Annotated in this window: 46 protein-coding genes, 5 pseudogenes and 1 riboswitch (2 of these 52 cut by a window edge); of the genes and pseudogenes, 32 read left to right on the top strand and 19 right to left on the bottom strand. The window is 72.5% G+C overall.

Annotation, left to right across the window (positions count from 1 at the left end; genetic code table 11):
* A protein-coding gene (locus tag KSED_RS11010; protein ID WP_015780157.1) for a cytochrome P450/oxidoreductase crosses the window boundary here: on the top strand, positions 1-800 show its 3' portion. The gene continues 1,528 nt to the left of window position 1, outside the view; the window shows 800 of its 2,328 coding nt (coding positions 1,529-2,328); its start codon lies off the left edge, out of view; its stop codon occupies positions 798-800.
* Between the two features lie 51 nt (positions 801-851).
* Here the strand turns inward: KSED_RS11010 and KSED_RS11005 are convergent, their stop codons facing one another.
* Both KSED_RS11005 and KSED_RS11000 read right to left on the bottom strand, forming a co-directional pair.
* On the bottom strand, positions 852-1,616 hold the full coding sequence (locus KSED_RS11005; protein ID WP_015780156.1) for an alpha/beta fold hydrolase: 765 nt from the start codon (positions 1,614-1,616) through the stop codon (positions 852-854).
* 75 nt (positions 1,617-1,691) lie between these two features.
* Positions 1,692-3,143 carry a GntP family permease gene (locus KSED_RS11000; protein WP_015780155.1) on the bottom strand — a complete coding sequence of 484 codons (1,452 nt, stop codon included), beginning with the start codon at positions 3,141-3,143 and terminating at the stop codon, positions 1,692-1,694.
* A 315-nt stretch (positions 3,144-3,458) separates the two neighbouring features.
* Here KSED_RS11000 and KSED_RS10995 point away from each other — a divergent pair, with 315 nt between their 5' ends.
* The 3 genes and pseudogenes from KSED_RS10995 to fmdA form a co-directional block, all read left to right on the top strand.
* Positions 3,459-4,640, top strand: coding sequence for a hypothetical protein (locus KSED_RS10995; RefSeq protein WP_015780154.1), 1,182 nt, complete (start codon positions 3,459-3,461; stop codon positions 4,638-4,640).
* Between the two features lie 145 nt (positions 4,641-4,785).
* Positions 4,786-5,082 carry an FmdB family zinc ribbon protein gene (locus tag KSED_RS10990; protein WP_015780153.1) on the top strand — a complete coding sequence of 99 codons (297 nt, stop codon included), beginning with the start codon at positions 4,786-4,788 and terminating at the stop codon, positions 5,080-5,082.
* 61 nt (positions 5,083-5,143) lie between these two features.
* A pseudogene (gene fmdA / locus KSED_RS10985) lies at positions 5,144-6,073 on the top strand (formamidase); the annotation flags it as partial.
* A gap of 2 nt (positions 6,074-6,075) precedes the next feature.
* On the opposite strand, the gene KSED_RS10980 reads toward fmdA, so the two are convergent.
* Positions 6,076-7,395 (bottom strand): ISL3 family transposase, encoded by a 1,320-nt coding sequence (locus KSED_RS10980; RefSeq protein ID WP_115306791.1) that lies wholly within the window; start codon positions 7,393-7,395, stop codon positions 6,076-6,078.
* Positions 7,396-7,509: 114 nt separating this feature from the next.
* Here KSED_RS10980 and KSED_RS10975 point away from each other — a divergent pair.
* Positions 7,510-7,851 (top strand): annotated as a pseudogene (locus tag KSED_RS10975) (acetamidase/formamidase family protein); the annotation flags it as partial.
* A gap of 371 nt (positions 7,852-8,222) precedes the next feature.
* Here the strand turns inward: KSED_RS10975 and KSED_RS13835 are convergent.
* Both KSED_RS13835 and KSED_RS10965 read right to left on the bottom strand, forming a co-directional pair.
* On the bottom strand, positions 8,223-8,711 hold the full coding sequence (locus KSED_RS13835) for an SRPBCC family protein (RefSeq protein ID WP_015780152.1): 489 nt from the start codon (positions 8,709-8,711) through the stop codon (positions 8,223-8,225).
* Positions 8,708-9,073 (bottom strand): ArsR/SmtB family transcription factor, encoded by a 366-nt coding sequence (locus tag KSED_RS10965; protein WP_015780151.1) that lies wholly within the window; start codon positions 9,071-9,073, stop codon positions 8,708-8,710. Before KSED_RS10965 ends, KSED_RS13835 begins: the two co-directional genes overlap by 4 nt.
* 198 nt (positions 9,074-9,271) lie before the next feature.
* Between KSED_RS10965 and KSED_RS14280 the strand changes: the two are divergent.
* The 3 genes and pseudogenes from KSED_RS14280 to KSED_RS10955 all read left to right on the top strand — a co-directional run.
* Positions 9,272-9,508: pseudogene (locus KSED_RS14280) on the top strand (acetamidase/formamidase family protein); the annotation flags it as partial.
* Between the two features lie 183 nt (positions 9,509-9,691).
* Positions 9,692-10,354 carry a hypothetical protein gene (locus KSED_RS10960; protein WP_015780150.1) on the top strand — a complete coding sequence of 221 codons (663 nt, stop codon included), beginning with the start codon at positions 9,692-9,694 and terminating at the stop codon, positions 10,352-10,354.
* An 88-nt stretch (positions 10,355-10,442) separates the two neighbouring features.
* The gene (locus KSED_RS10955; RefSeq protein WP_373419159.1) at positions 10,443-11,798 is read left to right on the top strand and encodes an IS256 family transposase; all 1,356 of its coding nucleotides are present in this window, start codon (positions 10,443-10,445) and stop codon (positions 11,796-11,798) included.
* Positions 11,799-11,847: 49 nt separating this feature from the next.
* On the opposite strand, the gene KSED_RS10950 is transcribed toward KSED_RS10955, so the two are convergent.
* From KSED_RS10950 to KSED_RS10925, 4 genes and pseudogenes are all read right to left on the bottom strand, one after another.
* The gene (locus KSED_RS10950) at positions 11,848-12,111 is read right to left on the bottom strand and encodes a hypothetical protein (RefSeq protein WP_015780149.1); all 264 of its coding nucleotides are present in this window, start codon (positions 12,109-12,111) and stop codon (positions 11,848-11,850) included.
* Between the two features lie 110 nt (positions 12,112-12,221).
* The gene (locus tag KSED_RS15415; protein ID WP_015780148.1) at positions 12,222-13,787 is read right to left on the bottom strand and encodes a tetratricopeptide repeat protein; all 1,566 of its coding nucleotides are present in this window, start codon (positions 13,785-13,787) and stop codon (positions 12,222-12,224) included.
* Positions 13,788-14,338: 551 nt separating this feature from the next.
* Positions 14,339-15,049 (bottom strand): annotated as a pseudogene (locus KSED_RS15775) (AfsR/SARP family transcriptional regulator); the annotation flags it as partial.
* Positions 15,050-15,303: 254 nt separating this feature from the next.
* A complete protein-coding gene (locus KSED_RS10925; RefSeq protein WP_015780144.1) occupies positions 15,304-15,678 on the bottom strand; it encodes a hypothetical protein in 375 nt (124 codons plus the stop codon).
* 389 nt (positions 15,679-16,067) lie between these two features.
* On the opposite strand from KSED_RS10925, the gene KSED_RS10920 reads away from it, so the two are divergent.
* The 5 genes from KSED_RS10920 (at position 16,068) to KSED_RS13825 (ending at position 22,652) form a co-directional block, all read left to right on the top strand.
* Positions 16,068-17,300 (top strand): MFS transporter, encoded by a 1,233-nt coding sequence (locus KSED_RS10920; protein ID WP_015780143.1) that lies wholly within the window; start codon positions 16,068-16,070, stop codon positions 17,298-17,300.
* Positions 17,297-18,364, top strand: a complete 1,068-nt coding sequence (locus KSED_RS10915; protein ID WP_015780142.1) for a hypothetical protein — start codon at positions 17,297-17,299, stop codon at positions 18,362-18,364. The genes KSED_RS10920 and KSED_RS10915 overlap by 4 nt, the downstream gene beginning before the upstream one ends.
* A 338-nt stretch (positions 18,365-18,702) precedes the next feature.
* Positions 18,703-20,424, top strand: coding sequence for a DEAD/DEAH box helicase (locus KSED_RS10910; RefSeq protein ID WP_015780141.1), 1,722 nt, complete (start codon positions 18,703-18,705; stop codon positions 20,422-20,424).
* Positions 20,425-20,672: 248 nt separating this feature from the next.
* Positions 20,673-21,800 carry a type IV toxin-antitoxin system AbiEi family antitoxin domain-containing protein gene (locus KSED_RS13830; protein ID WP_015780140.1) on the top strand — a complete coding sequence of 376 codons (1,128 nt, stop codon included), beginning with the start codon at positions 20,673-20,675 and terminating at the stop codon, positions 21,798-21,800.
* A 225-nt stretch (positions 21,801-22,025) separates the two neighbouring features.
* On the top strand, positions 22,026-22,652 hold the full coding sequence (locus KSED_RS13825) for an SRPBCC family protein (protein ID WP_015780139.1): 627 nt from the start codon (positions 22,026-22,028) through the stop codon (positions 22,650-22,652).
* A gap of 121 nt (positions 22,653-22,773) precedes the next feature.
* Here KSED_RS13825 and KSED_RS10895 read toward each other — a convergent pair whose 3' ends face one another.
* Both KSED_RS10895 and KSED_RS15410 read right to left on the bottom strand, forming a co-directional pair.
* Positions 22,774-24,264 (bottom strand): FAD-binding oxidoreductase, encoded by a 1,491-nt coding sequence (locus KSED_RS10895; RefSeq protein ID WP_015780138.1) that lies wholly within the window; start codon positions 24,262-24,264, stop codon positions 22,774-22,776.
* Positions 24,261-24,425, bottom strand: a complete 165-nt coding sequence (locus KSED_RS15410; RefSeq protein ID WP_015780137.1) for a hypothetical protein — start codon at positions 24,423-24,425, stop codon at positions 24,261-24,263. Before KSED_RS15410 ends, KSED_RS10895 begins: the two co-directional genes overlap by 4 nt.
* Positions 24,426-24,961: 536 nt before the next feature.
* Here KSED_RS15410 and KSED_RS10885 point away from each other — a divergent pair.
* The 9 genes from KSED_RS10885 (at position 24,962) to KSED_RS10845 (ending at position 36,354) form a co-directional block, all read left to right on the top strand.
* Positions 24,962-25,582, top strand: a complete 621-nt coding sequence (locus KSED_RS10885; protein WP_015780135.1) for a hypothetical protein — start codon at positions 24,962-24,964, stop codon at positions 25,580-25,582.
* A 106-nt stretch (positions 25,583-25,688) separates the two neighbouring features.
* Positions 25,689-27,821 (top strand): methylmalonyl-CoA mutase family protein, encoded by a 2,133-nt coding sequence (locus KSED_RS10880; protein WP_015780134.1) that lies wholly within the window; start codon positions 25,689-25,691, stop codon positions 27,819-27,821.
* Entirely contained in the window at positions 27,818-30,082 is a 2,265-nt protein-coding gene (gene scpA, locus KSED_RS10875; RefSeq protein WP_015780133.1) for a methylmalonyl-CoA mutase, read from the top strand. The genes KSED_RS10880 and scpA overlap by 4 nt, the downstream gene beginning before the upstream one ends.
* A gap of 3 nt (positions 30,083-30,085) precedes the next feature.
* Entirely contained in the window at positions 30,086-31,078 is a 993-nt protein-coding gene (meaB, locus tag KSED_RS10870) for a methylmalonyl Co-A mutase-associated GTPase MeaB (protein ID WP_015780132.1), read from the top strand.
* A 124-nt stretch (positions 31,079-31,202) separates the two neighbouring features.
* A complete protein-coding gene (locus KSED_RS10865; protein WP_015780131.1) occupies positions 31,203-32,177 on the top strand; it encodes an ABC transporter ATP-binding protein in 975 nt (324 codons plus the stop codon).
* A complete protein-coding gene (locus KSED_RS10860; RefSeq protein WP_015780130.1) occupies positions 32,174-33,757 on the top strand; it encodes an ABC transporter permease in 1,584 nt (527 codons plus the stop codon). The genes KSED_RS10865 and KSED_RS10860 overlap by 4 nt, the downstream gene beginning before the upstream one ends.
* 53 nt (positions 33,758-33,810) lie before the next feature.
* Positions 33,811-34,137, top strand: a complete 327-nt coding sequence (locus KSED_RS13815) for a hypothetical protein (protein WP_015780129.1) — start codon at positions 33,811-33,813, stop codon at positions 34,135-34,137.
* Positions 34,138-34,168: 31 nt separating this feature from the next.
* Entirely contained in the window at positions 34,169-35,059 is an 891-nt protein-coding gene (gene mmsB / locus KSED_RS10850; RefSeq protein ID WP_015780128.1) for a 3-hydroxyisobutyrate dehydrogenase, read from the top strand.
* Between the two features lie 98 nt (positions 35,060-35,157).
* The gene (locus tag KSED_RS10845) at positions 35,158-36,354 is read left to right on the top strand and encodes a CPBP family glutamic-type intramembrane protease (protein WP_143827377.1); all 1,197 of its coding nucleotides are present in this window, start codon (positions 35,158-35,160) and stop codon (positions 36,352-36,354) included.
* A gap of 46 nt (positions 36,355-36,400) precedes the next feature.
* Here the strand turns inward: KSED_RS10845 and KSED_RS10840 are convergent, their stop codons facing one another.
* The 6 genes from KSED_RS10840 to KSED_RS13810 all read right to left on the bottom strand — a co-directional run bounded on the left by KSED_RS10840 (position 36,401) and on the right by KSED_RS13810 (position 42,435).
* A complete protein-coding gene (locus KSED_RS10840) occupies positions 36,401-37,222 on the bottom strand; it encodes an ABC transporter ATP-binding protein (RefSeq protein WP_015780126.1) in 822 nt (273 codons plus the stop codon).
* A complete protein-coding gene (locus tag KSED_RS10835) occupies positions 37,219-38,316 on the bottom strand; it encodes a FecCD family ABC transporter permease (protein WP_015780125.1) in 1,098 nt (365 codons plus the stop codon). The genes KSED_RS10840 and KSED_RS10835 overlap by 4 nt, the downstream gene beginning before the upstream one ends.
* Complete coding sequence (locus KSED_RS10830; protein WP_015780124.1) at positions 38,313-39,320, bottom strand: FecCD family ABC transporter permease; 1,008 nt, start codon at positions 39,318-39,320, stop codon at positions 38,313-38,315. Before KSED_RS10830 ends, KSED_RS10835 begins: the two co-directional genes overlap by 4 nt.
* The gene (locus KSED_RS10825) at positions 39,317-40,468 is read right to left on the bottom strand and encodes an iron-siderophore ABC transporter substrate-binding protein (protein ID WP_015780123.1); all 1,152 of its coding nucleotides are present in this window, start codon (positions 40,466-40,468) and stop codon (positions 39,317-39,319) included. Before KSED_RS10825 ends, KSED_RS10830 begins: the two co-directional genes overlap by 4 nt.
* An 85-nt stretch (positions 40,469-40,553) precedes the next feature.
* Positions 40,554-41,846, bottom strand: coding sequence for an MFS transporter (locus KSED_RS10820; protein WP_015780122.1), 1,293 nt, complete (start codon positions 41,844-41,846; stop codon positions 40,554-40,556).
* On the bottom strand, positions 41,836-42,435 hold the full coding sequence (locus KSED_RS13810) for a TetR/AcrR family transcriptional regulator (protein WP_015780121.1): 600 nt from the start codon (positions 42,433-42,435) through the stop codon (positions 41,836-41,838). The genes KSED_RS10820 and KSED_RS13810 overlap by 11 nt, the downstream gene beginning before the upstream one ends.
* A gap of 91 nt (positions 42,436-42,526) precedes the next feature.
* Here KSED_RS13810 and KSED_RS10810 point away from each other — a divergent pair, with 91 nt between their 5' ends.
* The 7 genes from KSED_RS10810 (at position 42,527) to KSED_RS10770 (ending at position 50,447) form a co-directional block, all read left to right on the top strand.
* Positions 42,527-43,378: an ABC transporter ATP-binding protein gene (locus KSED_RS10810; RefSeq protein WP_015780120.1), complete on the top strand. Its 852-nt coding sequence runs from the start codon at positions 42,527-42,529 to the stop codon at positions 43,376-43,378.
* Positions 43,375-44,106 (top strand): ABC transporter permease, encoded by a 732-nt coding sequence (locus KSED_RS10805; RefSeq protein WP_015780119.1) that lies wholly within the window; start codon positions 43,375-43,377, stop codon positions 44,104-44,106. Before KSED_RS10810 ends, KSED_RS10805 begins: the two co-directional genes overlap by 4 nt.
* 769 nt (positions 44,107-44,875) lie before the next feature.
* Positions 44,876-45,331 (top strand): ABC transporter ATP-binding protein, encoded by a 456-nt coding sequence (locus KSED_RS10795; RefSeq protein ID WP_169307793.1) that lies wholly within the window; start codon positions 44,876-44,878, stop codon positions 45,329-45,331.
* Positions 45,332-45,406: 75 nt separating this feature from the next.
* Positions 45,407-46,557 (top strand): IS3 family transposase gene (locus KSED_RS10785; protein WP_115306721.1). Its coding sequence is split into 2 segments (ribosomal slippage): positions 45,407-45,677 and positions 45,677-46,557, totalling 1,152 coding nucleotides; the frame shifts between segments, so codons are not numbered across the junction.
* A 22-nt stretch (positions 46,558-46,579) separates the two neighbouring features.
* Positions 46,580-46,774: an ATP-binding cassette domain-containing protein gene (locus KSED_RS10780; protein ID WP_041290936.1), complete on the top strand. Its 195-nt coding sequence runs from the start codon at positions 46,580-46,582 to the stop codon at positions 46,772-46,774.
* Between the two features lie 8 nt (positions 46,775-46,782).
* Complete coding sequence (locus KSED_RS10775; RefSeq protein ID WP_015780117.1) at positions 46,783-48,912, top strand: ABC transporter permease family protein; 2,130 nt, start codon at positions 46,783-46,785, stop codon at positions 48,910-48,912.
* A 158-nt stretch (positions 48,913-49,070) separates the two neighbouring features.
* Positions 49,071-50,447, top strand: a complete 1,377-nt coding sequence (locus KSED_RS10770) for an alkaline phosphatase PhoX (RefSeq protein ID WP_015780116.1) — start codon at positions 49,071-49,073, stop codon at positions 50,445-50,447.
* A gap of 69 nt (positions 50,448-50,516) precedes the next feature.
* On the opposite strand, the gene KSED_RS13805 is transcribed toward KSED_RS10770, so the two are convergent.
* Positions 50,517-51,740, bottom strand: coding sequence for an MFS transporter (locus KSED_RS13805; protein WP_015780115.1), 1,224 nt, complete (start codon positions 51,738-51,740; stop codon positions 50,517-50,519).
* Between the two features lie 174 nt (positions 51,741-51,914).
* A riboswitch (cobalamin riboswitch) is annotated at positions 51,915-52,120 on the top strand.
* Positions 52,121-52,320: 200 nt separating this feature from the next.
* On the opposite strand from KSED_RS13805, the gene KSED_RS10760 reads away from it, so the two are divergent.
* From KSED_RS10760 to KSED_RS10750, 3 genes and pseudogenes are all read left to right on the top strand, one after another.
* The gene (locus tag KSED_RS10760; RefSeq protein ID WP_015780114.1) at positions 52,321-54,948 is read left to right on the top strand and encodes a ribonucleoside-diphosphate reductase subunit alpha; all 2,628 of its coding nucleotides are present in this window, start codon (positions 52,321-52,323) and stop codon (positions 54,946-54,948) included.
* 38 nt (positions 54,949-54,986) lie between these two features.
* Positions 54,987-56,042 (top strand): ribonucleotide-diphosphate reductase subunit beta, encoded by a 1,056-nt coding sequence (locus KSED_RS10755; protein WP_049758692.1) that lies wholly within the window; start codon positions 54,987-54,989, stop codon positions 56,040-56,042.
* 201 nt (positions 56,043-56,243) lie between these two features.
* Positions 56,244-57,086: pseudogene (locus tag KSED_RS10750) on the top strand (RimK family alpha-L-glutamate ligase); the annotation flags it as partial.
* Between the two features lie 75 nt (positions 57,087-57,161).
* On the opposite strand, the gene KSED_RS10745 reads toward KSED_RS10750, so the two are convergent.
* A protein-coding gene (locus tag KSED_RS10745) for a S8 family serine peptidase (RefSeq protein WP_015780111.1) crosses the window boundary here: on the bottom strand, positions 57,162-57,306 show its end. 1,616 nt of this gene lie beyond the right edge of the window; 145 of the gene's 1,761 nt are visible here — the last part of the coding sequence; its start codon lies off the right edge, out of view; the stop codon is at positions 57,162-57,164.

Raw genomic sequence — 57,306 nt, 5'->3', positions numbered from 1 at the left:
GGCAGTACAGCCTCTGCGGCGACCCGTCGGCCGACCACCTCGAGATCGCCGTCCTGCGCGAGGACGCCGGACGCGGCGGCTCGGCCTGGGTGCACGCCGAGCTCACCGAGGGTGCCCAGGTGACCGTTCGCGGGCCGCGCAACCACTTCGGCCTCGACGACGGCGACGGCCCCCTCGTGCTGGTGGCCGGGGGCATCGGCATCACCCCGGTGCTCGCCCACGCCGACGCCGCGAAGGCAGCGGGCCGCGACTACCGGGTGCACTACTTGGGACGGTCGCGTTCCACGATGGCGTACCTGGACCGGCTCGAGCGCGACCACGGGGAACGGGTGTCGGTGCACGCCGCCGACGAGGGCCAGCGAGCAGACCTGTCGGCCCTCCTTACGGACCTGCCCGAGGGAACCCGCGTGTACGCCTGCGGACCGCAGCGCCTCCTGGACGCACTGACCGAGCTGGCCGCGAACTGGTCGGAGGACACCCTGCGGCTAGAGCACTTCACCAGCACCCTGGGCGCCTTGGATCCCGAGGTGGAGCACGCGTTCACGGTGGAGCTGGAGGTCAGCGGGCAGACGCTCGAGGTCGCGGCCGACACCACCGTGCTGGACACGCTGCGCGCCGCCGGCGTCGACGTGCCGAGTGACTGCGAGGAGGGACTCTGCGGTTCCTGCGAGGTCCCCGTGCTCTCCGGTGAGGTGGACCACCGGGACGTGGTGCTCGCCGCCGCGGAGCGCCGGGCGGGGCGGTCGATGATGACCTGCTGCTCCCGGGCCTGTGGGGACCGGCTGGTCCTGGACCTCTGACGGCCATCGAGTGCGGTCCCGCCGGGCGCCCGGCGGGACCGCCGGGCGGCCTCAGCTGGCGAGGAAGCGGTTGATCTCCGTCGCGGTGCGGATCGGCGCCTCGTTCATGGCGTAGTGCCCCGCGTCGGGCAGCACCACCACCTCTGAGGTGGGCATGAGCTCACACCAGGTCGCCCGGATGGTTTGCTCGCCCAGTGCCGGGTCCTGCGCACCGACGATCGCCAGGCTGCGGGCAGCGTTGGCCGGCACCTCGTCGGCGAAGTCGGCGGACACCCACGAGCGGAAGTGCCCGCCGAAGGCCTCCTCGGTGGACTCGGCGCGGGAGGTTGCCACCACGGCGTCGATCCAGCGGCGGCTCAGGCGGTTGCCGGTGGTGACGTCGATGATGGTGGCGCGGTTCTCGTCGTCCTGCGCCGCGCCGCCGAAGAGGGCCTCGCCGTCGGGGTCCAGCGGAGTGGGCGAGGCGGGCACCGGGCTGATGCCGATGAGGGCCCTGACCCGCTCTGGGGCGAGGGAGAGGACGCGCTGGGCGGCGGCTCCCCCCATCGAGTGGCCGACGACCGAGAACTCCCGCGCGCCGAGGGAATCAGCGGCGGCCAGGGTGTCGCGGGCGATCTCGTCGAGCGTGAACTCGCCGGCCTCGTCCTGCCGCTGTCCGTAGCCGCGGTGGTCGAGGAAGACGTGGGTGCAGGCGTCGCCGTCGAGGGTGTCGACGAACTCCGTGCCCCAGCCGGTGGCGGCCGAGCCGAACCAGCCGTGCAGGTAGAGGACCGTGTGGGGGCCGGAGCCGTGGGTGCGCAGCGAGGAGTTGTGCATGAGGTGACGCTAGTCCTCGCCGGCCCTCGGGGCCAGGGGTCCGTGGCCGGGTGGCTGGCCCTGGAGGCAGGACGCTCAGAAGGCGCCGACAGTGACCCCGAGCCCCACCGCGGCCAGCAAGCCGACCAGCGGCACCAACACGGTCACCACGAAGATGTCCTTGTAGGACTCGCGGTGCGTCAGCCCCGTCACCAACAGGAGCGTGATGATGGCGCCGTTGTGCGGCATCGAGTCGAAGCTGATGGAGGCCATCGCTGCCACGCGGTGCAGGACCTCGGGATCGATGCCCTGCGCGGCCGCCTGGGACAGGAGCTGCTCACCGAAGGTGTTCAGCGAGATGGTCAGACCGCCGGAGGCCGAGCCGGTGACACCCGCGATGCCCGCCGTGGACAGTGCCGTGGTGACGATGGGGTTGTCCGATACGTCGAAGATGCCGTCGCGGATGAGGGCGAACGCGGCCAGCGCAGCGATGACGGCGCCGTAGGCCACCTCGCTGGCGGTGGTGAAGACCGGCAGCACGGAGTTCTTGGCGCCGTCCGACAGGCCGTCCACGTAGGTGCGGGCGCGACGGGGACGCAGCAGGAAGATCACGACGATCGCGGCCAGCATGGCCGCGGCGACCGACCAGATGCTGGCCACCTGCGCCACCGTCACGCCGCCGTACTTCTCCTCGGAGAGGTAGGAGGTGTCCATCGCGGGGATCACCACGTAGGTCAGCAGCGCGTTGACTGCCACGACCACGAGGATCGGCAGGAGCCCGATCAGGCCTTGCGCAGTCGTCACCCGGCGGGGAGCCTCGGGTGCGGCATCGAGCGTCAGGGGGGTCACCGAACCGGAGGAGGGGCGGCCGGCGGCGCTGTCACGGCGCTCGATGTCAGTGGGGTCGGCGTAGGCCTCGCCGGCGGCCGCGAGCTGGCGCTGCCGCATCGACAGCCACCACATGCCCAGCCCGAACACGAGGACGGCGCAGACCAGAGCGAGCCCGGGTGCCGCGAAGGTGTCGGTGCCGAAGAAGCGGGTGGGGATGGCGTTGTGGATCTGGGGCGAACCGGGCAGCGCAGCGGTGGCGAACGTGAAGATGCCCAGCGCGATGGCGGCCGGCATGAGGCGGCGGGGGATGTTTGCCTGCCGGAAGAGGAAGGTGGCGACCGGGAACATCGTGAACACGATCACCCAAGCGCTGATGCCGCCGTACGTGAGCAGCGCGGTGGCCAGGACGGTCACCAGCAGCGCGTGCTTGGGGCCGAGGCGGTCGGAGATCCACGTGGCGAGGTCCTCGGCGTAGCCGCTGTCGCTCATCAGCTTGCCCAAGATGGCGCCGGTGAGGAACAGCGGGAAGAAGGTGCTGAGGAAGCCGGCCAACGCGGGCATGAACACCTGCGTGTAGGTCGCGAGCAGCGGAGCGCCCGAGAAGAGGGCGGCAACGAGGGCGGCGACCGGGGCCACCACGAGCACCGAGTGCCCGCGGTAGGCGAGCACGATGAGCAGGATCAACGAGACGGCGATGCCGATCAGGCCGAGGGTCACGAGGGGGCCTCTCTGGGAGTGTGGCGTGGGTCACCCGGACACTACTGCCGCGGGAGCTGTGGTGGGTCACCGCCACGTCACGGTCTCGCGCGCCGGGCAGGTGGTGGACACGTCGAGCCCCGCCCCGGGGATCTGACACGCTGATGGACCCAAGTCCCCGCCCGCCCGGGGGAGCTGACACACCAAGGCGGCACCTGACATACCGAACACGGTGTGTCAGGTGCCGCCTTCTCGTGTCAGGTCCGCAATGAGGCCAGCATCAAGGCGTCATGTGGTGGCCACCTTTGGTTCACGCTGGGGGCCTAGCGTGCGCGTATGGACCGTCGTATCTTCCTCTCGAGCCTGGGCGCCGGTGCGTTCGCCGCCGCAGTGACCGTCGCCGCCCCCGCATCGGCCAGCGTCGTCGCAGCTACCTCACAACGCGCGGCGACCCGGGTGCTGGTGGCCACATCAGAACCCTGGGGCACGTACCACATCGAGAACCTCCTGGACGAGGCCGAGATCGCCGGTCGAGAGATCGCCCTGGTGGTGCCTGACCGCTCCCAGATCGCCCCCGAGGACCCCGTACCCACCGTGACCCTTGACGAGGCTGCCGGATGGGGTGCCGACCTGTTGGTGGTCAACTCCGCCAACGACTGGCCCACGCGAGTGGCAGCGTCCTTGCCGGACCTCCCGGTTGCGGCCAGTTCACTTGCCTACCTCACCCCGGTCGAGGCCCCGGGGGCGGCGGCCCTGCGCCCTCGCCTGGTGGCCATGACGGCCGGCGCCGGCGGCGAGGCCGAGGTCTTCGCCGCCCACTTCGGCGTCCCCGCATCCCGGGTGAAGGTGGTCGGCAATCCAGCCCTCGACGGCCTTCCCCGCCATCAGCCGAAGCCGGGCAGCGTGCTGATCGCCACCTCGGTCACCAAGGACGACGAGACCGGTGATGCAGCCCCCGGCTCGGCCCTGCTGCTGGAGGTCGCACACGCATTGGCCGATGCCGGGGCCCACGTCCGCGTCGGACTGCACCCTCGGGAGGACCCGTCCATCTGGAGCCGCTTCGAGGCGGCACCGGAGGGCACCATCGAGGCATCCACCCGCGCCGAGGTGTGCATCGGAATCCCCGGCTCGGTGTTCCCCAGCATCGCCGCGATCGGCTGCCCGCTGGTCGGCATCGTGGTTCCCGGTCTTGAGACGCCGCCCTACATCCTTGCCCTGTGTGCCCGGGCAGGGTCCTTGCGCTCCGCCGTGACGGCTGCGCACGCGGGTTGGCGCCCGGGCGCGGCGGACATGCGCCGAGCCATCGGACCGGTGGGTGGTTCTGGGGAACGGCTGTGGCTGGCGTTCGAGGATGCCGTGCGTCGCGGCCCGATCATCGACACCGGGGTCGACGGAGACCGGCCCGGCGCGACGGGCGGTGCGATGGATGGCTCCCTGCTGCCAGCTGTCGCCGGAACGGGGTTGGTGGCCGCCGGCGCGGTGGTGCTGGCTCGGCGGGGGATCCTTCGGGAGATGTGAGGCCCCCGCGTCTCGGGACCCTGGGCGGCACCGCCCGCCCTACCCCACCGCCCGCGCCAGCCCCCACACCCCCACCACCCTTGCCCCACCTCGCCGCCCCCGCTAGGTTCACCGTGACGCAGGCCACACGCGACGAGGAGGCCCGATGCCGCTCTACGAGGTCCGGTGCGAGGCGCAGCACGACGCCGAGCTCTCCATCCCCCTGGCCGCGGCCGACGAGCCGCTCACCTGCCCCACCTGCGGCGCCACTGCCCGCCGCCGCATCTCGGCACCTCGCCTCGGTCGCGGCAGCGACCCGCGCGCCCGCCTCATCGAGTCCACCCGGGCCAGCGCGCACGCCCCCCAGGTGGTCGATGCGGTGCCCCCGCCCACCCGCGGCGGCTCACCCTCCCGGCCCCGCACCACGGGCGACCCGCGCCACGCGAAGCTGCCCCGCCCCTGACCGACTCACCCGATCGTCGCCTCGGGAGGGTCCCGGGGTGGTCACCCCGAAGGAGCCCGAGATGCCGAAGAACATCTTCCCGCTGGATTCCGCGAAGTCCTTCACCGAGCAGGAGCTGCTCGGTCACAACCGCTGGCACCCGGAGATCCCGCCGGTGGTCACCGTGAAGCCCGGTGACACCTTCCGGGTGGACTGCCGCGAGTGGTTCGACGGCTTCATGAAGAACGACGACTCCGCCGAGGACATCCGCGACGCCCCGATGGACAAGGTGCACACCCTGTCCGGGCCGTTCCGGGTCGAGGGCGCCAAGCCGGGTGACCTGCTCATCGTCGACATCCTCGACGTCGGCCCGATCCCGCAGGAGGAGGGCCCGCTGGCCGGCCAGGGCTGGGGCTACACGGGCATCTTCGCGAAGAAGAACGGCGGCTCCTTCCTCACCGACCAGTTCCCGGACGCCTACAAGGCCGTGTGGGACTTCACCGGACAGACCGCCACCTCCCGCCACGTGCCCGGGGTGAGCTTCACCGGCATCATCCACCCGGGCCTCATGGGCACCGCGCCCTCGGCCGAGCTGCTCGGGAAGTGGAACACCCGCGAGGCGGCGCTCATCGCCACCGACCCCGAGCGCGTGCCCCCGCTGGCCCTCCCGCCGCAGCCGAACGACGCGATCCTCGGCGGCGTCCCGGAGGGCGACCGGGAGCGCGTCGCCGCCGAGGCCGCCCGCACCGCCCCGCCGCGTGAGAACGGTGGGAACCAGGACATCAAGAACCTGTCCAAGGGAACGCGCGTCTTCTACCCCGTGTACGTCGACGGCGCGAACTTCTCCGTGGGTGACCTCCACTTCAGCCAGGGCGATGGTGAGATCACCTTCTGCGGTGGCATCGAGATGGGTGGTTTCATCGACTTCCACGTCGACATCATCCCCGGCGGGATGGAGAAGTACGGCGTGCACGAGAACGCCATCTTCATGCCGGGCAACGTGGCTCTTCAGAGTTAAGTGTGGGGTGAGGCGTCGAGCCCGCCGGCGATGAGGAGCATTCGGAGGCGGTAGTGCTCGAAGTTCCGGAATCCGCGGGCGATGCGGCGGCCGAGTTCGATGATCCCGTTGACGGCCTCGGTGCCCCCGTTGCTCGCGCCGTCGGTGTCGAAGTAGGCAAGGAACGCGGTCTTCCACCGGCGTAGCGTCTTCCCCAATCGCGCGATCTCGGGGATCGGGCAGGATGGCAGCTTCTCGATCAGCTGCTCGGCCAGTCGACGACCCTGCGCGTGCGTGGGCTGGTGGAACACGTCTCGGAGGTCCTGGGCGCACTGGTAGGCGACCTCGACCGCGACGTGATCGGGGTGGGCCGCGAATGCGCTGGCCAGACGGGTCTGCTGGCGCGGCGTGAGGCGTTCCCGTCCGGCGCGGAGAACATGACGGATCCCGTAGAGGGGGTCGCCCTTGCGGCCTCGGTGGCCGAGGGTCTCCTGCTGGATCCGGCGGCGGACGTCATCGACTGCAGCCCCGGCGAGCTTCACGATGTGGAAGGCGTCCAGCACGCAGGTGGCATCCTCGAGCTGGTCATCGATCGCGTTCTTGTAGCCTTGGAACGGGTCCAGCGTCGCGATCTCGACCCGCTTGCGGAACTCCTCGCCGCGCTCGTCGAGCCAGTCTCGGTAGGCCTTGCCGGATCGGCCGGGGACGAGGTCGAGGAGTCTGGCGGTGGGGTGGGTGCCGCGAGTCAGATCGACCATCCCGGTGAGCTCCTTCGGTCCGCGCCTGCGCGGGTCCCGGTGGTGCCAGATGTGTTCGTCCACGCCCAGGACCTGAACGCCCTCAAACCTGGATGGATCGCCTGCGGCCTGGGCCAGGACGGGCTGGACCTGGGACCAGAGCGTGTTCCAGGTTGTGCCGAGCTGGCGGGCCAGGCCCTGGATCGTCGCTCCCACGCGCCGGAGCTGTCCGATCGCCCAGCGGATCGCGCGCGTGCTCAGCAGGCCCCGCGGGGCGCAGACCTCCGGGTCCTGCTCGACGAAGGTCGTCACCGCGCAAACGCTCTCGAGACAGATCCAGCGGCGCTTGCGCCACCGGATCCGCACCGGCCGTCCGGCCCAGGGAGCGTCGATCATCTCGATCGTGATCCGGCCGTGGCCAGTTGCGACGACACCGCAGCCCGGGCAGCCGGCGACCGGGTCGCAGGACTCGACCTCAAGGACCAGTCCCGCTCGGGCCTTGGTGACCGCCACGAGGTGGAGGCTGGGGAAGTCGAGGAGAAGGTCGCATCGGTCGCAGCGATCGAGCGCGTCAGGGCATACGCAACTATGGTTGGGCATCGTCGAGGTCCTTGAGATCAGCGGGGGTAGAAGTCCGCTCATCATCGGGGACCTCGACGTCTACCTCCAGCTACCCCGCGCCAGCGGCGCGCCCACACTCAACTCTGAAGAGCCGGCAACGTGGAGCCGCGGTACAGCCAGTGGCTGAGCTTCTCCGGCACCTCGGTGACCCTCGACGGCGAGCAGCGCTACCTGGACTCGCACCTCGCCTACCAGCGGGCCTGCCTGCACGCGATCGACTACCTGACGACCTTCGGCTGGTCGCCCGAGCAGGCCTACCTGCTCCTCGGTGCGGCGCCGATCGAGGGCCGCTTCTCGGGCGTCGTGGACATCCCGAACGCGTGCGCGACGGTGTACCTGCCCACCGAGATCTTCGACATCGACATCCGCCCGGGCGTGGGGGAGCCGCCGCAGGTCGACCCGGGCATCGGGGCGCCGCGCGCCAGCCTCGACTGACGCGGGACCAGGAAGGGGCCGGGCCGTGGGGTCCGGCCCCTTTGTCGTGGTCAGAAAAGTGTCCCATCACCCATTTGCGGAGGGTGATGGATCTCCATTCCGTGTGGAAAAGCGCTGCGGCAGGACAAGTGTCCAGAAAGTGTGGTACCTGCTACGTTGACCGCGGGGGAAGGGGAATGTTCTCCCACGGGGTGGATCCCACACCCTGCTCACCTTTTCGTCTCTGAGGAGAAACCATGCGTATGTCCCTGCGCGCAGCCGTGGCCGGTGCGGCCGCGTCCGTCGTGGCCCTGCCGGTGGCCGCGACCGCCGACCAGTCCGTGACCATCACCAACCCGGAGGAGGGCGGGTGCACCCGCTGCGACGGCCCCTCAACCCCCGGGAAGGAGCTCGGCGTAGCGGTCCCGCAGCGTGGCCCACTGCTCCCACCAGCGGCCGCCGGCCTCCCCGCCGAGGTGGTCCTCCAGCTCCCGGAGGTAGGCCTCCCACCCGGCGGCGTAGCCCGGGGCGCTGGGCTCGGTGAGCAGCTCGTGGGTGAGGTGCAGCGTGGTCGCATCGGCGGCAGCCTCCAGACGGAGTCGGACGACGGTGAGCCGGCTGCTGGTCGGCCACTCGAACTCCAGCTGGCGCTCGGGCTGGCAGGCCACGAGCCGGCACTCGGGGGTGTCGGCGTCGTCGAAGTGGATGACGAAGGACCCTCCGGGACGGAGGTCACCCTCGACCGGGGCGAACCAGCGCGCCAGGCGATCGGGGTCGGTCAGGGCGTCCCACAGGTCCGTGGGCGTCGTCGGGTAGGTGCGCTCGAAGGTGGCGGTGGCCCCCTCGGGGGCGGTGCGGAGGGTTCCCAGCAGGTCGTTCACGGTGTCTCCTCGGGTTCGGCGCCGGGGGCAGGGTCGGCGTCACGCGTCGCCCGTCGGCCGCGGGCGATCTCGGTCTCCAGCGCATCGAGGCGCTGGTTCCAGAAGGTGGTGACCTGTGAGCACCACTGGCCCACGGGGTCGATGGCCTCGGGCTCGAGGCGGTAGATCCGGCGCTGCGCCTGACCGCGCACGGAGACGAGTCCCGCCTCGCGCAGCACCCGGAGGTGACGCGAGATGCCGGGACGGCTGACCGGGAAGAACTCGGCGATCTCCCCGGCCGCGAGGTCCTGCTCCGCGAGGCGCGTGACGATCTCGCGGCGGGTGGGGTCCGCCAGGGCGTCCCAGACGGGGTCAGCGCTCATGAAACATCAACGTAACTGGGTGGTTACATTCGGTCAAGGTCGATTCCCGGACCCGGCCGCGGCAGGGCGGACCGGCCCGCGCCGTCTCCCCTCAGACCGTGCCCATGTCCTCGTGGTCGGGCTCGTCCGGGTCGCTCTCCCGCAGCGACAGCGCCACGGTGAAGGCCGCCGCCGACAACCCGGCGGCGACGAGGACCGGCCTGCCTGCACGCCATCGAGTACCTGACGACCTTCGGCTGGTCGGCGGAGCGGGCCTACCTGCTGCTGGGCGCCGCCCCCATCGAGGGTCGGTTCTCGGGCGTGGTCGACATCCCGAACGCCTGCGCCACGGTCTACCTGCCGACGGAGATCTTCGACGTCGACATCCGCCCTGGCGTGGGGGAGCCGCCGCAGGTCGACCCCGGCATCGGTGCGCCGAGGTCCGTGATGGGGTGAGACCCGCCGGGGTGCGTGGACTGCTCCACAACCCCCGCCGCTGCGTGCGTGATCACCGCACCCATGTGGTGGTGCGGGCGGTGCGTCCCTGAGTGTCCTTCGGCGCGTTCCTGGGGGTGCCCCTCATCGTGCTGATCGTCACCGTGCTGCGCCTCACCCGATCGGCGGGCGAGGATGGACCCCATGACCGCACCCCGCACCGAGGCCGAGATCGCCAGGTCGCCCCTCACCCTGGGCGGTACCGTTGCCGTGCTGGTGCCCGCCGCGCTGAAGGCGCTGGTCGAGACGGCGGTCCTGGTGGCAGCCGTCGTGCTCGTCGTGGCCTTCAGCAACGACTGGGACTTCCCGTGGTTGTACTGGGGCATCGCGGCCGGGCTGCTCCCGTTCGCGACGATGCCGAGGACCTTCACCGTCCTGTCCAGGGCGGGGGTGGGCACCCCTCATCGGTGGGGTGTGCTGGTGGTGGTCCTGGCGATGCTGGCCCTGTGCGGCGCCGTGGCCGGGGTGGTCGGGGCCCTGCTCGCCCGCGCGGTGACCCCGCCCCCGGAACTGGGCGACGGTGCGTGGGAGCTGGCGCTGTTCGTGTTCGCCTGCGGCCTGTGGAGTGCCTTCTGGCTGTTGGTGCTGCTGTTCTTCTGGGGGTTCACGCGGGCGCTGGGAGTGCTCGTCTCGGTGATGGTGTGCCTCGTGGCCGGGCTGGGCATGGTGGCCCCGGCCCTGCTGCCGCACTTGGGCACCAGCGCGGCGGTGGCGCTGGCGACGGCCTCGCCGGTGGCGCTCCTGCCGGCACTGGTGCTGGTGATGGCGGTGCTGCCGGTGGGCCGCCTCTCGGAGGTCGGGCTGTGAGCTGACCCGGCAGACTCGGGCCGGGCGAGCTGAGCCGGGCCTGTCAGATGGTCTGTGTAAGCCGTACTGAGAGGAACGGTGAAGGATCATGACCATGACTGACAAGGAGCAGCGGGCTGGTGCCCAGCCCTCGGGGCAGGACTTGGTGGAGGAGTTGAAGGCTTCGGGGCAGTTGGACGGCTTGTTCGCGCAGATCGATGCCGGGCAGGTTGAGCTGACCGGGGATGGTGGTTTCGTCCCGGCGTTGGTGAAGGCTGCCCTGGAGCGTGGGTTGCAGGCCGAGCTCAGCAGTCACCTGGGCTACGAGAAGGGCTCGGTGGACGCTTCAGCGCACAGCAACTCGCGCAACGGGTCCACCCCGAAGACGGTCGCCTCAGAGGTGGGATCGATCGAGTTGGACGTCCCCCGGGACCGGGACGGGTCGTTCACTCCCCGCCTGGTCCCCAAGGGTCAGCGTCGGCTGGGCGGGTTGGACGACATGATCATCAGCCTCTACGCCGGGGGCATGACGATCCGGGAGATCCAGCACCACCTGGCTGGCACGATCGGCACCGAGCTGTCCCACGAGACGATCAGCAAGATCACCGACGCGGTCGCCCAGGAGGTGCTGGCCTGGCAGGTCCGGCCGTTGGAGGAGTTCTACCCGGTGCTCTACCTGGACGCGATCCGGGTCAAGATCCGCCAGGACCACCAGGTGCTCAATCGGGCGGCCTATCTCGCGGTCGGTGTCGATCTGGAGGGTGTCAAGCACGTCCTGGGGATCTGGGTCCAGGACACCGAGGGATCGGCGTTCTGGGCTCACGTGTGCGCCGACCTGGCCAACCGTGGCGTGTCCGACGTGCTGATCGTGTGCTGCGACGGGCTCAAGGGGCTGCCAGAGGCGATCGAGGCGACCTGGCCGGACTCGATGGTCCAGACCTGCGTGGTCCACCTGATCCGCGCGTCCACACGGTTCGTGTCGTACACCGACCGCAAGAAGGTCGCCAAGGAGCTCAAGCCGATCTACACCGCCGCCACCGAGCAGGCCGCCAGAGCCGCGTTGGAGGACTTCGCGGCCAGCGAGATGGGCCGGAAGTACCCCTCGGCGGTCGCGACCTGGCAGGCAGCGTGGGAGCGGTTCGTCCCGTTCCTGGCCTTCCCGCCGATGCTGCGGCGGGTGATCTACACGACGAACTCCATCGAGTCGTTGAACTATCAGCTGCGGAAGGTCACCAAGTCCCGCGGGCACTTCCCCTCGACCGACGCCGCGGTCAAGCTGCTGTGGCTGGCGATCTGCAACATCGAGGACCGACGAGCCGCTGAACGAGCCCGTGAGAAGGGCAAGCCGGCGGCCGAACGCAAGGCCAAGGGCCGCCTCGTCCAGGGCCAGGTCGTCACCAACTGGAAACAGGCACTGGCCCAACTCGCAGCGGCCTACCCCGACCGAATCAACCCCTACCTGTGAACACCCCCGCTTACACAGAAACCTTGACAAGCCCGCTGAGCCGGGTGGCTCAGACGGTGCCGCGGTCCTCGTCCAGGTGGGAGTCCCACGGGTCCTTCGGCTCCGCCAGGGCCAGACCCACCACCAGCACCGTGCCCCCGAGGAAGGCGGCGATGAGGAAGGGGCCCCATCCCTCGAAGCTGGTCAGCGAGGGCCACTCGTCACCGAGCACCCACCAGGCCAGGAAGAAGGCCACGGCCGCAGCCATGGTGGCGCCGGCGACCTTGCGCTGGTCGCGCGGGGTACGGGGACCGGGTGCGGGGGGCTGGGACATCGGTGACCTTTCGGGGGGACGAGCACACTCCATCACGACCCCTCGCCCCGGACCATCCCGGGCGCGCCGACCCCGCCCGCCCACCACGCCCCGCCCGCCCACCGGCCGACTCAGTGCAGATCGGTCCGGTCCAGCTGGGCGCCCGCGGTCCACAGCCGTGGCGTCGTCGCGTCGTAGGGGCCACGGGTGCCGGGCCGGCCCACCGAGGCGTAGAAGGCCTCGAACGCCTGCCGGGCAGCTTCCGCCGCAGCCAGGTCACCCTGCTGCTCCCGCAAGCTCGACAGCGACCGCAGGGCCTGCGCAACACAGCCGGGGTCGTCGATCTCCTGCAACAGCCCGATGGACCGCTGCACCTCCGCCACGGCCTCCGGCAGCTTGCCCAACCGGGACAGCGCGATGCCGCGCCCCCGGATCGCCAGCGCCAGCCGGTGGTCGTCCTCGCCGAGCACCGCGTCGGCCACCGCCTGGTCGTAGCACTCCACCGCCTCCGCATGGCGTCCCGCCATGTTGAACAGCCCACCGGTCACCGACAGCGCCGCGGACCGGATGCGGGGCACCTCGCTGCGCTGTGCCTCCAGCGCGTGCTGCAGCGCCTCCTCGCGCCGGTTCAGCTCCCGGGTGACGGTCACCAGGTTCAGCCGGGACAGGTCCGCGCCCCGGTCGTCGCCCTCGGCGGTGAACAGCTCCAGGGCTTGGTGGGCCAGGCTCTCCCCGGCCTCGTGGCGGGTCCGGTACATCTGCAGGTGCGCCAGTGCACGCACCATCCGGGCCCGCGCCAGGCGGTGCTCCCGCGTCCGGTCGGCCTCGGGCACCCGGTCCAGTGCCGCCAGGCAGTGCCGGGTGGTCCGGCCCCAGTCGCCGTGCAGCCATTCGTAGTCGTAGAAGGGCAGGAGCGCCCCGGTCAGCCCGGCGGCCTCCAGCGGCCAGTCGTGCTCTGCGGCCAACTCCACGGCCGCCGACAACCCGTGGCGTTCGGTGCGCAGCCACTCCCGGGGCCGCTCCACCGACCGGAGGGTCCCCGCATCGAGAAAGGTGGCTGGCTCCGGCACCCTCTCGTCGGCTGCGGGGTCCAGCAGGCCCGGGTCGTAGAGCGTGGGCGGTACCCCCTGGCCGGCGCGGTGGGCCAGCGCCCACCAGGTGCGCACCAGACGGCCGCATGCGGCGCGCAGCACGGCAGGGTCACCGCGCTCGCCCCGCGCCCGGGCCACGGCCCGGGTGAGCGTCTGCATCGTGTAGCGCGGCTGCCCCAGAGAGTCGGTGCCCTCCTCGATGAGGAGGTGCGCCTCCACCAGCGAGTCCACCACGCCGAACCACTGGGGGGTGCCCCCCAGGGCACCGATGGTCCACCCCGGGAAGGGCGACTCGCCCAGCAGGGGTAGCAGGTCGAAGGCCTCGCGGGCCACCGTCGGCAGGTCCTCCAGCACCGACTCGATGCCGGCCCGCAGGTCCAGTCCGCTGGCCGCCAGGTGGGGGAGCACCAGGTCGGTGCTGCGCAGCTGGTCCAGGACGACGCCCAGGTCCCAGCCGGGGTGCGAGCGCAGCTTGCTGCAGACCAGGTGCAGGGCCGTGGGGTGGTGGCCGCAGGCCTCGGCCACGGCCCGCGCCCGGTCCTCCTGGCCCGCCAGCCGGTCGGGGCCGAGGCTCCGCCGCAGCAGCTCCACCGAGTCCGAGGGCAACAGGGGCCTACGGCCAGGTTCTCGACCTGCGGCAGGGAGCGCAGCGGCCGGGAGCTGGTCACCAGGGCCATGCCCACCCCGGCCGGGAGGATCGCCTCGGTGAACGCCTGGTCCGGCGCGCCGTCGACCACCACCAGGGCGCGACGCTCCCGCAGCACCGTGGCCCACGCCCGCCGCTTGGACTCCTCGTCGGTGGGGATGTCGTGCCGCGGCCTCCCGGCCTGGGCCAGGAGGTCCTCCAGCACGGTGCCGGGGGTGCGCTGCATGCTGGTGCCGCCGTGCGCGTTCACGTAGAACACGCCACCGCCGAAGCGGGAGCCCACCTGGTGGGCCGCGTGGACGGCCAGCGCCGACGTGCCGATGCCGGAGCGCCCGTGCAGAACCACGCGCACCCCGTCTCGGGTCAGGGCCTGGTCGATGCGGGCGAGCAGCGGCTGTCGTCCCACGAAGGTGTGCGTGGGAGGCGGCAGGTGCCCCTCGGGACGGTTCTCGGCCGTGGCGGCCGTGGCGGCCGGAGCGGCCCTGAGGCTCTCACCGCGCAGGATCTGCTCGTGCAGCGTCAGGAGCTCCTGCGGCGGGTGCACCCCCAGCGTCTCGCGCAGCGTGAGCCGCAGCCGGGCGAAGGCCGACAGCGCCTCGGCGCGACGGCCCGCGGCGGCGAGGCTGGAGATCAGGGCCGCCCAGGTGCTCTCCCGCATCGGGTTGAGCGCGACCATGCGCTCCAGCTCGGCGATCGCCTGGTCAGGGTCGGTGCGCGCCACCAGGCCCCAGTACTGCTCGCAGGCGTCGGTGTGGGTCCGCTTCAATGATGGGGTGAGCCCCGCCGGGTGCGTCCCGGGCAGGGCATCGGGGAAGGGGTCGCCGCGCCACAGCTCCAGGGCCGCGGCCAGCTCCTGCTCCGCGCGGTCCTCCCCGCCGGGCTGCGCGAGGGCCGCCCGGGCCTCGCGCACGTGGGTGCGGAAGCGCTCCAGGTCGAGCTCCACCGCATCGGACAGGCGGTAGGTGCCGGCGGCGTAGACGATCGGCGACCCGTTCGGGCCGGACAGGGCCCGGCGGATGCGGGAGCAGCAGCCCTGCACCTGGTTGTCGGCGCTCGCGGGCGGGTTCTCCGGCCACAGGGCCTCGATGATCTCGTGGGCCGGCACGGGGCGCGGTGCACGGGCGGCCAGCAGCTCCAGCACGCGGCGCTCGCGCCGGGCGAACTCGTGGGTCCGGCCGGCGTCGTCGGTGACCACCAGGGTCCCCAGAACGGCGAGGTGCATGTCTCTCCTCTCGGCCGCCACCACGGCGGCGCTGCCGTGATGGGGGCAGCGTAGGTGCTCGCGCTGCCCCACCACGGAGGGTCAGGGCCAGGTGACGGTGAGGCTGTCGCCCTCGGTGATGACCTCGCCCCGCATCGAGAAGGTCTCCTCGCTGGTGGCGGGCTCCTGGGTGAGCTCCCAGGAGCCGTTGCGGTAGTTGTCGGACCCGACGAAGGCGGAGAACGGGCACCCCTCGGGCTCTGCCCCGGTGCTCCTCAGGCACTGGTCCAGGTGGGCCTTCGCCTGGTCTCGGCCTCGTCGGACCCTGCCGAGCCGGACTCCTGTGTCTCGCTGTCGGAACCGGTCCCTCCGGCGGCCCCCTCCGAAGCGCCGCCGGCGGGATCGGTCTCCTGCGTGGAGCTCGGGGAGCCCGTGGGTGCGGCCTCCGTGGACGAGTCCTGCGACTCCGACGGCTCGGCCTCCGCGGCGCTGTCCTGCCCGGATGCCTCCTCGGACTGCCCGGGCGCCGTCGAGGAAACCTTGGGCGGGGCCTCGGGGATGTCCGTGGGCGCCTCGTCCGCCCCCGAGCACGCGGTGAGCGCCCAGAGCGAAACAATCGCGGCCGGTATGGCCGAGCGGGCGCGGTGCATGGGGACCTCCAGTCGCTTTCGGTGGATTTCGCCATGTTCACACGCACCACCGACGGGACGGGGCCGCCAGCACGGTCCTCGACGACCCCGTGGGCCCCCTCGCGGCGTTCGACAGTCCGACGACAGTGGAACAACAGGATCGCTGCGGATCCGCCCGTTGGGTGACTTGTCTCCCTCTGTCGTGCCCGCTCGAGGGTGGTTCTCCCCGTGGCACCCGGGGTGCAGGACCCACGGCACCCGTGCACACCCCATCGGCACCAGCGACGGCCCCACGCCCTCGAGGAGGTGATTCCTGCAGGTTCGGGAGGGCATTTCCTCGCATGGTTCAGGCGGTGCCTTTTCCGGGCCATTGTCCCGGTCCGCGCACCGACCGGCCTAGGCTCGTCGCCGTGCCCGTCGACCACCGCCCCGCCAACCGCCACCCTGCTGCGTGGGAGGGGCACCTGTCCGGGACGCCGGCCTACCGGCGCATCCACCTAGCGCTGCTCTGCGCCGGGTTGGCCGCCTTCGCGCAGCTCTACTCACCGCAGGGGGTGCTCCCGCTGCTCGCGGTCGACGTCGGGGTCACCGCCTCCCAGGCCAGCCTGACCATCTCCGCGGCCACCACCGGCCTAGCGCTCTCGGTGCTGCCGTGGTCCTGGGTGGCCGACCGGGTGGGACGCGTGGTCTCCATGCGCATCGCCCTGGTCGCCGCGACCACGCTGGGGCTGGTGGTGCCCTGGTGCCCCTGGTTCGAGGTGATGCTGGTGCTGCGGGTGCTCGAAGGAGCGGCCCTCGGTGGCGTGGCCGCGCTGGCGGTGACCTACCTGACCGAGGAGGTCTCCGCATCGGTCGCGGCTGTGGCGGCTGGCACGTACATCGCGGGCACCAGCATCGGGGGCCTGGCCGGGCGGGTGGTGGCCGCGCCCGTGGCCGACCTCGCCGGCTGGCGCACCGGCACCTTCTGCGTCGCGCTGATGGCGGCAGCGTGCACCATCGCGTTCTTCGTCCTCACCCCACCGGCCCGCGGCTTCCGCCCCCGCCAGCCGTCGGTGTGGACCATCGCCCGCACGGTGGTGGACCACCACCGGAACCCGGCACTCGTCGCCACCTTCATGCAGGCCTTCCTGCTGATGGGGGCCTTCGTCGCCGTGTACAACTACCTCACCTTCCGGCTGGAGCTGCCCCCGTACTCCCTGCCCGTCGGTGTGGCGAGCCTGGTCTTCCTGGCCTACCTGGCGGGGACGGCGGCCTCCCGCATCGCCGGGGGGCTGGCGACGCGGCGCGGGCGGCGCGGTGTGCTGCTCGTCTCGGTGGGTGTGATGGGGGCTGGCGCCCTGGTGACCCTGCACCCCTCGCTCGTCCTGGTGGTGGTGGGACTGGTGGTGCTGACCGCGGGCTTCTTTGGGGTGCACGGTGTGGCCTCTGGGTGGGCGGGGGCGCTGCCGGAGCACGGGCGGTCGCAGGCCACCAGCCTGTACACCTTCTGGTACTACGCCGGGTCGAGCCTGTTCGGGTACCTCGGCGGGTTCGCGTGGACGGCGACGGGGTGGCCGGGGGTGGTGCTGGGAGTGGTCGGTCTGACCGCCGTGGCGGGGGTATGGGCCGTGATCTCCTTGCCCGGCGCTAGTCTGCGCTCATGAGCGGGCGCGACGAGGAGCAGTGGGGCGGCCAGGGCGGACCTGACGAGCACGGCCGCGATGACACGCCTCCCGAGTCGAGCGCCGACACGCCGGGGCAGGATCCCGGCGCGCAGGACACGGCTCCGCAGGGCCTCTTCGCCGAGGAGGCGCAGGAGGACACCTTCGCCCACGAGCCCTGGCGCGGTGCCCCGCAGCAGCCGGACCCGACGGCGGGTGCAGGTGACGGCGCGGGCGCGGTGCCTCCGCGGCCCGAGTGGGCGGGGGAGCCTGCGGCGGGTGCCGGGGAGGCCGCCGGGGCGACGGCTGCCGCAGCCGCTGGCCAGGGCGGGGCGGGTGGCCCTGAGGGCCCCGGGAACACGGGTCAGGCGTGGGGTGAGCCCTCGGGCGAGGGCTGGGGTGGGTCTGGCGGCGGGCTCTGGAATGAGTCCGACGTGGACCCGTACCCCGTGACCGGGACGCCCGAGGCGGGGTCGGGGCACTCCCGCACCGCACTGCTGGTGGTCGGGGGCACCGTCCTCATCGCACTCCTCCTGATGGGGGCGCTCGGGTTCACGCTGCTGCGCGGTTCGGGGTCGCTGCCCGGCATCGACCTGCCCTTCATCGGGAGCGAGGAGTCCGAGACCGACCCGGAGGAGTCGCCGGAGGAGACCACCCCGGAGGAGACCACGCCCGAGGAGACGCCCACCCCCATCCCGCCGGGGGAGGGCACTCCGGGCACCGGGCAGTCGCCCGTCGGCCCGAGCGACCCGCCGCCGCCCAGCCCCACCGACCCGGTGGCCGGCGAGATCCCCGTCGTCCTGGAGGTTCAGAGCACCGGGCCGGCGGAGGTCACGTGGGCCCTGCCCGACGGCTTCTCCCGCACCGAGTCCTTCGACGGCCAGTGGCGGCAGGAGGGCACCGTGCCCGCGGAGGGCGGGTACGTCAGCCTGTACGTCGTGGGCAAGGCTGCCTCGGAGCAGTTCGAGGTGTCCTGCCGGCTGGAGGCCAACGGCCAGGAGGTCGCCCAGGACTCCTCGTCCGGCCTGGTCCCGACCGTCCGGTGCGGCGAGGGCGTGCGTCCCTGATGCAGTGGGCCTCCCCCCGGGCGTGGACCCCGGGGGCGAGGCCCACCCGGACCTGGGATGACGCGGCCCGCCCGGCCGTGGATGACGCCGTTCAGCCGGGCCGCGACGCCCCCGTGGTGAGGCTCACCCCATCGATCGCGTAGGGTGGAGGACATCTGGCCCGCCCCGTCTTGCCGCGGGCCCTTCGGCGATGCCGTCCAGCCCCTGAGCGGGCGACGTGAGTTGCCGCGTCGCTACCACTGCGTGAGGGATTCCCCGCCCACCGGTAGCCGCGTGCCGCGCGAGACGCCGCCTGTCCCCTTGGACGTGCGTACCTCCAGCAGAATTGATGTGCCTTCGTGCCCCAGAACTTTGCCGACCTCGGCGTGCCCACCTCCCTGACCTCCGTGCTGGAGCGTTCGGGAATCACCACCCCCACCCCCATCCAGACCGCGACCCTGCCGGACTCCCTGGCCGGCCGCGACGTGCTCGGCCGCGGCCGCACCGGATCGGGCAAGACCCTGGCCTTCGGCGTGCCCCTGGTGGCCCGCCTGGCCGCTGACCGCCGCCGCCCCGCATCGGGCCGTCCCCGCTCGCTGATCCTGGCGCCGACCCGCGAGCTCGTGCTGCAGATCGAGCGCGCCATCGCGCCGCTGGCCGCCGCCGAGGGGCTGTCGACCACCACGATCTTCGGTGGCGTCGGCCAGAACCCGCAGGTGAACGCGCTGCGCAAGGGCGTGGACATCGTGCTCGCGTGCCCCGGCCGGTTGGAGGACCTCATCGGCCAGGGACACTGCGACCTGCGCGACGCGCAGATCGTCATCCTCGACGAGGCCGACCACATGGCCGACCTCGGCTTCCTGCCGGGCGTGAAGCGCCTGCTGAGCGCGACGCCCCGCGACGGGCAGAAGCTGCTCTTCAGCGCCACCCTCGATGGGGGGATCAAGGTGATCGTGGACCGGTTCCTGAACAACCCGGTCACCCACGAGGCCGACTCCGCGCAGTCGCCGGTGGCCACCATGACCCACCACGTGCTCGAGGTGGACAAGGACTCCAAGCTTTCGGTGCTGCGTGACCTCGCGGCGGCCCCCGGCCGGACCGTGGTGTTCACCCGCACCAAGTACGGGGCGAAGAAGCTGGCCAAGCAGCTGACCGCGAACGGCGTGCCGAGCGTGGACCTGCACGGCAACCTCTCGCAGAACGCGCGCCAGCGGAACCTGGCGGCCTTCTCCGAGGGCACCGCCCAGACGCTGGTGGCGACCGACATCGCGGCCCGTGGCATCCACGTGGACGACATCGCCCTGGTGGTGCACGCCGACCCGCCCGCCGAGCACAAGGCGTACCTGCACCGCTCGGGCCGTACCGCCCGCGCCGGCGCCGAGGGGACCGTGGTCACCATCGCGATGCCCGAGCAGCGCGGTGAGGTGAAGACGCTGATGCGGGCGGCCAAGATCCGTCCGGTCACCGAGGCCAAGGCCGTGGTGGGCGCCGCGGTGCTGCAGGAGGTTGCCCCGGGGGAGCGGGTCTTCCGCGAGTCCGACGAGCTCGCCGTGGCGACCGCGCCGCCCCAGCAGGGTGGTTCCGGCGGCGGGCGCGGCGGCCGTTCCGGTGGCCGGGGTGGCTCGGGCGGCGTGCGTGGAGCTGGCCGTTCCGGTGGCCGGGGTGGCTCGGGCGGTTCCGGCCGCGGTGGCCGTGGTGCCGGTGGCTCGGGTGGCCGCGGTGCTGCGGGCGGCTCGGGTGGCCGTTCTGGTGGTCGCGGGGCCTCCACCGGCGGTTCCGGCCGCGGTGGCGACGGCGGTCCCGTGCGCTTCACCTCGGAGTCGTCGCCGCGCGGTGGCTCCGCTGGTCGCAGCGGCGACGCGCCGCGTGGTGAGCGTGGCGCCGGCCGTCCCCCGCGCAACCGTGGTGAGGCGTCGGCTCGTCCGGCGCGCGGTGAGGGCGGTTCCGGCCGTCGCCCCGAGCGTTCGCGCCCTGAGGGCGGTTCCGGCCGCCCGGCTCGTGGCGAGGGCGGGTCCCGTCCCGCCCGCGCTGCTGGCGGTTCCGGTGGCCGTGCGCCGCGGGCCCGTCGCGCGCGCGGCTGACCTGCGGCCCGGCCCGGCGCAGGACAGGCGTAACTGACCGGTCAGTACGGCCAGACTCGGGCTGACTCGGCCAGTTCGTGGCCGGCCCGGTCCACCAGCGGACCTGACACAGCAAAGCGGCACCTGACATACCGAACACGGTGTGTCAGGTGCCGCTTTGCTGTGTCACCTCATCGAGTCCAGTGTGACGGGTGCAGCCTGTGGAGGACGCCCGGTGCCACCGACCCGCGGGAGTGCACCCTGTGCCCATGAGCTCGCTGCCCGCGGACCTCGCTGCCCTCGCCGCCGTCCACCGCGCCACGCTCACCAGCGCCGACCTCCAGACAGCCGGGGTGGGGCGTCGGGAGCTCGAGCGGTGGGTGGCGGCAGGCGCCCTGTGCCGCGTGGGCCGCGGGGCGTACGTGGACGGCGCGGCCCTGCGCGGGGCCTCCCCGGAGCAGGCGCACGTGCTGACCGCCACCGCCATCTCCCGGACCTGGCCCCAGGGGTTCGCCCTCAGTCACGACTCCGCAGCGCTCCTCCACGGGCTGCCGTTGCTCACGGTCCCCGACACCGTGCGGGGCATCGCGACAGGGGGTCCGCCGCCGTCGGCGCCATCGTCGGCGTCGGCACCTCCACCGCCACGAGCAGCGGACCCGGCACCACCGGGGTCGGCGGCAGCGTCTGCGTCGGCGCCATCGTCATCAGCGGCGCCGCAGCGGAGGGACCCCCGCCCCCGCAAGGACACCCGAACCCGGAAGAACGCCTCGGCGACGATCCACCGGGGGGAGTCGGTGCTGCCCACCCAGAGCATCGCCGGGTGCACGGTGGTGGCCGCGGCGGAAGCGGTCTTCGGGGTGGCTGCCCTGCACGGGGTGGAGGCCGGTCTGGTCACCCTCGATGCAGCCCTGCACCGCACCGTCGAGCACGTGCCCGAGTACGGGGCACCCCGCCCGCCGGGGACCGTGTACCTCGACGAGCTGGCCACGCTCAACCGCGCACTCCTGAATCACCCGGGGCACGCGCGCTTCCGGCAGGTGCGCCTGCTCGCCGACCCGCGCTGCGAGTCGCCGGGGGAGAGCCGGACGCGCTGGTTGCTGATGAACCTCGGGTACCGGGTCCGCAGCCAGGTGGAGGTCCGCGATTCCGCGGGTCGCCTGGCGGGGCGGGTCGACTTCGCTCTCGAGGACGAACCCGTGGCGGTGGAGTTCGACGGGACGGGCAAGTACACCCAGTACGGCCACACCGTCGCGAGGGACAAGGCGCGCGACCAGGCGATGCAGCGTTGCGGGTACGAGCCGGTGCACCTGCTGTGGGCGCACCTGCGCCAACCGGAGACCGTGCGCGCGATGGTGGAGCACGCCCGGGAGCGAGTCCGTCGCCATCGTGTGGCCTGAGGGTCACCGGTCGTCACCGGACCTGACACAGCAAAGCGGCACCTGACACACCGTGTTCGGTATGTCAGGTGCCGCTTTGCTGTGTCAGGTGTCTGTCGGCGCGCCGTTCTGCCCGGCGGACTGCTCTGCCGCTGGATCGCCCTGCCGGCGCAGCGGTCCACCGGCTGGCGGCCCTACTCTGGAAGCTCACGAGGCCGTCAGTGCCTCCCCTCGAAGGGTCGTCCCATGACCACGCCCTCCACGTCGGCCGGCCGCAGCTGGTCGATCACCCGCCACCTCCCAGGCCCTCCGGAGCGGGTGTACCGCGCCTGGACCAAGGCTGACCAGCTCACGTGGTTCCTCGCGGGATCCTCTGCGCGGGAGTTTGAATCGCTCTGGGTGGACGCCCGGGTGGGCGGTGTCTTCCGGCTGCTCATGGTGCAGGACGGCGACACCGAGTACTGGACCGGTGGCGTCTACCGCGAACTGGTGCCGGGTGCCCGGGTCGCGTTCTCGTGGGGAGTTCCGAACGGCTGGCCGCCGATCGCCCCCGACGCCCCTGATGACGGGCATTCGGCGACCGACGACGGGGAGCCGATGGGGGCCGAGGACGCCGGGCATTCGGCGACCGACGACAGGGAGCCGATGGGGGTCGACGGCGCCGGGCGTGTGCGGACCGACGACCGCGGGCCGCTGGTGACCGTCGACCTGGCCGCCGAGGACGGGAACACCCGGTTGACGCTCCGGCTGGAACTGCCCGCCGCCGCACCCGACGAGCTCGCCGGGCAGGTGCTCTGCCAGGCCTGCCGCGACGGGTGGGGCACCACCCTCGACCGGCTCAGCCGTGAGCTGACACAGCAAAGCGGCACCTGACACACCGTGTTCGGTATGTCAGGTGCCGCTTTGCTGTGTCAGGTGCCCGCCGGAGCGCCGCACCCGCCGCACCCCCCGCACCCGCGTCGGGCCGCAGCCGCAGCCGCGTCCGCGCCGGTCCTCAGCCGCCCGCGGCCTGCAGCTCGGCGAACATCTTGCCGGGGTTGAGGATCCCCTGCGGGTCCAGGGCGTTCTTCACGGCCCAGTGCATCTGCTGCGTCACCGGGTCCAGCTCCCGCGCCAACCACTGCCGCTTGAGGTACCCCACGCCGTGCTCGCCGGTAATGGTGCCGCCGAGGTCCAGTCCCAACTGCATCAGGTCGTCGAACACCGCGTGCGCACGGCTGGCCTGGTCGTCGTCTGCCACGTCGAAGAACACCGCCGGGTGCAGGTTGCCGTCGCCGGCGTGCGCCACCACGGCCACCACCACGCCGGTCTCGGCCCGGAGCGTCGCCAGCCGGTCGAAGAACGCCGCCATCTGCGCCCGCGGCAGGCACACGTCGTCCATCAGCTGCCCGCCACCGTGCTCGTTGGCGTACTTCTCGTAGGCCTGGTGCGCCAACCGCCGCGTCGCGACGAGGGCCTCGCTGTCGGCGGCGTCGTCACTGGCCGCCACGTCCAGCGCGCCACCGGCCTCGGCGATGTCGCTGAACGCCGCCACCTCGCGCTGCGCCGTCGCGGCGTCGCCGGAGCCGTCGGACTGCACCAGCAGCATCGCGCCCGCATCGGCATCCAGCCCGAAGTCGCCGTAGTCGTTCAGCATCACCAGCGTCGCTCCGTCGAGCATCTCCAACATGGAGGGCTGCGCGCCGCTGGCCATGAACTCCGCCACCACCGATGCGGCGGCGGCCTCGTCCGGGAAGGTCGCCGCGGCGGTCAGCGGGTCGGCCAGCTGCGGCACCAGGCGCAGGGTCACCTCGACCACCACGCCGAGCGTTCCCTCGGAGCCGATGAACAGCCCGCGCAGGTCGAGCCCGGCCACACCCTTGGCGGTCCGTGGGCCCAGGGTCGCCAGCGACCCGTCGGCCAGCACGACCTTCAGCTGGCGCACGTAGTCCTTGGTCACGCCGTACTTCACGCAGCACAGGCCGCCGGCGTTGGTGGCCACGTTGCCGCCGATGCTGCTGATCCCCACCGAGCCCGGGTCCGGCGGGTAGGACAGGCCGTAGGGCTTCAGGTGGTCCTTCAGGTGCTGGTTGATGATGCCGGGCTGCACCGTCACGGTCCGCTCGGCGGTGTTCACCTCGAGCACCTCGGCCATCTTCTCCACGCTCAGCAGCAGGCAGCCGGGCACCGCGTTCGCCCCGCCGCTGATGCCGGTGCGCGCCCCCTGGGGGACCACCGGCACGCCGTGGCGGGACGCGAACCGCATCGTCGTCTGCACGTCCTCGATGGTGGTGGCGCGCACCAGGGCGACCGCCCCCTCACCGGGGCAGAAGATCGCCTCATCCTGCGAGTACGAGCCGATGACGTCCGCATCGGTCACGAGGGCGCCGGCGGTGAGCTCGGGGGCGAGCTCGGCGTCCACCAGGGCCCGGGTCTCCTGCGGGTCGCGGCCGCCGGGGGCGGCGGTCATCGCGGCGGTCGCGCTGTGGGGGGTCTGCTCGGTCATCGTGCTCCCTCGGTGGTGGCGGAGTCGGAGTGGGCGGCTGGTGCGGTGCCGCCGGTCGTGGCGTCGGTGTCGACGGCCGTCACGTCGTCAGGGGCCGGGGCCGCGCGCAGGGCGACGACCGTCAGGCCCGCGGCGACCATCACACCACCGATCACCCACATCCCTGCATTCTGGGTGCCCGTCAGGTCCGCGAGCCACCCGGTGATGTACGGGGCGAAGAAGCCCGAGGCGTTGCCGACGGAGTTGATGAGGGCGATGCCGCCGGCCGCGGCGGCGCCGGAGAGGAACCGGGTGGGCAGCGGCCAGAAGTTCGGCAGCGCCGCAGATGCACATGCACACCACGGTCACGGCCGCCATCGCGGCGAACGGCGAGTCCAGGTACAGCGCGGCGGGGATCACCACACCACCCAGGAACAGCGGCAGGGTCACGTGCCACACGCGCTCGCCGGTGCGGTCGGCGTGGCGGGCCCAGAGCACCATCGCCACGGCGCCGAAGGCGAACGGGATGGCGGTGATCAGGCCGACCTCCATGACCGTGTAGGTGGTGCCGAAGGTCTCCTTGAACCCGGCGATGATGGTGGCGCGAGCCGGGGCGGGCGCTGGAGTTCCACGTGCTGCTGCGGCTGCGGGCGGCGGCCGCAGGGCTGCACGACGGTCCCGCCCCGCGGTCCGGTCGCGGCACGTCTACGCTGCGGCCATGACCTCCCCCTCGCAGAACCCGTCCCCCGGCGCCGACGAGACGGCCGACCGCCAGCAGACCGCCGAGCTCATGGAGACCGTCATCCGGGTGATCGGTGACCCGCAGGTCACCCACCAGCAGGTGATGGCCCTGAGCGAGTCGCTCGGCCGCAACGCGGTGCTCTTCCTGACGGCCATGGCCGCCCACGCCGCGCAGATCCGGGTGGGGCAGGACCTGCTGGACCACGCCGACAGCCTCACCGCCGAGCAGCGGGGCTGGCTGCCGGACCCCCGCGAGATCGAGAAGGCGCTGGGCACGCAGCCCGACGCGTTCACCATGGCCGGGGCCGTGCACGACAGCTTCGGCACCATCACCGGCAAGCTGCTCGAGCAGGGCGACGCCGAGGAGCGCCACGAGGCCGCCCACCAGGCGGAGTCCCTCGCCCTTCTGGGGGCGGCCCTGGGCGGCAAGGAGGGGCAGGCGCGGATGGCCGAGCTCAGCCACGAGATGGGCTTCGAGGTCGCGTTCAGCCGCTTGCACGCCTACTTCGCGATGATGGTGCGCCAGGTCAGCCACGTCACCGGGGACGACTGGGCAACGGCGGTCGACCGCGTGGCCGAGCAGCTGCGGACCGCCTGAGCCCCGCACCGGCCCCGCGCCGCGCCCCCGACCCACACCACTGTCTGCCGGCCGCGTGGCGTGGGTCACTATCCTTGGCCCTGAGCCCCCACCGAAGCGAGGTTGCATGACCGCGTCGACCGACCACGACCCCACCGAGGCCTCGCAGACCTCCGGTGACGCCGCCGAGCCGAGCAGCGCCGAGCAGGCGCCCCCGGCGGACGTGGGAGAGGCCCACATCGACCTGATGGAGGGCTTCGACCCCGTGTCGGTCGAGTCCTGGGAGGCCAGTGCCGCGGCCGTGGTGAACAAGCCGCGCCCCGAGGGCAAGCAGCTCGGGGCCGAGGAGGCCGTGGCCTCGTTGCGCACCCGCACCCTGGACGACTACGCCGTCGAGCCGTTGTACACCGCGGCCACCGCGCCCGGCCTGCCCGCCGCGGCGCCCGGGGAGTTCCCCTTCACCCGCGGCGGTGCGCTGCGCCCGGCGGACCTGCCGTGGGACGTGCGCCAGGCCTTCGACGACCCCGACGCCGCCCGCACTGCAGAGCAGGTGGCCGCGGACCTCGAACACGGGGTGAGCTCGGTCCACGTGGTCGTCGGCTCCGCCGGCCTCGATGCGGGCGACCTCGCCACCGCGCTGGAGCCGGTGCTCACCGACCTCGCGCCCATCTCGCTGAGCTGCCCGACGAGCCGGGTGGAGTCCATCGCCGGCGCCCGCGCCCTGGCGGACCTCCTGGCGGACCAGCCGGTGCTCACGCAGGCGCCCGCGGCTGCGCAGCAGGGGTCCTTCGGCCTCGACCCGGTGGGGCACGCCGCCATCGAGGGCCACGAGGGGCCGGTGACCCTCGACGAGGGGACACTCGCCGTGGTGCGCACCGCCCTGGACCTCGCCGAGGGCCGGGAGCTCGCGCCGATGCGGGCGATCACCATCGACACCCTCGCCTGGCACGAGGCCGGCGCCTCCAACGTGCAGGAGCTCGCAGCGGCGGTCGCGACCGGCATCGCGACCGTGCGCCTGCTGGTGGAGGCCGGCATCGCCGCCCGGGACGCCTTCCGGCTGGTGGAGTTCCGCGTCTCGGCCACCCAGCAGCAGTTCCAGACCATCGCCCGGCTGCGCGCCCTGCGCACGCTGTGGGCCCACGTGGCCGATCACGTTGCGCGCTCCGAGGGGGCCGACTGGCACACCGACCCGACCATCGCCGCCGCCCGGCAGCACGCGGTGATGGGGCGCCGCATCATCACCCGCGACGACCCGAGCGTGAACATCCTGCGCGGCACCATCGCGTGCTTCGCGGCCGCCGCCGGAGGTGCCGAGGCGATCACCGTGTTGCCCTACGACACTGCGGCGGGCCTGCCGGACGGGCACAGCCGGCGCGTGGCGCGCAACACCCAGACGCTGCTGGCTGCCGAGTCCCACGTGGGCGCGGTGACCGACCCGGCCGGTGGGGCCTGGTTCGTGGAGTCGCTCACCGCCCACTACGTGGACTTGGCGTGGAAGTACGTGCAGGGCCTGGAGTCCGGCGGGGGCATGGCCACGGCCGAGATGCGGGCGCTGCTGCGCAAGAACGTGGTGGCCGTGGACCAGATGCGCCTGGACCGGCTGGCCTCGCGCGAGCAGGGGATCACCGGCGTCTCGATGTTCCCGCTGGCCGACGAGGTGGCGCTCGAGCGCCGTCCGCGGGCGGACCGTGCGGTGCCCACCGGGACCGATGCGGTGACCTCCGAGCAGGTGGACGCCGAGCTCGCGCTGCCCCGCAGCTGGGACTCGCTGCCCTTCGAGATGCTGCGCGACCGCACCGCATCGGCCGCGATGGAGGGGACGCGCCCCCGGGTGGCCCTGGTGTGCGTCGGGGCGCGCAAGGACTTCGGCCCGCGGGAGACCTTCGCGGCCAACGTGCTGCTGGTGGCCGGCATCGAGCCGGTGACCGTCGAGGTGGCCTCGGCAGAGGAGGTCGGCGACGCGCTGCGCGAGGCGTTCGCGGACCCGGCCGGCCCCGCGGGCTCGCCGGACCACGGGGACTCGTCGGGCCGGGACGATGCAGCCGCAGCGCCGACGGTGGCCGTGGTGGCCGCCGCCCCGGCGACGAACGCCGACCAGGGCGAGCCCGTGGCGGCCGCCCTGCGCGAGGCCGGGGTCGGCCACGTGGTGGTGGCCGGCAAGGCCGCGGAACTCGTGTCGGCGGACTCCGCCATCGCCACCGGTGACGACGTCATGGCCTTCCTGACCGACCTGCTCGACGCGATGGGAGTCTCCCGATGAGCACCTTCCCCACCTTCCACGACCTGCCCGCCCCGGAGGTTCCCACCTCCCACGACCTGGCCGGCCCGGAGGGTGGGCTCCGCACCGGTGGTGATCTCGACGGTCCAGCTCCGCACCGGTCCGGAGCTGGCGGTACCACCACCGGCACCACCGCCGAGCGCGAGCCGTGGACCACGCCCGAGGGCATCGACGTCCCGCCGCTCTACACCGAGCAGGACCTGGAGCAGCTCGACTTCCTGGACACCGTGCCCGGCGCCCCGCCGTACCTGCGCGGGCCCTACCCGACCATGTACGTCAACCAGCCGTGGACGATCCGCCAGTACGCGGGCTTCTCCACCGCGCAGGAGTCCAACGCCTTCTACCGACGCAACCTCGCGGCCGGGCAGAAGGGCCTCTCGGTGGCCTTCGACCTCGCCACCCACCGCGGCTACGACTCCGACCACCCCCGGGTGTCCGGTGACGTCGGCATGGCCGGGGTGGCGATCGACTCGATCCTGGACATGCGCCAGCTCTTCGACGGCATCCCGCTGGACCGCATGAGCGTCTCCATGACCATGAACGGCGCGGTGCTGCCCATCCTGGCGCTGTACGTCGTCGCGGCCGAGGAGCAGGGGGTGAGCCAGGACCAGCTCTCGGGGACCATCCAGAACGACATCCTCAAGGAGTTCATGGTCCGCAACACCTACATCTACCCGCCCGAGCCGTCGATGCGGATCATCAGCGACATCTTCGCCCACACCAGTGAGCACATGCCGCGGTTCAACTCGATCTCCATCAGCGGGTACCACATCCAGGAGGCCGGGGCCACGCAGGACCTTGAGCTCGCCTACACCCTGGCCGACGGCGTGGAGTACCTGCGCGCCGGCATCGAGGCCGGGCTGGACGTGGACAAGTTCGCCCCCCGCCTCAGCTTCTTCTGGGCCATCGGCATGAACTTCTCGATGGAGGTGGCCAAGCTCCGCGCCGCGCGCCTGCTCTGGGCCCGCCTCGTGCGCCAGTTCGAGCCGAGGAACCCCAAGTCGATGTCGCTGCGCACCCACAGCCAGACCTCCGGCTGGTCGCTCACCGCGCAGGACGTCTACAACAACGTGGTGCGCACCGGCATCGAGGCCATGGCCGCCACCCAGGGGCACACGCAGAGCCTGCACACGAACGCGTTGGACGAGGCGATCGCGCTGCCGACGGACTTCTCCGCCCGCATCGCGCGCAACACCCAGCTGCTGTTGCAGCAGGAGTCCGGCACCACGCAGACCGTCGACCCGTGGGGTGGCAGCGCGTACATCGAGACGCTGACCCACGACCTCGCGCAGCGGGCCTGGGCGCACATCCAGGAGGTCGAGGCCGCCGGCGGCATGGCCAAGGCGATCGAGGCGGGGCTGCCGAAGCTCCGCATCGAGGAGGCCGCGGCGCGCACCCAGGCGCGGTTGGACTCCGGGCGACAGGCGCTCATCGGAGTGAACCAGTACCCGGTCGACGAGGACGAGCCGATCGAGATCCTCAAGGTCGACAACGCCCGCGTGCGCTCCGAGCAGCTCGCGAAGCTGGAGACGCTCCGCGCCGAGCGCGACGAGGACGCCTGCCGGGAGGCACTGTCCGCGCTGACCGAGGGCGCCCGTGGGGACGGCAACCTGCTGGCCCTGAGCATCGAGGCCGCCCGGGCGCACGCGACCGTGGGGGAGATGAGCGACGCCATGGAAGAGGTTTTCGGCCGCTACACCGCGCAGATCCGCACGATCAGCGGGGTCTACTCCCAGGAGGCTGGGCAGGACCAGGGCATCGACGCCGCCCGGGACGCCGTCGAGCAGTTCGCCCAGGACGAGGGCCGCCGCCCCCGCATCCTGGTGGCCAAGATGGGTCAGGACGGCCACGACCGCGGGCAGAAGGTCGTCGCCACGGCCTATGCCGACCTCGGGTTCGACGTGGACGTGGGCCCGCTGTTCCAGACGCCGAGCGAGGTGGCACGGCAGGCCGTGGAGGCCGACGTGCACGTGGTCGGTGTCTCCTCGCTCGCGGCTGGTCACCTCACGCTGGTGCCCGCCCTGCGCGCCGAGCTCGACGCGCTCGACGGCCAGGACATCGCGATCGTCGTCGGCGGCGTGATCCCCTCCCAGGACTTCGACGAGCTCCGGGACGCGGGCGCGGACGCGATCTACCCGCCCGGCACGGTCATCTCCACGGCGGCGCTCAACCTGGTGGAGACCATTCGCGAGCGCGTGGGCCTGGGCTCCGGGGCCGCGGACGCCGGGTCCGCCGAGGGCTGAGGGGTGGCTGCCGGGCTCGACCCCGAGGTGCTGGCGCGCGGCGTCCTGGCGGGCAACCGCCGGGCCGTCTCCCGGGCGATCACGCTCGTGGAGTCCATGCGCTCCGACCGTCGTGAGGCGGCCCGACGGATGCTCCAGGAGCTCATGCCGCACACCGGTGGGGCCGTCCGGGTGGGCATCTCCGGGGTGCCCGGGGCCGGCAAGTCGACCACCATCGACGCCCTGGGGCGGCGCCTCATCGACGCCGGGCACCGGGTGGGCGTGGTGGCGGTGGACCCGTCGAGCGCCCGCACCGGGGGTTCGATCCTCGGTGACCGGACGCGGATGGGCGAGCTGGCCAGCCGGCCGGAGGCCTTCGTGCGCCCCAGCCCCACCGGGGACCACCTGGGGGGCGTGGCCCGGGCGACCCGGGAGTCGATGCTCGTCCTGGAGGCCGCCGGCTTCGACGTGATCATCGTCGAGACCGTGGGCGTCGGTCAGTCCGAGGTGGCCGTCTCGGGCATGGTCGACACCTTCCTGCTGCTGGCGCTGGCCCGCTCCGGTGACCAGCTGCAGGGCATCAAGCGCGGCATCCTGGAGATCGCCGACGTGATCACGGTGAACAAGGCCGAGGGGGAGCACGCCCCCGAGGCGCGGGTGGCGGCGCGCGACCTGCGCCAGGCGCTGCACCTCATGCGCCCCGACGACACCCCGCAGGTGCTCACCTCGTCCGCGCTGACCGGGGAGGGGCTCGACGAGGTCTGGCAGGCGGTCCTGGACCACCGGCAGGCCCTGGTGGACGCCGGCCGCCTCGAGACCCGACGGGCCGAGCAGCAGCAGGCCTGGATGTGGTCGCTCGTGGACGCCGAGCTCCGGGCCGCGGCCCGGACCACCCCGTCGGTCAGGGCGCGGCGCCGGGAGTGGGAGGCCGCCGTGGCCGACGGATCCATGCCGGCCACCGAGGCCGCCGAGGAGATCCTCGCGGCGCTGCGCAGCGACTGGTCCCGTCAGGCCTGAGCCCCTCGGGTGGGCGAACCATCGCCTGCCCCCACCCGGGCCCACCGGACGTCCTTCGCCGTCTGGACGGGCCCTGGCGGGAACTGACCGCTGGACGGGAACGCCCTGGGAGTAGTGTCGAATCGTGAGTGCGACGCGCAGCAGTGCCTCTCCCGTCAACCCGTCCCCCGTCATCGAGGTCGAGAGCCTCGTCAAGACCTACGGCCGGTTCAACGCGCTGGACGGGCTCGATCTGCGCGTGGAGCCCGGTGAGGTCCACGGCTTCCTCGGCCCCAACGGCTCGGGCAAGTCCACCACCATCCGCATCCTGCTGGGTCTGGCCCGGGCCACGGGCGGGAGCGCCCGGCTCTTCGGCCGGGACCCGTGGGCCGAGGCGGTGGGGCTCCACCGCCGACTGACCTACGTCCCCGGCGACGTCGCGCTGTGGCCGCGCCTCACCGGAGGGCAGTGCCTCGACGTGCTGTCCGCGGGCCACGGTGGCATCCCGGCGGCCCGGCGGGCCGAGCTGCTCGAGCGGTTCGCGCTGGACCCCACGAAGCGGGCCCGCGACTACTCCACCGGCAACCGCCAGAAGGTGGCCCTCGTGGCCGCCCTCGGGGTGCAGGCCGACCTGCTCGTCCTGGACGAGCCCACCTCCGGCCTCGACCCGCTCATGGAGCAGGTCTTCCAGCAGGTGGTCCGGGAGCGGGTCGCCGAGGGGGCCACGGTGCTGCTCTCCAGCCACATCCTGTCCGAGGTGGAGGCGCTGGCCGACCGGGTGACGATCATCCGGGAGGGCCGCACCGTCACCATCGGCAGTCTGGCGGAGCTGCGCGGTGCGACGAGCAGCCACGTCCACGCCGTCACCGTGCACGCCCCGGCCGGGCTGGAGGGTCTGCCCGGGGTGGGTGGCCTGCAGGTGCAGCCGGTGGCCGGTGCTGCGGCTCCGGGGGCGGGTGCTCCGCGCGGCACGGACACCCGCTGCCGGGTGGAGCCCGCCGCGCTGCCGCAGGTCGTGGGCAGCCTCCACGCCGCCGGGGTGCAGAGCCTGACCGTGGAGCCCCCGACCCTCGACGAGCTCTTCCTGGAGCAGTACGCCGGCTCGGGGGAGGTGCGATGAGCAGCACGGCGGGGTGGGGGCGGGTGCTCCTCCTCGGGTGGCGCTCCGGGTGGCGCGGGCTGGCCGCTTGGGTCGTGGGCCTCTGTGCGCTGATGGGGATGACGGCCGGCTCCATCGCCTCGGTCTACACCACCGAGGCCGAGCGCACGGCCTACGCGCGCATGGCCGGGAGCCCGGGCATGTCGGCACTGTCCGGCGACGTCGCCGGCGTCGACACCCTCGGCGGGATCACCGCCAACGAGTTCGGGCAGATCGCCGGCTTCGCGGTGCCGCTCATGGCCATCGCCCTGGTCGTCCGGGGCACTCGCACCGAGGAGCAGGCCGGCCGCCACGCCATGCTCCGGGCCGGTCCGCTGGGCCGTCTGGCTCCGCTGGCGGCCGCCCTGCTGACGGCGCTGGGAGCCCTCGCCGCGATGGCCGCCGGGAGTGCCGTCCTCATGGTGGCCAACGGTGCCGACGGGACGGGGGCGCTGTACTACGGGGCGGGGCTCTTCGCCCTCGGGGCCGTGCACGCGGCGGTGGCGGCCCTCGTCGCCCAGCTCGTGGGGCAGGCCCGCGGCGTGTGGGCGGTCTCCCTCCTGGTGGTCGTGGTCGGTTTCGTCCTCCGCGGTGTCGGTGCCGTGCGGGGCGGTCCGTGGGGCTGGGCCTCGCCGCTGGGCTGGCTGGACGCGCTGCGCTCCTTCGGCGACGACCCGCGGTGGTGGCCGCTGGCCCTGAGTCTCGGCGTGTTCCTGGTGCTGACCGGGGCGGCGGTGGCGCTCGCCGCTCGCCGCGACCTCGAGGCCTCCCTGTGGTCGGCCCGCCCGGGTCCGGCGGGCGCTGGCGGGAGGCTGCGCACCCCGTGGGGCCTGGCCCTCCACGAGCACGGCCTGACCATCCTGGGCTGGGCGGTCGGCACGGCCGTGCTCATGGGCGCCTACGGGCTGCTCACCCAGCCGATGATCGACGCGCTGCGGGACATGCCCGAGCTGCAGGGATACCTCCGGGCCGCCGAGGAGGTCGTGGACACGGTCGTGGCCACCTTCGCGATGCTGCTCGGGGCCCTCGCGGTGGCGAGCGTGCTCCAGGCCGCCGGGGGACTGCGCACCGCGGAGGAGCAGGGGCTGCTCTCCCAGCAGCTCGCCGGACCGGTCTCCCGCACCGGCTGGTGGTGGACCCACGCGGTCGTCATCGCCCTGGGGGCGCTGCTGGTCGTCCTCGTCGGTGGCGCCGCCCTCGCCGGCAGCATCGTGGTGAGCACGGACGACGCGGGCCGCTTCGGCGAGCTGTTCGCCGCCGGGCTGGCGCAGCTGCCGGCGGTCGTGCTCTTCCTCGGTCTGGTGACGCTGCTGCTCGGCTGGGTGCCGGAGCACCGCGGCCTGGTGTGGCTGCCCTTCGCGGCGGCGCTCGTCATCGGCTGGCTCGGGCCGGCCCTCGACCTGCCGCAGTGGGTCATGGACGTCGCCCCGCTGACCGCGGTGGGGCAGGTGCCGGTCGACGACTTCCGGCTCGGCGCGGCCGCGGTCCTGGTCCTGCTGGGGGTGGTGCTCTCCGCCCTCGGGGCGATCGGCCTGCGGCGGCGGGACATCCCGCGGGTCTGAGACCGTCCCGCAGAGGGACTCCGGCCGTCGGTGGGGCCTGCCAGACTGGCGCCATGCCGAGCTACCGCATCCTGGCCGAGGTGATGGCAGTCAAGGGGGAGACCCAGCCCACGCAGGTCCTCGACATCGCGCGCGAGGTCGTGTCGCGGACGCACCTGGTGGAGAAGGTGTCCCTCGACCTGCCGCGCGGTGTCCCCGTCGTGACGGTGCGCTGCGTGGTGCCGGAGTCCAACGACGACGCCGAGGACCACGAGGCCTTCGACCTGGCCCAGCGGTACCTCGTGGCCATGAGCGAGTTCGTGGACGTCCGGCGGGTGGAGGTGCGCCGCCGCATCAAGGGTCGCTTCGAGCCCATCAACCGGCCCCGCCCCCGGGAGTGACCTGCATCACCGGGGGAGTAGTCTGCCGAGCATGAAGATCGCGTTCCTGGGACTCGGAAACATGGGTGGCCCGATGGCCGCCAACCTCGCCAAGGCCGGCCACGAGGTGACGGGTTTCGACCCCGTGCCCGAGGCGCGTCAGGCTGCCGAGGGCCACGGCATCACCACGGTCGAGACCGGCCCCGAGGCCGTCGCCGACGCCGAGGCGGTCATCACGATGCTGCCGAGCGGCCCCATCGTGCTGTCCTGCTACGAGGAGATCATCCCTGCCGCCACGGGTGAGGACGTGCTGTTCATCGACTCCTCCACGATCGACGTGGAGTCCGCGCGCAAGGCCGCCGACATGGTGCGCGATGCGGGGCACTCCAGCATCGATGCCCCGGTCTCCGGCGGCGTGGTGGGCTCCGAGGCCGGCACCCTGACCTTCATGGTCGGGGGCACCGAGCAGGCTTTCGCCCGCGCCGAGCCGCTGCTGGAGGTCATGGGCCGCAAGATCGTGCACTGCGGTGACGCCGGCAACGGCCAGGCCGCCAAGATCTGCAACAACATGCTGCTGGGCGTGCAGATGATCGCCGTCTCCGAGGCGTTCGTGCTGGGCGAGAAGCTGGGGCTGGACCCGCAGGCCTTCTTCGACGTGGCCTCCACCAGCTCCGGCCGTTGCTGGGCGCTGGACACCAACTGCCCCGTGCCCGGCCCGGTGGAGGGCTCGCCCGCCAACCGCGACTTCGCCGGCGGGTTCGCCTCCGGCCTGATGCTCAAGGACCTGAAGCTCGCCCAGGACGCCTCCGAGCTGGCGGGCGTGGACACCGCGTTCGGCCGCGCGGCCCGGGACGCCTACGAGCGCTTCGCGGAGATCGACGGCCCGAAGCGGGACTTCTCGGCGGTCATCACCGCCGTCCGCGACAACTCGCTGAACGACTGACGGCTCCGCCCCTGCGCCGGGGCACCACGAACGCCCGATGAAGGGCCTCACCCCGCCGGGGGACCACCCGGCGGGTGGGGCCCTTCTATCGTGTGCGGGTGAGCCACACTCCGGATTCCTGGAACCAGCAGCGCCCGCAGCCCCCCGAGCCCCACGGCCCCGGGCAGCCGCAGGCACCGCAGCAGCCTCCCCACGACCCCTACGCCCCGCGGCCCGAGCCGCAGTACGGCCAGTACGCGCCGCAGGGCCACGGACCGCAGGGCGGCCAGTTCGGCCCGCCGCCGCAGGGCCACGGACCGCAGGGCGGCCAGTACGGCCCGCCGCCGCAGGGCTACGGTCCCCCGCCGGCTCCGGCCTCCTCCGTGCGGCCGAACGCCGAGTTCCACGAGCTCACCCGCGGTCCGCGCTGGTCGTGGTGGCGTCCGCTGGCCGCGTTGGGTCTGTGGATCCCGCTGGGTCTGGCGGTCATCGTCGTGATGGTGGTGAGCCTGGTGATCCCGCTGGTCGCCTACCCCGACCAGATGGACATCTTCGAGCCCGGCGGCACCGGCGAGACCCCGACCATGCAACCCCTGACCTTCCTGGGCATGAACCTCGGTCTGGCGGTGCTGATCCCCGCGACGATCGCGGTGATCGCGCTGGCCTACTGGGTGCGCCCCGGCTTCGCCTCGTCGGTGGCGGGACGCTTCCGCTGGGGGTGGGCGCTGCGCTGCCTGCTCGTCCTCACCCCGTGGTGGGTGGCCTTCCTGCTCGGCTTCTCGGCGCTGATGGGGGAGAGCTTCGAGGTCACCATGCACCCCTACTTCTGGTGGATGCTGCTGGTCGTCCTGGTGACCACGCCGCTGCAGGCCGCCGGGGAGGAGTACCTGTTCCGCGGGTTCGTCATGCAGTGGTTCGGCAGCTGGATCCCGTGGCGGTGGATCTCGCTGGTCGTCGCCACCCTCACCACCACGGCCCTGTTCGCCCTGGCCCACGGGTCGCTGGACCCCTGGGTGCTGGCGGACCTGGGCATCTTCGCGATCCTCGCCGTCGCCATGACCGTGCGGACCGGTGGTCTGGAGGCTGCCGTGGTGATGCACGCGGTGAACAACGTGGTGATCATGGTGGTCTCGCTGGTCTTCGGTGGCTTCGAGGACGGGTTCGTCAGCGCGGAGACCACCTCCTCCGCGATGGCCGTGCTCGTCAGCGTGGTCCTGATGGGGGTGGCCTACCTCCTGATCGAGTGGCAGTGGCGCCGCAGCGGCCACACGAACCGCACCGCCTCCGCCGAGGAGCTGGCCGCCCCGCGCCGCTGACGTACCGGGCGCATTCCTGGCCGTCGCGTGCCGCGGACGCCCTGCCTCAATGCGAGGTCTGCGTCGGACCCCGCCGGCGGCCCTCGGGCACCACCATCGGCGTCCCGGTCACCGGGTCGTCCACCACCAGCACGTCCAGCCCGAACACGTCCTGCACCGTCCGGGCGGTGATGACCTCCCGTGGGGTCCCGCAGGCCACCACCTCGCCCTGGCGCATCGCGATGAGGTGGTCGGAGACCCGCGCCGCCAGGTTCAGGTCGTGCAGCACCATCACCACGGTGGTGCCCCGCTCGGCGTTCAGCTCCTCCACGAGCTCCAGCACGTCCACCTGGTGGGCGAGGTCCAGGAAGCTCGTCGGCTCGTCCAGCATCAGGATGTCGGTCTGCTGCGCCAGCGCCATGGCGATCCACACCCGTTGCCGCTGCCCGCCGGAGAGCGCCTCCACCGGCCGGTCGGCTAGCGCGAGGGTGTCGGTTCGCGCCATCGCCTCGGCCACGGCGGCGTGGTCCGCCCTCGATGGGGGGCGCCACGCCGCGCGGTGCGGGTGCCGCCCGCGGGAGACCAGCTCGGCCACGGTCAGCCCCGCGGGCACCAGGGGTTGCTGGGGCAGCAGCCCGATGGTGGTGGCCACCTGGCGGGTCGGGATGCGGTGCAGGTCGTCACCGTCGAGCAGCACCTGCCCGGAGGTCGGGCGCAGCAACCGCACCAGGCCGCGCAGCAGGGTGCTCTTCCCGCACCCGTTGGCGCCCACCAGGGTGGTGATCCGGCCGTCGGGGACCTCCAGCGTGACGCCGCGCACCACGTCGGGACCGCCGTAGGAGAGCGACAGGTCGCGGCAGACCAGGCGTGCGTCGGTCGGAGCGGTCATGCGGACATCCACCTCCGGGAGGTCAGGAGCAGCGCGAGCAGGGCGGGGCCACCGGCCAGGCCGGTCACCACCCCGACCGGCACGTTGCCGCCGGGCACCAGGTAGGCACCCACGTAGTCGGCGGCCAGGAAGATGCAGGCGCCCACCAGGCCGGCACCCACCAGCGTGGTGCGGCCGCGGTTCAGGGCGCGGGCGATGGGGCCGGCGAGGAAGGCCAGGAAGGCCACCGGGCCGCACACGGCCGTGGCCGAGGTGACCAGCAGCACCGCCAGCAGCATCACGGTGCCGCGCAGGCGGGTGGGGCGCTCGCCCAGGCCGGTGGCGAGCTCGTCGCCGAGCTCGAGGACGCCCAGGCGCGAGGCGGCCACCACCAGCAGGGGCAGCAGCACGGCGACCACGACGGCCAGCCCCGCGATCTGCCGCCAGGTCACGTCGTTGGTGCTGCCGGAGACCCACACCAGGGCGTCCTGGGCCTTGTGCACGTCGGTGCGCAGCATCAGCCAGTGGATGCCGGCCGAGAGCGCGGCCCCCAGGCCGATGCCCACCAGGATCATGGTGTGGGCCGCGGCGCCGGCGCCCCGCCCCCCGGAGAAGGCGAGCAGGGTGCCGGTGACCGCCAACCCGCCGGCCGCGGCGGCGAGCATCACGGGCGTCCCCGCCCAGTCGAGCACCACCATCGAGAACACGGCGCCGAAGCTGGCGCCCAGGCTGACGCCGACCACGTCGGGGCTCGCCAGCGGGTTGCGCAGCACGGACTGGAAGGTGGCGCCCGCGGCGCCGAAGGCCAGCCCCGCGACCACCGCGACCGCGGCGCGCGGGAGCTTGGACTCCATCACCAGGAAGCTGGCCACGGGGATGTTCTCCCCGCCCAGGATGCGCAGGAAGTCCGGGATGGTCACGGTGTAGTCGCCCAGCAGCACGCGGGCGGCGAACAGGGCCAGCGCGAGTGCGCCCAGCGCGGCCAGCACCAGCGCGCGGCGGCGGGCGAGGCGCCGGCTCACCCCGCGGACCGATGCGGTGTGCTCCGGCGCCGCGGTCGGCGCGGCCCGGGTGCCCGCCCCGGTCGCGGCGGTGGGCTGCGGTGCGGCGCTCATGCGGTCACCCGCTGGGTGCGCACCAGGGCGATGAGGACGGGGGCGCCGATCACGGCGGTCATGATGCCGACCTGCACCTCGGTGGGGGGCAGCACCACGCGGCCGATGGTGTCGGCGCCCACCACCAGGGCGGCTCCGAAGAGGGCCGAGCCCAGCATCACGCGCCGCTCGTCGGGGCCGGTCAGCAGGCGCACCACGTGCGGCACCACCAGCCCCACGAAGGCCACCGGCCCGGCCAGCGCGGTCCCCGCGGCGCACAGGCACACCGCGCCGACCGCCACCACGAGGCGCACCAGCCAGACACGCTGCCCCAGCCCGCGGGCCATGTCGTCCCCCAGCCCGAGCGTGTTGAGCCACCCGCCGGCCGGCAGGGTCAGCAGGAAGCCGACGAGCAGCACCGGCGCCACCGAGCCGAGCAGGGCCAGGTCGCGCCCGGCCACGGTGCCCACCTGCCACACGCGGAACACGTCCAGCGCCGCGAGGTCCACCACCAGCAGCCCCGCGCCCAGGCTGGTCGCGGTCGCCGCGAAGGCGGCCCCGGCGATGGTGAGCGTCACCGGCTGGGCGCCTCCGGGCCCCATCGAGGCGATGCCGTAGACCACCGTGGTGGCCACCGCCGCCCCCGCCAGGGCGAACCACACGTACTGCGTCTGCGCGGTCAGCAGCCCGGTGGCCAGTCCCAGCACGATGGCGAGCGCGGCCCCGGCGTTCACGCCGAGGATGCCCGGGTCGGCCAGCGGGTTGCGGGTGAGCGCCTGCATCGCGGCGCCCGCACACCCCATCGCGGCCCCCACGACGACACCCAGCGCCGTGCGGTCCAGACGTGCCTCGACGATGCCGTGGGGCGCGCTGCCGGTCAGCGTCTCCCAGACGTGGGCCAGCGGCACCACGGTGGCCCCGACGGCGAGGGAGGCCAAGCAGGCCACGGCCACGACCGCCAGTCCGAGCCCCAGCAGGAGCGCGAGCCGGCGGCCGTGGCCGAGCGACGTGACGTGCGAGCTCACTCGGAGGAGGGCTCCCCGCTGGCGGACCCGCCGGAGGCCTGCGCGCCCTGGGCCTTCTGGGCGGCCTCGGCCAGCTGCGGGACGAACTCCTCCAGCGCGACCGGGATGCTCAGCGGGGTGGGGCTGGACATGGGGTAGGACGCCACCGGGTCGTCGGCGGCCACGTAGGAGCCGCGGGTGAAGGCCGGGATGGCCTTGAGCAGGTCGTTCTTGACCACGGTGTCCGCCGGCAGCGTCTCGTCGGCGTAGAAGACGACCACGTCGGCCTCCACGGTGTCGGCCTTCTCCGCGGAGACCTCCACCATGAAGTTCGAGGCGTCCTTCGAGAGCTCGCCGATGACCGGGGCGTTGACCATGCCCAGGTCCTCGAGCATGCGCGGCCGGTTGTCGGTGGTGGTGTAGAGGTTGAACGTCGAGAGGTCCGTGGCGGCGAAGGAGGCCCACGCGGCGGTGGTGCCCTCGAGCTCGGGGTACTTCGTCGCGGTGTCGGCGATCTTCTGCTCGGTGTCCGCGACGAGCTGCTCGGCCTCGGCCGGCTTGCCCATGGCCTGCCCGATGAGCTTCGTGGAGTCCTGCCAGCTCGTGCCCCACGCCAGCTCGGGGTAGGCCACCACGGGGGCCAGCTTGCTGAGCTTCTCGTACTCCTCGGGCGTGATGCCGGAGTTCGTGGCCAGGATCAGGTCGGGCTGGAGCTTGGCGATCTCGTCGATGGGGGCGCCGTCGGCATCGGAGTAGCGAGTGATCTCGCCGTCGAGCTCATTGGCCTTCTTGTCGAACCAGTCGGTGGACTTGTTCGCGTTCCCGCCCCAGGTGATCTCCGGGGCACCGACGGGCTTCACGCCCAGCGCCGCGACGATGTCGTGGTCCGACCAGCCGAGGGTGGCGATCCTGGTGGGCTCCTCCTCGATGGTGGTCTTGCCCAGCGCGTGCTCGACGGTGACCGGGAAGGTGGCGGCGCCCTCGTCGCCGTCACCGTCGCTGGAGCCCTCGTCACCGGAGCCGGCGGAACCGCTGCCGCTGCTGGCCGGCGAGGACTCCCCGGAGGAGGATGCGGGGCTCGTCTCGTCGTCCCCGGCCGGGCCGGTGGAGCAGGCGGTCAGGGTGAGGCTGGCGGCGGCAAGTGCGGCGCCGGTACGCACGATGCGCATGGTTCTCCTTGGATCACGAACTCGCACCACCCGGTGCGAAGGGAAGGCAAACCTAACACGATGCGGGAGGGGGGTGGCGCCTGGCTCAGCCCCGCGAGACCTCCGGCAGCCGCAGCCCCATCACGGCCCCGAGCGCTCCCAGCCCGGTGAGGAACGCCAGCGGCCACCACGGGGTCAGCCCGGCCAGCGCGCCCGCGACCAGTCCGACCACCAACAGCACGCCGCCGATGAGGGTGTTCCCCGCCGCCGTGTACGCCGTGCGGGTGTCGCCGGTCGCCATGTCCACCAAGTAGGTCTTGCGCCCGGTCCGCACGGCGGTGTGCGCCAGGGTCACCAGGAAGTATGCGGCGGGCAGCACCCACACCATCACCGAGTCAGGCAGCCACAGCGCCAGGGCAAGGGTCACCGCCAGCACGGCCGTCGCCGCGGCGGAGGCCCACGCCATCAGCAGCCGGCTGGAGTGGTCGGCGGCGCGGCCCACCAGCCGGCCGCCCAGCATCGAGGCCAGCCCGGTGCCCAGCACGAAGGGGGCCAGCCCCGTCAGCGGGGAGGAGTTCTGGGTGGCTGCGGCGGCCACCAGGAAGGTCGGGGCCAGAGCGGTCACGAGCAGCAGGGAGCGCACCACCACGAAGGCGCGGAAGTCCGGCGCGGTGCGCCACAGCGTCCACGGCTGGGGTGGGGTGTGGTCGGCATCGGGCTCCTGCGGGGTCTCCTCGACGCGCTCCCACAGGGCGGCCACCCCGACGAACAGGCCCGCCGCCCCGGCGGCCAGCCAGGCCAGGTGGTGCGGGGCGGTCCCGTCGCCCAGCAGGCGCAGCGCGAGGCCGACCGTGAGGGCCAGCGCGCCGGCCACCACGGTCGCCGTGCCGGTGAGCTGGCCGCGCTGCCCCTTGGGGATCGTGCGCCCCTGGGTGTCCTTGCTCGCCAGGGAGGTGACCGCGCGCCCACCGGCCAGCAGCGCCAGGCTCACCAGCACGCCGAGCCCGACCACCAGGCCGGTGCTCAGCGCGAGGAAGGCCGCGATGCCGGCCGCGCCCGCCGCCTGGAGCAGCGCGCCGAGCGCGACCACCCGGTGGCGGCGCCGGTGGGAGCGCACCCAGGGCGTGAGGGCGGACTGGGGCAGCATCGAGCCCGATTCCCGCACCGGCACGAGCAGTCCGACGGCCCACCCGGGCGCGCCGAGGCCCGTCAGTGCCCAGGTGAGCACCGTGGGCGGGTGGACGAGCTGGTCGGCCGTGTTGAGCAGCGAGGTGGCGCCGAGGATGCGGGGGCCGTTGCGGGGCAGGGCGCGGCGGGCGCCGTCGTCCAGGTCCTCGATGCCGGCGCGCGGGTCGGATACGACGGCGTTCCACAGCCGCCCGGACTGGTCAGTCGACATCGGGCTCGCCGAGGAGTGCTGCGATGGAGCGGCGGTAGGCGGTGGCATCCACGGGCAGGATGGTCGACTGCACGATGTAGCCCTGGGCGATGCCCAGCAGTGCGAGCAGGGCCTCCTGGCTGCGGGCTGTTGCGGCGTCCGGTGGCAGCCCGATCCCCTCGGTGAACCATGCCTCCAGGTAGACGGTGGCGCCCTGGCTGAGGCCGGCGAACACCTTGCTGGTGCGCTCCAGCAGCTCGGGGCTGCGGGCGGCGGCGGCCCAGATCTCCAGCACCAGCCGGCCCTCGTCGCCGCGGGGGAGGGCCTCGACGAAGTCCCCCAGCGCCTGCGCCGGGGGCGGGACCGGGCGCCGGGCGGCGAGCTCGTCCATGCCGGAGAGGCGGGTGCTGATGACGTCCAGGGCCACACCCAGCACCAACTCGTCCTTGCTGGCGAAGTAGCCGTAGATCGCCCCGGCGGAGAGCCCGGACTCCTCGATCACCTGCGCCATGGACGTGCCCGGCAGTCCCTCGCGGAGCATGACGGTGCGGGCGGCGTCGACGATGCGCTGGCGCTGGGCTGCACGGCGTTCCGGGGTCAGGCGGGGCATCGGCGAACCATAGCGATCAGGTGTTCTGTTTGTGCTGCCGGGTCGGAGGGGTCTATCATCGAGAACGATCATTCTTTTTGGAGGAGGCGGCATGAGCCCGGCGCACAGCACCCGGGGGGCCACGGGTCCCACCCCCACCGTGGAGCGCGTCGGCTCCTACGACGGCCCGGCGTCCGCCGCCTCTGCCGCACCCGACGCCCCTCCCGCATCCGCCGCACCCGACCCCGCGGTCCGGGTCCGGGGCCTGCGGGTGGTGCGGGGCGGGCGCGAGGTGCTCCCCGGCATCGACCTCGACGTCCCCGCCGGGCAGGTCACGGGGCTCCTCGGCCCCTCGGGCAGCGGCAAGTCCACCCTCATCCGGGCGATCGTCGGGGTGCAGGAGGTCGCTGCCGGTGCGGTGACGGTGCTGGGCGAGCCCGCCCGGTCGCCGGCCAACCGGCGCCGGGTGGGCTACGTGACGCAGTCCCCGGCCGTCTACGCCGACCTGTCCGTGCGCGCGAACCTGGACTACTTCGCCACCCTCGCCGGGTTGCGTGGTCCCGCCCGGGCCGATGCGGTGGAGCGCACTCTGGCGCAGGTCGACCTGGGCTCCCACGCCGGGGCGCGGGTGGCGTCGCTCTCCGGCGGCCAGGCCTCCCGGGTGTCGCTCGCCGCGGCATTGGTGGCCGACCCGCGGGTGCTGGTGCTGGACGAGCCCACGGTCGGGCTGGACCCGGTGCTGCGACGTTCGCTGTGGGAGCTCTTCGCCGAGCTCGCGGGCCAGGGGCGGACGCTGCTGGTCTCCAGCCACGTCATGGACGAGGCAACCCGGTGCGACCGGTTGCTGCTCCTGCGCGAGGGACGGGTGCTGGCTGAGCTCACCCCATCGGAGCTGCTGGAACGGACCGGCGCGCAGGACGCCGAGGGGGCCTTCCTCCGGCTGATCGAGGAGGACGAGCGATGAACGCGGTGCGGACCCTGGCCACGGCGCGCCGAGTGCTGCGCCAACTGGTGGGCGACAAGCGGACGATGGCGCTGTTGGTGGTGGTGCCCGCGGCGCTCCTGGCGCTGCTGGGGTGGGTGTTCGACTTCTCCGGCGTGTACGACCGGATCGGGCCGGTGCTGCTGCCGATCTTCCCGTTCGTGGTGATGTTCGTGGTCACCTCGATTGCCACCCTGCGTGAGCGGCAGTCCGGCACCTTGGAGCGGTTGCTGACCACCCCCCTGGCGCGGCTGGACCTGCTGGCCGGGTACGCGCTGGCCTTCCTGGTGATGACGGTGCTGCAGACCACCGCGACCTCGCTGGTGGCCTGGTGGGTGGGGCTGGAGGTGGCCGGGCCGTGGTGGGCGCTGGTGGTGGTCGCGCTGGCGGCGTCCTTCCTGGGGACCGCGCTGGGGTTGTTGGCGAGCGCGTTCGCGCGGACGGAGTTCCAGGCGGTGCAGTTCATGCCGGCGTTCGTGCTGCCGCAGTTCCTGCTGTGCGGGTTGCTGGTGCCGCGGGAGGGGCTGCCGCGGGTGCTGGAGTGGGTCAGCGCCGTGCTGCCGTTGAGCTATGCGGTGGACGCGGTGGCGGCCGTGCGGGACCAGGCCGAGGTGGGTGCGGACCTGTGGCAGCCGTTGGCGGTGCTGCTGGGGTTCGCGGTGGTGGCGCTGGTGGGCGCGGCGCTGACCCTGCCGCGCCGGACGGAGTGACCCCGGGGTCCCAGTAGCCACTGCGCCACACGTGGCCGGCCGAGTGCGGCGCAGTGGTCGTCAGGGTGGTCAGGCGTGTGGCGTTGTGGCCGCCAGGGCGACCGCTTCGTCGCACGGGAAGGGCTTGGGTGACCAGGTCGCCACACGGGAGGGGCTCACCCGGTGACCGCGTCGCCATCGAGTGGTCGTGGGTGGGTCGGCGCGGGGTACGGCGTCCCGTCCATGCTGTCGAACCGCTGTCATGCGAGCTGCCCCCGGGCAGGAACGGTGCGTTGTGACTTGACACACACACACACACGATGAGGCTGGCTGGGTGGTGTTCCCCCGGCGCGAGGGACACCACACACAAGGAGAATCCGATGAAGATGAAGATGGCCGGAGCGATCCTCGGTTCAGTGGCCCTCGCTGGCTTGCCGGCAGCTGCTGAAACCACCTGGAGCTACACGACGGGTGGGCCACGCCAAGGCTGCGGGTACCTCCTCGATCTACGCCTGCGACACGTCAGCGGACGGGCACCAGACGGAGGCTCAGACGCACCACTACGGCGGCGCCACAAACTTCCAGCGGGACAACGACGGAGGCGCGGCCTGCACCGGAGCCACGTACGGCTCGGGTAGCTTCTACGAGTTCCGTGCGTGCAAGCTCAACTTCTGGAACGACACCTGCGATTCCTTCCGTCGCGCCAAGTGACGCAAGGAGTACGCGCGGCGTGGTGGTGGTGGCACCCAGCCCCCACCACGCCCCGTGATGTGGAGGAATGATGGGCGGAGTGGAGATCGAGGAGCTGGGCGTCCGGTACGGGTCCACTGTGGTGGTGGAGGGGTTCAGCCTGCGGGTGGCGCCAGGGGAGTGTGTGGCGCTGATGGGGCCGAGCGGGTCGGGCAAGACCAGCATCCTGAGCTGCTTGGTGGGCATGCAGAAGCCCACTTCAGGCACGGTCACGGTGGCCGGACGCGAGGTGAGCTCCTTGAACAGTGGACAGCGAGCCCGGGTCCGGCGAGAGCTCATCGGGGTGACCTACCAGTCCCCGGGCCTGCTTCCGGAACTCTCGATCGAGGAGAACGTGGCGGTCACGCTGTTGTTCGACGGTACTCCTCGTGGAGCGGCGCTCGAGAAGGCCCGGGAGTCCTTGGCGCAGGTCGGGTTGTCCGGGCACGAGGGCAAGCGGGTCGATGAGATCTCGGGTGGCCAGGCGCAGCGGGTGGCGATTGCCCGGGTGGGCTGACCCCGTTTCGTGGGTCCAGTCGTTATGAGAGTCGTCCTGTTGCCCGCGGTCGCGGGCAGGGAGACTGGTCAGATCATGACGAACAGCAGGAAGCGTCACACCCCGGAGCAGGTCGTCCGTAAGCTCGGGCAGGCCGACAGGATGCTCACCGATGGTCAGGACGTCGCGGCGGTGTGCCGGGAGCTGGGGGTGTCCGAGCAGACGTACTACCGGTGGCGGAACCAGTACGGCGGCCTCAAGGCCGACGACGCAAAGCGCCTGAAGGAGTTGGAGAAGCAGAACGCGACCCTGAAGCGTCTGCTCGCGGAAGCGGAGCTGGAGAAGGCCGCGCTCAAGGAGCTGGCTGAGGGAAACTTCTAAGCCCGGACAGGCGCCGCGCCGCCGTCGATCACCTCAAGCGCAAGTTGCGGGTGAGCGAACGGATGGCGTGCCGTCTGGTCGGGCTGAGCCGCTCCGCGTACCGGCGACCGCTCAAGGGCGACACGGTCACGGACCCGGATCGGGCGCTCAGGGAGTGGCTGCGCGCCTGGGCGAAGGACCATCCCCGCTACGGGTATCGGCGGGCGTATCACGACGCCCGCGCCGAGGGGTGGGTGGTGAACCACAAGAAGATCCAACGCCTGTGGCGTGACGAAGGGCTCCGGGTCCCGCAGCGGCGTCGACGCAAGCGCGTCGGGTCCTCGACCGTCGACGCGCCGACGGCGGACGCGCCGAACGTGGTGTGGGCGGTGGACTTCCAGTTCGACGCCGACGAGCACGGACGACCGATCAAGATCTGCTCGATCGTCGACGAACACACCCGGGAGTGCATCGGCGGCCTCGTGGAGCGCTCGATTACCGCCGACCGACTCACCGCCCACCTCGAGGACCTCGTCGCCGCCCGGGGCGCCCCGGCGGTGCTCAGGTCGGACAACGGGCCGGAGTTCATCAGCGAGGCGATGGCCGACTGGGCCGGCACCCGCACCGGCCTGTCCTACATCCCTCCGGGCTCGCCGTGGCGCAACGGGTACGTCGAGTCGTTCAACAGCCGGATCCGCGACGAGTGCCTCAACATCAACAGCTTCTACTCGCTGCTGCACGCACAGGTCATCATCGGCGACTGGAAGGACGAGTACAACCACCACCGCCGGCACTCCTCGCTCGGCTACCTAACCCCAGCCGAGTACGCTCGGCAGTGCACCCATCAAATGGAAACCGACGACTCACAGAACGTCCGGACCGAATGAAGGGGGCGGCTCACGGGCCTTGGTGCGCGACTCAGCCCGGGTCTTGGTGGCCGACGAGCCCACCGCGAGCCTGGACCAGGACAACGCCCGAGAGATCGCCCTCCTGCTCACGCAGCGGATCCGTTCGCGACAGCTGGCGGGAGTGCTGGCCACGCACGATCCGTTGGTGGCCGACCTGTGTGATCGGACGGTCGATCTCCGGGACGCCACAGCATGATGGGTGGGATGACCACGGCGTGGGTGGTGGCCCGTCGCCTGGCGCTCTCGCCGGACCCGCGACAGCGGTGGCGGCAGATCAGCCTCGTGCTGGCCTCGCTGCTGGGCACCGCCGCGATCCTCACCGGGATGGGCGTGGTGAACGCCGGCTGGGTGGCCTCGCAGCATGTCGTGGGCCGACAGCCACTGCTCGCCGGGCAGCCCGGCCCCGGCCCCGTACCCGGCGCACCTGCGCAGTGGTCGAAGTCGATGCCCGTGCTCCCTGAAGGGGTGGGGCAGGTGCCCATCATCTGGGTGGATCCTTCCAGCGGGCACGAAGGGGATGCCGCCCTCGTCCCTCCGGGGCTCGACGCGCTGCCCGAACCCGGTGCCGCCGTGCTCTCCCCGGGGCTGGTCGATCGTGGGATCAGTGCGGAGGATCTTGGGCTGCAGCCGAGCGAGGCCGGCTCCGGTGTCGGTGGGGTGATCGGTGACGCCGGTCTGGCCTCACGCTCCGAGGGGTTCGCCTACGCGCGTCCTCCCGCAGGTCAGTCCGTCGAGCAGGACCTCGCGATCTCCATCAGCGGGTGGGCGCCTGCGGGGCGGTGGGAGGTCGCGGGGTCCCCCCGTCGTTTCCCCTGGGTGGAAACCGTGCTCGACACGCCCACGCTGGTCCCCGCGGTCTTCGGAGTCCTGTGGTTGATCGTCGTTCCCTCGATGCTTCTGATGGTGGGGACCGCTCGTGCGGTCTCCGAGGTGACCCGGCAACGGGGTCAGAGGCTCTGGGAGCTGGGTGTGGCCCGTTCGAGCATTCGTGCCGTGGCTGCCCTGGAGACCTTCGTGCTGGCTGCGGCCGGAACCGTGGCCGGCCTTCTGCTGTGGTGGGTGGCCCTGCGCTCACGACCGACCTTCCCTCTGACGGACGGGCAGCTCCTGCCTGGTAGCACCCGGGTCCCTCTGTGGGTCGCGCTCCCCGTCGCGCTGGTGTTGATCCTCATCGTGGTCGTGGCTGCCTCGACCCTCCGCCTCTCTCCTCGGCCTGAGCGGAGCAGGGGCAGCGTGGGGCAGACCCTCGGGATCGTGCCCCTCGTGGTCGGCCTCACCCTCATCACCGTCGCCCCATGGGTCTTCGTGACGGCCGGGGCCAACGGGGCTGCCGACATGCAGGCCAACCTCCTGCTGGGTGGGGCCCTCCTGGTGCTCGTCGGTCTCCCGCTGGCCTTGCCCGGGATCGTCTCCGCGCTGGCACGGTTCGCGCCGGCTTCCTCGGCACCCTCGGTGTGGCTCGCTGCTCGACGCCTGGCGCGCCGTCCGCAGGTCTACACCCGCACCGGTGCGCTCGTGGGCTCGTTGGCCTTCATCTCCGGATCGGCCCTGGCGCTGGTCCTCGCCACCATGCCCCAGGAGTGGCACCCTGCCGGTGAGGAGCGCATCGTGTGGAGTGTCGACTACGAGGATGCGCCGGAGGGATTCGGGGCGGTCGTGCAGGAGCGCGCCGATGCCGCCGGGGCGTGGGTCGCCCCGCTCCGGAAGGGCGCCGTCGAGTTCCCCTCCTGTGATGACGCGGCAGAGTTCATCGGGATTCCACAGGAAGAACTGAAGTGCTCCAGCGATGGTGCGCGGCTCAACACGGGAATTCAGGTCCGGCTCACCGACGAACCCTCCCCGCCGGGCGAGAGCTTTCTGATCAGTGGTCCTCGCGACTGGAGTGCCACGGACGCGCTGCCGCTCCTGGCCGGGTCGACGGCACCCGGCTTGTACGAGGAGGTCGGGCCGAACCGGCACCACGTCAATCCGGGGGCGGACTGGTTCTCCGCCGGCTGGGGTGCCTGCTGCCTCCTGCTGCTCGTGGCGCTCGTCCGCAGTCTCGGTGACCACACCTTGCGGGCTACCGCCGAGGCCAGGGAGCTCGCCATGCCCGGGCTGCTCCCACGTGAGGTCGACCGGGTCTCCATCGCCACCACGCTCGCCCCCGTCGTCCTGGCGGTTGCCATCGGGTGCGCGGCCGCGGTCTTGTTCGCCCTCCGAGGTTTCTCGGTGGGGTACACCACGAGCAGCGTCGGCTTGGTCAGTGCGGCAGCCCTTGGCTCCGGTGCTCTGGCCGTGGTGGTGGTCCTGGCCGGCGTCTGGTGGCAGCGCCACCTCGATCGCCGGGGGTGATCACGCCCGCGCGGCCCTCGCCCTGGCCACTGTGACCCTGCCCCGGCGGACTCCCTGAGCCGGAGTGCATCTGCCGTTCACCTGCTGCTCACCAACGGGTCAGGCGTGGGCCCTATCGTCGCCACACCCCTGCACCCTTCTCTCCAGGAGCAACCCTCATGACCACCCCCTCCACGCCGTCCTCGGTCGGCCGTCGCACCGTCCTCGGCGGTGCCGCCGCCGGTGCCGTCCTCACCCCGCTGGCCGCCCTCGGTGCCCGCGCCCAGGGCAACGGCCGCGGTCACCAGATGCGCAAGCGCCCCCACGGCCCCGACTACGGCCCGCTGTACCCGGTGAAGGACCAGACCACCGGTCTGGAGCTCATCAGCCTGCCCAAGGGCTTCGAGTACATCTCCTACGGCTGGACCGGCTCGATCATGGACGACGGCCGCCCCACCCCGGGCGCCCACGACGGCATGGCCGCCTTCCGCCAGGGCGACCAGGTCCGCCTCGTGCGGAACCACGAGCTGCGCCGCGGCGACCAGGCCTTCCACCCCACCCACTACGACCCGACCGGCCCCGGCGGCACCACGACCATCGTGTTCGACCCGGACGCCGGGAAGTTCGTCGAGTCCTACGCCTCGCTGGCCGGCACCGCCGTGAACTGCGCCGGCGGCCCGACCCCGTGGGGCACCTGGCTCTCCTGCGAGGAGACCTTCTACACCTCCGAGACCGGCCAGCGTCACGGCTACGTCTTCGAGGTGCCCACCCACGGCGTCTCCTCGGCCGAGCCGCTGACCCAGATGGGTCGCTTCGTGCACGAGGCCGTCGCGGTCGACCCCTCCACCGGCATCGTGTACCTCACCGAGGACGCCACCCCCTCCGGCTTCTACCGCTTCCTGCCCAACCGTCCGGGTGACCTGGACGCCGGCGGCGAGCTGCAGATGCTGCGCATCGAGCGCGGCGAGGGTTCCTACGTCACCTACGCCGACGGCACCGGCGAGCGCTACCAGACCTCCTGGGTCACCATCGACGAGCCGGACCCGGCCGACGACGGCGTGCGCACCGTGCAGCAGGGCATCGCCAAGGGCGGCGCCCAGTTCGCCCGCCTGGAGGGCGCCTGGTGGGGCAACGACGTGGTGAACATCGTCTCCACCAGCGGTGGCCCGGACCGGAACGGCCAGGTCTTCACCTACGACCCGCGCACCGGCGAGCTGGTCATCCTCTTCGCCTCCCCGGACGAGACCGTCCTGGACAACCCGGACAACATCTGCGTCTCCCCCCGCGGCGGCATCGTGCTCTGCGAGGACGGCGGCGGTGACTCCTACCTGCACGGTCTGACCACCGACGGCGAGATCTTCCCGTTCGCGCTGAACACCGTCGTGCTCGACCGGGACGGCGTCGCCGGCTCCACCGTGCGGGCCGGTGACTACCACACCTCCGAGTGGTGCGGCTCGACCTTCGAGCCGAAGAACGGCAACTGGATGTTCGTGAACATCCAGACCCCGGGCATCACGCTGGCCATCACCGGCCCGTGGCGCAAGGGCTCGCTGTGAGCTGACCCCGCTCCCCGGAGCCGCCGCGACCGCAGGACGGGCGCGGCGGCTCCGGCGTGTCCGGGGGAGTCAGGCCGCGGGGGCGTCCTCCGGCTCGGGGTCGGCGCTCGGCGGGTGGGGCAGGCCCACGAGGAAGAGGGCGCTCGCCATCGTCACCAGTCCCACCGCCAGGAGGGCGGGCCGGACGCCGACGAGACTGCCCAGCACCCCGCCCAGGGCCATGGCGGCGGCGCTCACCGCCCGGTTGAGGGTGGCCCAGGCCACGATGACCGGGGCCAGCAGGTCCCCCGGTGCGGCGTCCATCCGCACCCGGCTGAAGGCCGGGTTGAAGAAGCCCGCCGCGAGCAGCAGGCCGAGCTGCAGGCCCACCACCACGGCCAGCCCGGCCACGCCGGCCAGGCCGGAGGGCACCAGGGCCAGCGGGGCGATCCACAGGGTGCGGCCGATCCCCGAGGCGAGCAGGACCGGGCGCCGCCCGAAGCGCCCCATGAGGCGGTGCACGACCATCCCGGCGAGGATCCCGCCGAGGCAGGGCAGCCCCTGCGAGAGCCCGTACTCCCATGCCGAGAGCTCCAGGGTGCGCAGCAGCAGCAGGTCCACCAGCGGGGTGCTGGCCATCGTCCCGGCGGTGAAGAGCAGGGCGTTGCCGAGGAGCCGGCGCAGCAGCGGGCTGCCGGCGATGGTGCGGTAACCCGCGTCGGCGCGGGGGCGCTCGCGGGGCGGTGGGGGGTCCCACGCCATCCCGGCCACCCCGCGGGCGCTCAGGGCGCTGCCCAGGGTGAGCAGGGCGACCACCAGCAGGGTCACCTCCACCCCGAGGGCGTCGGTGAGCAGGCCGCCGACGGCCGGGCCGACGATGGTGGCCGTCCAGGCGATGGCCTCCTGACGGCCCAGCGCCTGGTCGAGGTGGTCGCCGGCCACCTGGCGCATGGCCGGCGCGATCCGGGCGGCCTGCAGCATCCCGGCGGCGGTCTGGAGGCAGAGCACCGCCCCCAGGTGGAGCAGGGTCACGGCCTCGACCCAGCCCGCGACCGCCAGCGAGGCGGCGGCCAGAGCGGCGACGAGCGCCGAGCCACCCAGCACGGTGGCGGGGTGGGCGCCGGCCGTGCGCGGGGTGGCGAGGTTGGCCAGCAGGATCCCGAGGAAGGTCCCCAGGCCGAGCAGGAGGCCGAGCTCGGTCCCGGTGGCGTCCAGGTGGCGGACGGCGATCCAGGCGATGGCACCGGTGCCGGTCCACGAGCCGAGCTGGCCCAGGGTGAAGACGGTCAGCAGCCGCCGGAGGTGCAGGGGCATGGGTGGAGCCTGCCAGCGGGTCCCGACAACCTCGGGTGGGCGCGCGGCCGCCGGTGGCGGCGTGTCGCCCGGGTTCCCGGGGCCACAACATGTGGTGCTGGCGCACTGGATGAATCACCGTATATGGTGCTCGTGCTGGTCCTCCCCGGCACCGTCGTTCGGCGGGTCACCCTGTGGTGACCTCTCGAGACAGCCCAGGGGAGGGGCAAGAGGGAACCCGGTGAGACCCCGGGACTGCCCCGCAGCGGTATTCGGGAACGACCGCCGTCACACAGCACTGGGTGCAGCCAGCACCCGGGAAGCGACGGCCAGTAGGCACCCGTCCGGCACCTGCCGGACGCCTCGGTGACGAGGACGCCCGTGAGTCCGAAGACCTGCCAGCGCCCGTCCGCGACCGCGGGCGGTACGTCGAGCCGCGCGGGACGGCTTGCGGACGTGTCGACCCCGGCACGCGAACGGTGCCCCCATCGGGGAGCAACGCACCGCACTTGGTGCACCGCACCGGCGCCCTCTGCCGTGCGCCCACAGCCGGGTCGGTGTGGCCGTGCCCCCTCGCGGTGAGAGCTCGCGAGGAGAGAGTGTGACGACCAACACCACCACCAGCACCGCCACGCCCACCAGCCAGCCGGCCGATGGCGACCAGCCCACCCTGGAGGGCGTCCCCACCACTCCCGCCCGCACGACCATGCGGGTGGTCAAGCGCAGCGGCGAGCACGAGCAGGTCGACGTCACCAAGATCGTCGCCGCCGTGGAGCGCTGCTGTGACGGCCTGCCCGAGGTGGACCCGCTGCGGGTGGCCACCAAGACCATCTCCGGTCTCTACGACGGCGCCACCACCGCCGAGCTCGACAAGCTCGCCATCGCCACGGCCGCCGAGATGACCGCCACCGAGCCGCAGTACTCCCGCCTGGCGGGCCGCCTGCTGGCCGGCGTCATCGACAAGGAGGTCCGCGGCCAGGGCATCGGCTCCTTCTCCGCCGCCGTCCGCACCGGCCACGAGCAGGGCCTCATCGGGGACGAGACCGCCGCCTTCGTCGCCGAGCACGCCAGCCGCCTGGACGATGCCGTGTACCGCGCCCAGGCCGCCCACGCCGACTGGCGCTTCGACTACTTCGGCCTGCGCACCGTGTACGACCGCTACCTGCTGCGCCACCCCCTCACCCGCGCGGTGGTCGAGTCTCCCCAGTACTGGCTGATGCGGGTCTCCGCCGGGCTCTCGCACACCGGCGAGGAGGCCGTGGAGTTCTTCGAGCTGCTCTCCTCCCTGGCGTACCTGCCCAGCTCGCCGACCCTGTTCAACTCCGGCACCCGGCACACACAGATGTCCAGCTGCTACCTCATCGACTCCCCGCAGGACGACCTGGACTCCATCTACGAGCGCTACCACCAGGTGGCCAAGCTCTCGAAGTTCGCCGGCGGCATCGGCCTGGCCTTCTCCCGCATCCGCTCCCGCGGCGCGCTGATCCGCGGCACCAACGGCCACTCCAACGGCATCGTGCCGTGGCTGCGCACGCTGGACGCCTCGGTGGCCGCGGTCAACCAGGGCGGCCGGCGCAAGGGCGCGGCATGCATCTACCTCGAGCCGTGGCACCCGGACGTCGAGGAGTTCCTCGAGCTGCGCGACAACACCGGTGAGGACGCGCGCCGCACCCACAACCTCAACCTGGCCCACTGGATCCCCGACGAGTTCATGCGCCGCGTGGAGGCTGATGGGCAGTGGTCCCTCATCGACCCCGATGCCGTGCCGGAGCTGCCCGACCTGTGGGGCCCGGCCTTCGACGCCGCCTACCGCGCCGCCGAGGAGCGCGGTGACGTGGTGCGCACCGTCTCGGCCCGCTACCTGTACGGGCGCATGATGCGGACCCTCGCCCAGACCGGTCAGGGGTGGATGACCTTCAAGGACGCCTCCAACCGGGCCTGCAACCAGACCAGCGACGACCAGACGCCGCGGGTGGCCGCCGACGGCACCGTCCAGCCGGCCCCGGTGGTGCACCTGAGCAACCTGTGCACCGAGATCATCGAGGTGACCAGCAACGACGAGACCGCCGTGTGCAACCTCGGCTCGGTGAACCTCGCGGCGCACCTGCAGTGGTCCGACGGCACCACCGGCGTCCGCCCCACCGACCCCGCGGCGCGCGCCACCGGCATCGACACCGACCGGTTGCGCTCCACGGTGCGGCTGGCGGTCACCTACCTGGACCGCGTCATCGACATCAACTACTACCCCTCCGAGCAGGCGGCGGCGTCCAACCCGCGCTGGCGCCCCATCGGCCTGGGCTCGATGGGGCTGCAGGACGTGTTCTTCGCCCTGCGGATGCCGTTCGACGCGCCCGAGGCGAAGGAGCTCTCGACCCGCATCGCCGAGGAGATCCAGCTCTCCGCGCTGGAGCGCTCGGCCGAGCTCGCCGAGCAGTTCGGCGCCCACCCGGCGTTCGCCGAGACCCGGGCGGCCCGCGGCCAGTTGCAGCACGACCTGCAGGGTGTGGAGCCGACCCAGACCGAGCGCTGGGCGGCCGTGCGGCAGCGCATCGCCGACCACGGCCTGCGCAACTCGCTGATGATCGCCATCGCGCCCACGGCGACGATCGCCAGCATCGCCGGCTGCTACGAGTGCATCGAGCCGCAGGTGAGCAACCTGTTCAAGCGCGAGACCCTCTCGGGGGAGTTCATGCAGGTGAACACCGCGCTGGTGGGCGAGCTGAAGTCCCTGGGGCTGTGGACCGAGGCGGTGCGCGAGAAGCTCAAGGCCGACAACGGGTCCGTGGCCGGCATCGCCGACCTGCCGGAGGAGACCCGGCGACTGTTCCGCACCGCCTGGGAGCTGCCGCAGAAGGCGCTCATCGAGATGGCCGCGGCCCGGCAGGCGTACGTGGACCAGTCCCAGAGCCTGAACCTGTTCATGGAGAGCCCGAACATCGGCAAGCTGTCCTCGATGTACCTGTACGCGTGGAAGGCCGGGCTGAAGACCACGTACTACCTGCGCAGCCGGCCGGCCACCCGCATCCAGCAGGCCACCGTGGCCGGTGTGCGTGCCGGCGCGAGCTGGGGCGCCGCGACGGGTGCCCCGGGCGCCAGCCAGCCCACGGCCCCTGGTTCGCCGGGCGTGGTCGGCGGGCTCACCGCATCGGAGCCGGTGCGGACCTTCACCGATGAGGAGGCGCTCGCCTGCTCGCTGGAGAACCCCGAGGCCTGTGAGGCCTGCGAGTGACCACCAAAGACACCGACATCACCACCAAGGAGCAGACCATGACCAGCGAAACCCACCTCGAGTCCGACCTGCGCGATGCGGTGAAGCAGGGCTCCAGCCTGCTCGACCCGGGCATGTCCCTGACGCTGCGCCCGATGCGCTACCCGCAGTTCTACGAGATGTTCCGCGACGCCATCAAGAACACCTGGACGGTCGAGGAGATCGACCTCCACAGTGACCTGGCGGACCTGCACAACAAGCTCTCTCCCGCCGAGCGCCACCTGGTGAGCCGGCTGGTGGCCTTCTTCGCCACCGGCGACACGATCGTGGCCAACAACCTGGTGCTCAACCTGTACGAGCACATCAACTCCCCGGAGGCCCGGCTCTACCTGAGCCGCCAGCTCTTCGAGGAGGCCGTGCACGTGCAGTTCTACCTGACGCTGCTCGACACCTACGTGCCGGACGAGGCAGAGCGCTTCGAGGCCTTCGCCGCCGTGGAGAACATCCCCTCCATCCGCACCAAGGCGGAGTTCTGCTTCACGTGGATCGACTCCATCGAAAACCTGGGCCAGCTGGAGACCAAGGAGCAGCGCCGGCAGTTCCTGCTGAACCTCATCTGCTTCGGCACCTGCATCGAGGGCCTGTTCTTCTACGGCGCCTTCGCGTATGTCTACTTCCTGCGTTCGCGGGGTCTGCTGAACGGGCTCGCCTCCGGCACCAACTGGGTGTTCCGCGACGAGTCCATGCACATGGCCTTCGCGTTCGAGGTGGTGGAGACCGTCCGCAGTGAGGAGCCGGACCTGTTCGATGCGGAGATGGCCGGCCAGGTGCGGCAGATGCTGATGGAGGCCGTCGACGCGGAGGCGCAGTTCGCCGAGGACCTGCTGGGCATGGGCGTGGCCGGGCTGTCGGTGGCCGACATGCGCGCCTACCTGGAGAACGTGGCCGACCGCCGTGCCGTGCAGCTGGGCATGCCGGAGATCTACGGCACCAAGAACCCGTTGGCGTTCATGGAACTCCAGGACGTGCAGGAGCTGAGCAACTTCTTCGAGCGCCGCGTCTCGGCCTACCAGGTGGGCGTGGAGGGCAGCGTCTCGTTCGACGAGGACTTCTGAGCCGCTGAGCCCGGTCCTCGTGCACGATGCGGGGTGGTCGCCACGTGGCGACCACCCCTCATCGAGGCACTGCGCCGGCGACCCGGGCGCGTCGGTCAGACGCGGACCGGCGCCGGTGCGTCCAGGGAGTTGTCCTCGAAGCTCGTCTCCGAGCCGTCGCTGCCCAGCCCCCGGTAGTTGGCGTGCGGCACGGGGTCGGTGGTGGTGGACCGCAAGGACGTGCTGCCCGCCATCGAGCGGGTGGGCGGCGCGCCGGTGGTCATCAAGCTCCTGGAGGGCACGCAGGGCATCGGGGTGATCCTGGCCCCGGAGATGAAGGTGGCCGAGGCCGTCATCGAGACCCTGCAGTCCACCCAGCAGAACGTGCTCATCCAGCAGTTCGTCTCGGAGTCCAAGGGGCGAGACATCCGCGCCCTGGTGGTGGGTGACCGCGTGGTGGCGGCGATGCGGCGCACCGCCCAGGGTGACGAGTTCCGCTCCAACGTGCACCGGGGCGGCAGCGTCGAGGCAGTGACGCTCGAGCCGGCCTTCGAGCAGACCGCCGTCCGGGCGGCGCAGATCATGGGCCTGCGGGTGGCGGGCGTCGACATGCTCGAGGGCCGCGACGGGCCGTTGGTGATGGAGGTGAACTCCTCCCCGGGGCTGGAGGGCATCGAGACCGCCACGGGGCTGGACGTGGCCGGCGCCATCATCGACTACGTGGCCGACCAGGTGGACTTCCCGGAGATCGACGTGCGCCAACGACTGACCGTCTCCACCGGGTACGGGGTGGCCGAGCTGGAGGTCCACTCCGGCCACGCGATGGTGGGCGGCACCCTCGAGGACTCGGGGCTGCGGGAGCTGGACATCTCGGTGCTGACCCTTCACCGCGGGACCAGCGTGATCCCGAACCCGAGCGGGCGCCACGTGCTGGAGGCCGGCGACCGGCTGCTGTGCTTCGGCAAGCTGGAGGAGATGCGCTCGATGGTGGCCCCGAAGCGGCGCCGCCGCGCACGGGTGAAGAAGCTGCCGCCGCAGCCGATGGGGGACGCCGCGCAGTCCTGAACGTCCCGGTGGCCCGGCTCCTGGGGGAGCCGGGCCACCGGGGGTGTGCCCGAGGAACGCGTCCTCAGTGCGTGGTCACCGCACCGTGACGGCGTCCACGTTGAACGAGGTCTGCACCGAGACGTCCTCCTGAGCGGCGAACCGCAGGGTGATCGTCTGCCCCGCGTAGCGCGAGATGTCCAGCGTCTTCAGCGAGTAGGTGCTCGACTGGTCGCGGTTG

The organism is Kytococcus sedentarius DSM 20547 (genome assembly GCF_000023925.1).
GTDB classification, from domain to species: domain Bacteria; phylum Actinomycetota; class Actinomycetes; order Actinomycetales; family Dermatophilaceae; genus Kytococcus; species Kytococcus sedentarius.
The sequence above is the reverse complement of the archived record's forward strand: the minus strand, read 5'-3'. Positions and strand labels throughout refer to the sequence as shown.

Coding starts and splice junctions, on each gene's coding strand:
- KSED_RS10775 (WP_015780117.1), top strand. CDS start 46,783: ATGACCACGGCGTGGGTGGTGGCCCGTCGCCTGGCGCTCTCGCCGGAC.
- KSED_RS10770 (WP_015780116.1), top strand. CDS start 49,071: ATGACCACCCCCTCCACGCCGTCCTCGGTCGGCCGTCGCACCGTCCTC.
- KSED_RS10980 (WP_115306791.1), bottom strand. CDS start 7,395: ATGCCCAACCATAGTTGCGTATGCCCTGACGCGCTCGATCGCTGCGAC.
- KSED_RS13830 (WP_015780140.1), top strand. CDS start 20,673: ATGAGCTCGCTGCCCGCGGACCTCGCTGCCCTCGCCGCCGTCCACCGC.
- KSED_RS10805 (WP_015780119.1), top strand. CDS start 43,375: ATGAACGCGGTGCGGACCCTGGCCACGGCGCGCCGAGTGCTGCGCCAA.
- KSED_RS10995 (WP_015780154.1), top strand. CDS start 3,459: ATGGACCGTCGTATCTTCCTCTCGAGCCTGGGCGCCGGTGCGTTCGCC.
- KSED_RS10990 (WP_015780153.1), top strand. CDS start 4,786: ATGCCGCTCTACGAGGTCCGGTGCGAGGCGCAGCACGACGCCGAGCTC.
- KSED_RS13810 (WP_015780121.1), bottom strand. CDS start 42,435: ATGCCCCGCCTGACCCCGGAACGCCGTGCAGCCCAGCGCCAGCGCATC.
- KSED_RS10955 (WP_373419159.1), top strand. CDS start 10,443: ATGACCATGACTGACAAGGAGCAGCGGGCTGGTGCCCAGCCCTCGGGG.
- KSED_RS10885 (WP_015780135.1), top strand. CDS start 24,962: ATGACCTCCCCCTCGCAGAACCCGTCCCCCGGCGCCGACGAGACGGCC.
- KSED_RS10755 (WP_049758692.1), top strand. CDS start 54,987: ATGACCAGCGAAACCCACCTCGAGTCCGACCTGCGCGATGCGGTGAAG.
- mmsB (WP_015780128.1), top strand. CDS start 34,169: ATGAAGATCGCGTTCCTGGGACTCGGAAACATGGGTGGCCCGATGGCC.
- scpA (WP_015780133.1), top strand. CDS start 27,818: ATGAGCACCTTCCCCACCTTCCACGACCTGCCCGCCCCGGAGGTTCCC.
- KSED_RS10965 (WP_015780151.1), bottom strand. CDS start 9,073: ATGAGCGCTGACCCCGTCTGGGACGCCCTGGCGGACCCCACCCGCCGC.
- KSED_RS10880 (WP_015780134.1), top strand. CDS start 25,689: ATGACCGCGTCGACCGACCACGACCCCACCGAGGCCTCGCAGACCTCC.
- KSED_RS13815 (WP_015780129.1), top strand. CDS start 33,811: ATGCCGAGCTACCGCATCCTGGCCGAGGTGATGGCAGTCAAGGGGGAG.
- KSED_RS10820 (WP_015780122.1), bottom strand. CDS start 41,846: ATGTCGACTGACCAGTCCGGGCGGCTGTGGAACGCCGTCGTATCCGAC.
- KSED_RS10840 (WP_015780126.1), bottom strand. CDS start 37,222: ATGACCGCTCCGACCGACGCACGCCTGGTCTGCCGCGACCTGTCGCTC.
- KSED_RS11005 (WP_015780156.1), bottom strand. CDS start 1,616: ATGCACAACTCCTCGCTGCGCACCCACGGCTCCGGCCCCCACACGGTC.
- KSED_RS15410 (WP_015780137.1), bottom strand. CDS start 24,425: ATGTGGGTGATCGGTGGTGTGATGGTCGCCGCGGGCCTGACGGTCGTC.
- KSED_RS10825 (WP_015780123.1), bottom strand. CDS start 40,468: ATGCGCATCGTGCGTACCGGCGCCGCACTTGCCGCCGCCAGCCTCACC.
- KSED_RS10860 (WP_015780130.1), top strand. CDS start 32,174: ATGAGCAGCACGGCGGGGTGGGGGCGGGTGCTCCTCCTCGGGTGGCGC.
- KSED_RS13805 (WP_015780115.1), bottom strand. CDS start 51,740: ATGCCCCTGCACCTCCGGCGGCTGCTGACCGTCTTCACCCTGGGCCAG.
- KSED_RS10810 (WP_015780120.1), top strand. CDS start 42,527: ATGAGCCCGGCGCACAGCACCCGGGGGGCCACGGGTCCCACCCCCACC.
- KSED_RS10925 (WP_015780144.1), bottom strand. CDS start 15,678: ATGCACCGCGCCCGCTCGGCCATACCGGCCGCGATTGTTTCGCTCTGG.
- KSED_RS10895 (WP_015780138.1), bottom strand. CDS start 24,264: ATGACCGAGCAGACCCCCCACAGCGCGACCGCCGCGATGACCGCCGCC.
- KSED_RS10835 (WP_015780125.1), bottom strand. CDS start 38,316: ATGAGCGCCGCACCGCAGCCCACCGCCGCGACCGGGGCGGGCACCCGG.
- KSED_RS10960 (WP_015780150.1), top strand. CDS start 9,692: ATGACCGCACCCCGCACCGAGGCCGAGATCGCCAGGTCGCCCCTCACC.
- KSED_RS10915 (WP_015780142.1), top strand. CDS start 17,297: ATGAGCGGGCGCGACGAGGAGCAGTGGGGCGGCCAGGGCGGACCTGAC.
- KSED_RS10950 (WP_015780149.1), bottom strand. CDS start 12,111: ATGTCCCAGCCCCCCGCACCCGGTCCCCGTACCCCGCGCGACCAGCGC.
- KSED_RS13825 (WP_015780139.1), top strand. CDS start 22,026: ATGACCACGCCCTCCACGTCGGCCGGCCGCAGCTGGTCGATCACCCGC.